Origin of the sequence: Stenotrophomonas sp. TWI1409, from assembly GCF_039673015.1 — a bacterium.
Classification (GTDB): domain Bacteria; phylum Pseudomonadota; class Gammaproteobacteria; order Xanthomonadales; family Xanthomonadaceae; genus Stenotrophomonas; species Stenotrophomonas maltophilia_A.
On record NZ_JBDJKU010000019.1, the window covers coordinates 1 to 55,019 of the forward strand.

General features: G+C 66.1%; 54 protein-coding genes and 1 pseudogene (1 of these 55 running past the window's edge). 37 read left to right on the top strand and 18 right to left on the bottom strand.

Going from position 1 to position 55,019, the window contains the following annotated elements:
- Positions 1 to 175: 175 nt before the first annotated feature.
- Positions 176 to 811 (bottom strand): OmpW family outer membrane protein, encoded by a 636-nt coding sequence (locus ABE423_RS08250; RefSeq protein WP_032129052.1) that lies wholly within the window; start codon positions 809 to 811, stop codon positions 176 to 178.
- A 186-nt stretch (positions 812 to 997) separates the two neighbouring features.
- Between ABE423_RS08250 and ABE423_RS08255 the strand changes: the two genes are divergently transcribed.
- The 3 genes from ABE423_RS08255 (at position 998) to lpdA (ending at position 5,309) form a co-directional block, all read left to right on the top strand.
- On the top strand, positions 998 to 1,513 hold the full coding sequence (locus tag ABE423_RS08255; protein ID WP_049460894.1) for a DNA-deoxyinosine glycosylase: 516 nt from the start codon (positions 998 to 1,000) through the stop codon (positions 1,511 to 1,513).
- Positions 1,514 to 1,680: 167 nt separating this feature from the next.
- Entirely contained in the window at positions 1,681 to 3,393 is a 1,713-nt protein-coding gene (gene aceF, locus ABE423_RS08260) for a dihydrolipoyllysine-residue acetyltransferase (RefSeq protein ID WP_049399181.1), read from the top strand.
- 107 nt (positions 3,394 to 3,500) lie between these two features.
- Entirely contained in the window at positions 3,501 to 5,309 is a 1,809-nt protein-coding gene (gene lpdA / locus ABE423_RS08265; protein WP_125893388.1) for a dihydrolipoyl dehydrogenase, read from the top strand.
- A 444-nt stretch (positions 5,310 to 5,753) separates the two neighbouring features.
- Here lpdA and ABE423_RS08270 read toward each other — a convergent pair whose 3' ends face one another.
- Positions 5,754 to 6,572, bottom strand: coding sequence for a hypothetical protein (locus ABE423_RS08270; protein WP_010481314.1), 819 nt, complete (start codon positions 6,570 to 6,572; stop codon positions 5,754 to 5,756).
- A gap of 459 nt (positions 6,573 to 7,031) precedes the next feature.
- On the opposite strand from ABE423_RS08270, the gene ABE423_RS08275 reads away from it, so the two are divergent.
- The 9 genes from ABE423_RS08275 to ABE423_RS08315 all read left to right on the top strand — a co-directional run bounded on the left by ABE423_RS08275 (position 7,032) and on the right by ABE423_RS08315 (position 14,249).
- On the top strand, positions 7,032 to 7,397 hold the full coding sequence (locus ABE423_RS08275) for a hypothetical protein (protein WP_006394654.1): 366 nt from the start codon (positions 7,032 to 7,034) through the stop codon (positions 7,395 to 7,397).
- Positions 7,398 to 7,428: 31 nt separating this feature from the next.
- On the top strand, positions 7,429 to 8,229 hold the full coding sequence (gene atpB, locus ABE423_RS08280) for a F0F1 ATP synthase subunit A (protein ID WP_010481316.1): 801 nt from the start codon (positions 7,429 to 7,431) through the stop codon (positions 8,227 to 8,229).
- Between the two features lie 73 nt (positions 8,230 to 8,302).
- On the top strand, positions 8,303 to 8,608 hold the full coding sequence (gene atpE, locus ABE423_RS08285) for a F0F1 ATP synthase subunit C (RefSeq protein ID WP_005411133.1): 306 nt from the start codon (positions 8,303 to 8,305) through the stop codon (positions 8,606 to 8,608).
- Positions 8,609 to 8,714: 106 nt separating this feature from the next.
- Entirely contained in the window at positions 8,715 to 9,185 is a 471-nt protein-coding gene (locus tag ABE423_RS08290) for a F0F1 ATP synthase subunit B (protein ID WP_005419512.1), read from the top strand.
- 2 nt (positions 9,186 to 9,187) lie between these two features.
- Complete coding sequence (locus tag ABE423_RS08295) at positions 9,188 to 9,715, top strand: F0F1 ATP synthase subunit delta (RefSeq protein ID WP_032129048.1); 528 nt, start codon at positions 9,188 to 9,190, stop codon at positions 9,713 to 9,715.
- A gap of 44 nt (positions 9,716 to 9,759) precedes the next feature.
- Entirely contained in the window at positions 9,760 to 11,307 is a 1,548-nt protein-coding gene (gene atpA, locus ABE423_RS08300) for a F0F1 ATP synthase subunit alpha (RefSeq protein WP_014038567.1), read from the top strand.
- Between the two features lie 97 nt (positions 11,308 to 11,404).
- Positions 11,405 to 12,268 (top strand): F0F1 ATP synthase subunit gamma, encoded by an 864-nt coding sequence (gene atpG / locus ABE423_RS08305; protein ID WP_346485703.1) that lies wholly within the window; start codon positions 11,405 to 11,407, stop codon positions 12,266 to 12,268.
- A gap of 38 nt (positions 12,269 to 12,306) precedes the next feature.
- Positions 12,307 to 13,713 carry a F0F1 ATP synthase subunit beta gene (atpD, locus tag ABE423_RS08310; RefSeq protein ID WP_032129045.1) on the top strand — a complete coding sequence of 469 codons (1,407 nt, stop codon included), beginning with the start codon at positions 12,307 to 12,309 and terminating at the stop codon, positions 13,711 to 13,713.
- A gap of 113 nt (positions 13,714 to 13,826) precedes the next feature.
- On the top strand, positions 13,827 to 14,249 hold the full coding sequence (locus tag ABE423_RS08315; RefSeq protein ID WP_005419509.1) for a F0F1 ATP synthase subunit epsilon: 423 nt from the start codon (positions 13,827 to 13,829) through the stop codon (positions 14,247 to 14,249).
- Between the two features lie 198 nt (positions 14,250 to 14,447).
- On the opposite strand, the gene ABE423_RS08320 is transcribed toward ABE423_RS08315, so the two are convergent.
- Positions 14,448 to 14,831: a GtrA family protein gene (locus ABE423_RS08320; RefSeq protein ID WP_346485705.1), complete on the bottom strand. Its 384-nt coding sequence runs from the start codon at positions 14,829 to 14,831 to the stop codon at positions 14,448 to 14,450.
- A gap of 83 nt (positions 14,832 to 14,914) precedes the next feature.
- Between ABE423_RS08320 and glmU the strand changes: the two genes are divergently transcribed.
- Both glmU and ABE423_RS08330 read left to right on the top strand, forming a co-directional pair.
- Positions 14,915 to 16,282, top strand: a complete 1,368-nt coding sequence (gene glmU / locus ABE423_RS08325) for a bifunctional UDP-N-acetylglucosamine diphosphorylase/glucosamine-1-phosphate N-acetyltransferase GlmU (RefSeq protein ID WP_317216868.1) — start codon at positions 14,915 to 14,917, stop codon at positions 16,280 to 16,282.
- Positions 16,251 to 16,784 carry a GNAT family N-acetyltransferase gene (locus tag ABE423_RS08330; RefSeq protein WP_125893392.1) on the top strand — a complete coding sequence of 178 codons (534 nt, stop codon included), beginning with the start codon at positions 16,251 to 16,253 and terminating at the stop codon, positions 16,782 to 16,784. The genes glmU and ABE423_RS08330 overlap by 32 nt, the downstream gene beginning before the upstream one ends.
- A 47-nt stretch (positions 16,785 to 16,831) precedes the next feature.
- Here the strand turns inward: ABE423_RS08330 and ABE423_RS08335 are convergent.
- The 7 genes and pseudogenes from ABE423_RS08335 to ABE423_RS08365 form a co-directional block, all read right to left on the bottom strand.
- Positions 16,832 to 18,256, bottom strand: a pseudogene (locus ABE423_RS08335) (HAMP domain-containing sensor histidine kinase); the annotation flags it as partial.
- Positions 18,181 to 19,527 carry a sigma-54 dependent transcriptional regulator gene (locus ABE423_RS08340; RefSeq protein WP_346485708.1) on the bottom strand — a complete coding sequence of 449 codons (1,347 nt, stop codon included), beginning with the start codon at positions 19,525 to 19,527 and terminating at the stop codon, positions 18,181 to 18,183. The gene ABE423_RS08340 and the pseudogene ABE423_RS08335, both read right to left, overlap by 76 nt.
- Before the next feature lie 123 nt (positions 19,528 to 19,650).
- Positions 19,651 to 20,028 (bottom strand): PDZ domain-containing protein, encoded by a 378-nt coding sequence (locus ABE423_RS08345; protein ID WP_183080218.1) that lies wholly within the window; start codon positions 20,026 to 20,028, stop codon positions 19,651 to 19,653.
- 16 nt (positions 20,029 to 20,044) lie between these two features.
- The gene (locus ABE423_RS08350) at positions 20,045 to 21,262 is read right to left on the bottom strand and encodes an FtsX-like permease family protein (RefSeq protein ID WP_125893399.1); all 1,218 of its coding nucleotides are present in this window, start codon (positions 21,260 to 21,262) and stop codon (positions 20,045 to 20,047) included.
- 20 nt (positions 21,263 to 21,282) lie between these two features.
- Positions 21,283 to 22,581 carry an ABC transporter permease gene (locus ABE423_RS08355; RefSeq protein ID WP_121504340.1) on the bottom strand — a complete coding sequence of 433 codons (1,299 nt, stop codon included), beginning with the start codon at positions 22,579 to 22,581 and terminating at the stop codon, positions 21,283 to 21,285.
- A 10-nt stretch (positions 22,582 to 22,591) separates the two neighbouring features.
- The gene (locus ABE423_RS08360) at positions 22,592 to 23,317 is read right to left on the bottom strand and encodes an ABC transporter ATP-binding protein (protein ID WP_032129038.1); all 726 of its coding nucleotides are present in this window, start codon (positions 23,315 to 23,317) and stop codon (positions 22,592 to 22,594) included.
- Between the two features lie 35 nt (positions 23,318 to 23,352).
- Positions 23,353 to 24,630, bottom strand: a complete 1,278-nt coding sequence (locus ABE423_RS08365; protein ID WP_049399200.1) for an efflux RND transporter periplasmic adaptor subunit — start codon at positions 24,628 to 24,630, stop codon at positions 23,353 to 23,355.
- 203 nt (positions 24,631 to 24,833) lie between these two features.
- Between ABE423_RS08365 and glmS the strand changes: the two genes are divergently transcribed.
- A complete protein-coding gene (glmS, locus tag ABE423_RS08370; RefSeq protein ID WP_071228878.1) occupies positions 24,834 to 26,672 on the top strand; it encodes a glutamine--fructose-6-phosphate transaminase (isomerizing) in 1,839 nt (612 codons plus the stop codon).
- 446 nt (positions 26,673 to 27,118) lie between these two features.
- Positions 27,119 to 27,550: a CBS domain-containing protein gene (locus ABE423_RS08375; RefSeq protein ID WP_049421412.1), complete on the top strand. Its 432-nt coding sequence runs from the start codon at positions 27,119 to 27,121 to the stop codon at positions 27,548 to 27,550.
- Between the two features lie 67 nt (positions 27,551 to 27,617).
- Here the strand turns inward: ABE423_RS08375 and ABE423_RS08380 are convergent, their stop codons facing one another.
- Both ABE423_RS08380 and gloA read right to left on the bottom strand, forming a co-directional pair.
- A complete protein-coding gene (locus ABE423_RS08380; protein WP_032129035.1) occupies positions 27,618 to 28,046 on the bottom strand; it encodes a VOC family protein in 429 nt (142 codons plus the stop codon).
- Positions 28,047 to 28,138: 92 nt separating this feature from the next.
- Entirely contained in the window at positions 28,139 to 28,657 is a 519-nt protein-coding gene (gene gloA, locus ABE423_RS08385; protein WP_071228879.1) for a lactoylglutathione lyase, read from the bottom strand.
- Positions 28,658 to 28,779: 122 nt separating this feature from the next.
- On the opposite strand from gloA, the gene ABE423_RS08390 reads away from it, so the two are divergent.
- On the top strand, positions 28,780 to 29,892 hold the full coding sequence (locus ABE423_RS08390) for a PLP-dependent cysteine synthase family protein (protein ID WP_071228880.1): 1,113 nt from the start codon (positions 28,780 to 28,782) through the stop codon (positions 29,890 to 29,892).
- Between the two features lie 69 nt (positions 29,893 to 29,961).
- Here the strand turns inward: ABE423_RS08390 and ABE423_RS08395 are convergent, their stop codons facing one another.
- Positions 29,962 to 30,366 (bottom strand): hypothetical protein, encoded by a 405-nt coding sequence (locus ABE423_RS08395; protein ID WP_005411111.1) that lies wholly within the window; start codon positions 30,364 to 30,366, stop codon positions 29,962 to 29,964.
- 176 nt (positions 30,367 to 30,542) lie between these two features.
- Between ABE423_RS08395 and ABE423_RS08400 the strand changes: the two genes are divergently transcribed.
- A complete protein-coding gene (locus tag ABE423_RS08400; protein WP_346485729.1) occupies positions 30,543 to 32,567 on the top strand; it encodes a M3 family metallopeptidase in 2,025 nt (674 codons plus the stop codon).
- A 168-nt stretch (positions 32,568 to 32,735) separates the two neighbouring features.
- Here the strand turns inward: ABE423_RS08400 and ABE423_RS08405 are convergent, their stop codons facing one another.
- Positions 32,736 to 33,539 (bottom strand): SDR family oxidoreductase, encoded by an 804-nt coding sequence (locus ABE423_RS08405; protein ID WP_049399215.1) that lies wholly within the window; start codon positions 33,537 to 33,539, stop codon positions 32,736 to 32,738.
- Positions 33,536 to 34,102 carry a DUF1415 domain-containing protein gene (locus ABE423_RS08410; protein WP_032129027.1) on the bottom strand — a complete coding sequence of 189 codons (567 nt, stop codon included), beginning with the start codon at positions 34,100 to 34,102 and terminating at the stop codon, positions 33,536 to 33,538. The genes ABE423_RS08405 and ABE423_RS08410 overlap by 4 nt, the downstream gene beginning before the upstream one ends.
- A 193-nt stretch (positions 34,103 to 34,295) precedes the next feature.
- On the opposite strand from ABE423_RS08410, the gene ABE423_RS08415 reads away from it, so the two are divergent.
- From ABE423_RS08415 to ABE423_RS08425, 3 genes are all read left to right on the top strand, one after another.
- The gene (locus tag ABE423_RS08415) at positions 34,296 to 35,762 is read left to right on the top strand and encodes a benzaldehyde dehydrogenase (RefSeq protein ID WP_346485713.1); all 1,467 of its coding nucleotides are present in this window, start codon (positions 34,296 to 34,298) and stop codon (positions 35,760 to 35,762) included.
- Between the two features lie 17 nt (positions 35,763 to 35,779).
- Positions 35,780 to 36,907, top strand: coding sequence for an NAD(P)-dependent alcohol dehydrogenase (locus tag ABE423_RS08420; RefSeq protein ID WP_032129025.1), 1,128 nt, complete (start codon positions 35,780 to 35,782; stop codon positions 36,905 to 36,907).
- 157 nt (positions 36,908 to 37,064) lie between these two features.
- A complete protein-coding gene (locus ABE423_RS08425; RefSeq protein WP_238380432.1) occupies positions 37,065 to 38,159 on the top strand; it encodes a helix-turn-helix domain-containing protein in 1,095 nt (364 codons plus the stop codon).
- Positions 38,160 to 38,194: 35 nt separating this feature from the next.
- Here ABE423_RS08425 and ABE423_RS08430 read toward each other — a convergent pair whose 3' ends face one another.
- Entirely contained in the window at positions 38,195 to 38,677 is a 483-nt protein-coding gene (locus ABE423_RS08430; RefSeq protein ID WP_006471121.1) for a YajQ family cyclic di-GMP-binding protein, read from the bottom strand.
- Between the two features lie 219 nt (positions 38,678 to 38,896).
- Here ABE423_RS08430 and ABE423_RS08435 point away from each other — a divergent pair, with 219 nt between their 5' ends.
- The 5 genes from ABE423_RS08435 (at position 38,897) to ABE423_RS08455 (ending at position 42,549) form a co-directional block, all read left to right on the top strand.
- The gene (locus ABE423_RS08435; RefSeq protein WP_180838456.1) at positions 38,897 to 39,793 is read left to right on the top strand and encodes a DMT family transporter; all 897 of its coding nucleotides are present in this window, start codon (positions 38,897 to 38,899) and stop codon (positions 39,791 to 39,793) included.
- Positions 39,794 to 39,993: 200 nt separating this feature from the next.
- Complete coding sequence (locus tag ABE423_RS08440) at positions 39,994 to 41,001, top strand: methionine ABC transporter ATP-binding protein (protein ID WP_032129022.1); 1,008 nt, start codon at positions 39,994 to 39,996, stop codon at positions 40,999 to 41,001.
- Entirely contained in the window at positions 40,998 to 41,687 is a 690-nt protein-coding gene (locus tag ABE423_RS08445; RefSeq protein ID WP_032129021.1) for a methionine ABC transporter permease, read from the top strand. Before ABE423_RS08440 ends, ABE423_RS08445 begins: the two co-directional genes overlap by 4 nt.
- Before the next feature lie 273 nt (positions 41,688 to 41,960).
- The gene (locus ABE423_RS08450; protein WP_080356578.1) at positions 41,961 to 42,239 is read left to right on the top strand and encodes a type II toxin-antitoxin system RelE/ParE family toxin; all 279 of its coding nucleotides are present in this window, start codon (positions 41,961 to 41,963) and stop codon (positions 42,237 to 42,239) included.
- A 10-nt stretch (positions 42,240 to 42,249) separates the two neighbouring features.
- Positions 42,250 to 42,549 (top strand): HigA family addiction module antitoxin, encoded by a 300-nt coding sequence (locus ABE423_RS08455; RefSeq protein ID WP_049463234.1) that lies wholly within the window; start codon positions 42,250 to 42,252, stop codon positions 42,547 to 42,549.
- Between the two features lie 40 nt (positions 42,550 to 42,589).
- Here ABE423_RS08455 and ABE423_RS08460 read toward each other — a convergent pair whose 3' ends face one another.
- Positions 42,590 to 43,192, bottom strand: coding sequence for a lipocalin family protein (locus ABE423_RS08460; RefSeq protein ID WP_010481371.1), 603 nt, complete (start codon positions 43,190 to 43,192; stop codon positions 42,590 to 42,592).
- A 127-nt stretch (positions 43,193 to 43,319) separates the two neighbouring features.
- Between ABE423_RS08460 and ABE423_RS08465 the strand changes: the two genes are divergently transcribed.
- Positions 43,320 to 43,646, top strand: a complete 327-nt coding sequence (locus ABE423_RS08465) for a hypothetical protein (RefSeq protein ID WP_049399225.1) — start codon at positions 43,320 to 43,322, stop codon at positions 43,644 to 43,646.
- Positions 43,647 to 43,715: 69 nt separating this feature from the next.
- Positions 43,716 to 45,812, top strand: coding sequence for a prolyl oligopeptidase family serine peptidase (locus tag ABE423_RS08470; RefSeq protein ID WP_049463220.1), 2,097 nt, complete (start codon positions 43,716 to 43,718; stop codon positions 45,810 to 45,812).
- Positions 45,813 to 45,948: 136 nt separating this feature from the next.
- Here the strand turns inward: ABE423_RS08470 and ABE423_RS08475 are convergent, their stop codons facing one another.
- A complete protein-coding gene (locus ABE423_RS08475; protein ID WP_346485719.1) occupies positions 45,949 to 47,136 on the bottom strand; it encodes a pyridoxal phosphate-dependent aminotransferase in 1,188 nt (395 codons plus the stop codon).
- A gap of 192 nt (positions 47,137 to 47,328) precedes the next feature.
- On the opposite strand from ABE423_RS08475, the gene ABE423_RS08480 reads away from it, so the two are divergent.
- The 9 genes from ABE423_RS08480 to hslU all read left to right on the top strand — a co-directional run.
- Complete coding sequence (locus ABE423_RS08480; protein WP_049399231.1) at positions 47,329 to 49,440, top strand: oligopeptidase B; 2,112 nt, start codon at positions 47,329 to 47,331, stop codon at positions 49,438 to 49,440.
- Between the two features lie 54 nt (positions 49,441 to 49,494).
- Positions 49,495 to 49,920 carry a YbaN family protein gene (locus tag ABE423_RS08485; RefSeq protein ID WP_125893423.1) on the top strand — a complete coding sequence of 142 codons (426 nt, stop codon included), beginning with the start codon at positions 49,495 to 49,497 and terminating at the stop codon, positions 49,918 to 49,920.
- 82 nt (positions 49,921 to 50,002) lie between these two features.
- Positions 50,003 to 50,275 carry a lipoprotein gene (locus ABE423_RS08490; RefSeq protein ID WP_049399234.1) on the top strand — a complete coding sequence of 91 codons (273 nt, stop codon included), beginning with the start codon at positions 50,003 to 50,005 and terminating at the stop codon, positions 50,273 to 50,275.
- Positions 50,268 to 51,119, top strand: a complete 852-nt coding sequence (dapF, locus tag ABE423_RS08495) for a diaminopimelate epimerase (RefSeq protein WP_125893425.1) — start codon at positions 50,268 to 50,270, stop codon at positions 51,117 to 51,119. The genes ABE423_RS08490 and dapF overlap by 8 nt, the downstream gene beginning before the upstream one ends.
- Positions 51,116 to 51,790, top strand: coding sequence for a DUF484 family protein (locus ABE423_RS08500; protein ID WP_125893427.1), 675 nt, complete (start codon positions 51,116 to 51,118; stop codon positions 51,788 to 51,790). Before dapF ends, ABE423_RS08500 begins: the two co-directional genes overlap by 4 nt.
- A gap of 13 nt (positions 51,791 to 51,803) precedes the next feature.
- The gene (gene xerC, locus ABE423_RS08505; protein WP_049421395.1) at positions 51,804 to 52,694 is read left to right on the top strand and encodes a tyrosine recombinase XerC; all 891 of its coding nucleotides are present in this window, start codon (positions 51,804 to 51,806) and stop codon (positions 52,692 to 52,694) included.
- A gap of 77 nt (positions 52,695 to 52,771) precedes the next feature.
- The gene (locus tag ABE423_RS08510) at positions 52,772 to 52,972 is read left to right on the top strand and encodes a DUF3079 domain-containing protein (RefSeq protein ID WP_010481389.1); all 201 of its coding nucleotides are present in this window, start codon (positions 52,772 to 52,774) and stop codon (positions 52,970 to 52,972) included.
- A 172-nt stretch (positions 52,973 to 53,144) separates the two neighbouring features.
- Positions 53,145 to 53,696 (top strand): ATP-dependent protease subunit HslV, encoded by a 552-nt coding sequence (hslV, locus tag ABE423_RS08515; RefSeq protein ID WP_005411093.1) that lies wholly within the window; start codon positions 53,145 to 53,147, stop codon positions 53,694 to 53,696.
- 103 nt (positions 53,697 to 53,799) lie between these two features.
- On the top strand, positions 53,800 to 55,019 hold the 5' portion of the coding sequence (gene hslU, locus ABE423_RS08520) for an ATP-dependent protease ATPase subunit HslU (RefSeq protein WP_014038532.1). 154 nt of this gene lie beyond the right edge of the window; only the first 1,220 of its 1,374 coding nucleotides appear in the window; the start codon lies at positions 53,800 to 53,802; the stop codon falls past the right edge of the window.

The following is a 55,019-nucleotide window of genomic DNA, read 5'->3' on the forward strand; positions in this document are numbered from 1 at the left end:
GTCTTCAAAAGCGGCCGGGACTTCGATCCGGCCATGCTGAAGGTGGGTCAAGCCTGCTTCCAGCAGGCTTGACCACGAACATAGGATCTCGACTCTACAGAACGCGGGTGACGGAAACGACGACGGGCCCCGAAGGGCCCGTCGCGTTACATCAGTGAAGCAGTTGCAGCCTGGATCAGAAGCGGGCGCCGATGCCGAAGCCGACGGTCCACGGATCCATCTTGGCTTCGCCGATCTTCTCGCCGCCAACCTTCACGTCCGGGCGGGCGCGCATGTAGCGGGCGTCAGCACGGGCGAACCAGGTGGAGTTGATGTTCATGTCCACGCCGACGGTGCCGATCACGCCCTTGGCATCCTTGAAGCGGATGTCGGTGTCAGCGCCGTTGCCCAGCTTCTCGTTGCTGAAGCTCGACTGGTAGTAGCCCACGCCCACGAACGGACGGAACACGTTGTCAGCCTGACCGAAGTGGTACTGGCCGCTCAGCGCGATCGGCTGCTGCTCGACCGAGCCCAGGCGGGCGTTGTTCGGGCCCTTGAACTTGTTGTCGAACTTGTCGGCAGCGCCCCACAGTTCAACGGCCCAGTTGTCGTTGATGTAGTAGCTGAAGCTGACGGTCGGCGCCGGGCCACCATCGGTCTTCTTGACGCCGGTGATCGGGTCGTTCTTCGGTTCCAGCAGCGAGATGCCGCCAACAACGGCAAAATGCTTGCCCGAAGCGGTGTCGGTGCTGCTGCTGTCCTGGGCGAAAGCGGCCGGCGCGAAGGCGGCGGAGGTCAGCAGGGCGAGACTCAGGATACGGATGGAGCGCATGGGGGTATCTCCTAATGTTTCTTGTTTTGGGCCCCCGGTTGCGGGGCGAGCACACCGTAGTCGCCCCAACATGAATCGAATCCGACGCACGTTAAAAAATAGTTTCCCTTGTTCAGCGACTGGAGCGAAAAGCCTGTTTTCATGGGCTTTTCGGCCTTCGGCGACATTCATGCAGTTGGAGAAGATGTGAGCGAAGCAACGGTGTGCATCGGCCTGCAAGCGCAGGTGAAGGCGGATTGCAGGGTGCTGCTGCTGGGTTCGATGCCCGGCGTTGCGTCATTGCAGGAGCAGCGCTACTACGCGCATCCGCGCAATCGCTTCTGGCCTGTGCTGGCCGATATCTGTGGCTTCGATGTGGCCCTGGCGTACCCGCAACGGCTGCGCGCACTGCAGGCAGCCGGTGTGGGTCTGTGGGATGTGATCGGTCAGTGCGAGCGGCGTGGCAGCCTGGATGCCGACATCGTGCGTGGCACGGAAGTACCCAATGCGCTGCCGGCATTGATCGCTTCGCTTCCTGAGCTGGAGCTGATCGGCTGCAACGGTGCGGCATCGCTGAAGGCATTCCAGCGTTGGGTGCTGCCCGGCCTGGAGGCGCCGCCAAGGCTGCTGGCGCTGCCGTCCACCAGCCCGGCCAACGCGGCCTGGTCACTGCCGCGGCTGCGCCAGGCCTGGCAGCCGGTAGCCGACGCACTGGCGACATGAAGCGGACATCGTCCGGACAATACGCTACCGACTGGTCGCGGCCGCAACCCATGAGCAACAGCGTGTCCCGGCTGCGTGAGTACTGAAAACACCTGTAACGGTTGGCGCTGGCCCCCGCTGGCCGCACAATAGACGTTTCCCTACACCAGATTGCCGGAGTTATCCCCATGGCCGAAATCAAGGAAGCACTTGTCCCCGATATCGGTGACTACAGCGATATCCCGGTAATCGAGGTGCTTGTCGCCGTCGGCGACACGGTCAAGAAGGACCAGGGCCTGGTGACGCTGGAAAGCGACAAGGCGACCATGGAAGTGCCGTCGGCCGTCGCCGGCGTGGTCAAGGAGATCAAGGTCAAGGTCGGTGACACCCTGTCCGAGGGCAAGGTCGTGGCGCTGATCGAAGTGGCTGAAGGCGAGGCTGCCAAGCCGGCCGCTGCCGCCCCGGCACCGGCCAAGGCCGCAGCGCCGGCCGCTGCCACCCAGAGCACGCCGGCCCCGGCCGCAGCTGCGCCGGCCGCTCCGGCTGCCAGCGGTGGTGCGGTTGAAGCGCTGGTGCCGGATATCGGCGACTATTCCGGCATTCCGGTCATCGAAGTGCTGGTCGCCGTCGGCGACACGGTCAAGAAGGACCAGGGCCTGGTCACGCTGGAAAGCGACAAGGCCACCATGGAAGTGCCGTCGTCGGTGGCTGGCGTGGTCAAGGAACTGAAGGTCAAGGTCGGCGACACTCTGTCGCAGGGCAATGTGGTCGCCATCATCGAGGCCGAGGGCGCTGCCGCGCCGGCGCCGACCAAGGCAGCCGCTGCTGCCGCTCCGGCTGCCGCCGAGACCGCCACCAAGGTCGAGCCGGTCGCTGTGCCGGCGCAGCCGGACAAGCTGGCGGCCCGCGAGGTCGCCTCGGCCGGTACCCCGTCCAGCCCGCCGGTGCAGTTCAACGCCGATGGCGTGCTGCCGGCCAAGGTGCCGTATGCCACCCCGGCGGTGCGTGTGTTCGCCCGCGAACTGGGCGTGGACCTGCTGCAGATCAACGGCACCGAGAAGGGTGGCCGCATCACCAAGGGTGACGTGCAGAAGTTCGTCAAGGCCGCACTCAGCGGTGGCGTGCCGGCTGCCGGCGGTGCTGCTGTTGCTGCCGGTGGTGGCCTGAACCTGCTGCCGTGGCCGAAGGTCGACTTCAGCAAGTTCGGCGAGACCGAAGTCCAGCCGCTGTCGCGCATCAAGAAGATCTCGGGTGCGAACCTGGCCCGCAACTGGGCCATGATCCCGCACGTCACCCAGTTCGAACAGGCCGACATTACCGACCTGGAAGGCCTGCGCGTGGCGCTGAACAAGGAAAACGAGAAGGCCGGCATCAAGCTGACCATGCTCGCCTTCCTGATCAAGGCCAGCGCCGCGGCGCTGAAGAAGTTCCCGGAGTTCAACGCCTCGCTCGATGCCAGCGGTGAAAACCTGACCCTGAAGAAGTACTTCCACATCGGCTTTGCCGCCGACACGCCGAACGGCCTGGTCGTGCCGGTCATCCGCGACGTGGACAAGAAGGGCGTGGTGCAGATCGCGCAGGAAACCGGCGAACTGGCCAAGAAGGCGCGCGACGGCAAGCTCGGCCCGGCCGACATGAGTGGCGGCTGCTTCTCGATCAGCTCGCTGGGCGGCATCGGCGGCACCGCGTTCACCCCGATCGTCAATGCACCGGAAGTGGCCATCCTCGGCGTCTCCAAGTCGTCCATCCAGCCGGTCTGGAACGGCAAGGAATTCGCACCGAAGCTGATGCTGCCGCTGTCGCTGAGCTACGACCACCGCGTCATCGATGGCGCCCTGGCCGCACGCTTCACCACGTACCTGTCGCAGGTACTGGCCGACATGCGCCGCGTGCTGCTGTAAGGCACCGCTTCGCCCCCACCGTGCGGCCGCCGCCCCTGGCGCGGCCGCGTGAACAGATGCAGTGACAGCCCGCCGGTACCGCCGCGCGGGCACGAGGAAAACCCACCATGGCCACGATTGAAGTCAAGGTTCCCGACATCGGCGATTACAGCGATGTGCCGGTGATCGAAGTGTTGGTCGCCGTCGGCGACACGGTGAAGAAGGATCAGGGTCTGGTGACCCTGGAATCGGACAAGGCCACCCTGGAAGTGCCGTCCTCGGCTGCCGGCGTGGTCAAGGAAATCAAGGTCAAGCTGGGCGACACCCTGTCCGAAGGCGCCGTGGTCGTGGTGCTGGACGCCGAAGGTGCCGCCGAAGTCCCGGCCAAGGCCGCCGCGCCGGCCCCGGCAGCGGCCGCTCCGGCCAGCAAGCCGCCGGTGACCCCGTCGCACCGCGCCCCGGCTGAACCGGCTGCGCCGAAGCCGGCGCTGTCCAGCGGCAAGCCTGCCGACATCGAATGCGAAATGGTCGTGCTGGGCTCTGGCCCGGGCGGCTACACCGCCGCTTTCCGCGCCGCCGACGTCGGCCTGGATACGGTGCTGGTCGAGCGCTACGCCAGCCTCGGCGGCGTCTGCCTCAACGTGGGCTGCATTCCGTCCAAGGCGCTGCTGCACGCTGCAGCGGTCATCGACGAAGTGGCCCACGCCGGTGATTTCGGCGTCGAGTTCGGCAAGCCGACCATTACCCTGGACAAGCTGCGCGAGTACAAGGAAAAGGTCGTCAACCAGCTGACCAAGGGCCTGGCCGGCATGGCCAAGCAGCGCAAGGTCCGCAGCGTGCAGGGCGTTGGCAAATTCGTTTCGGCCAACGAGCTGGAAATCACTGCCGCTGACGGCAGCACCCAGCTGCTGCGCTTCCAGAAGTGCATCATCGCTGCCGGTTCGCAGGCGGTGAAGCTGCCGAACTTCCCGTGGGACGACAAGCGCGTGATGGATTCCACCGACGCGCTGGAGCTGGCCGAAGTGCCGGGCTCGCTGCTGGTTGTCGGTGGCGGCATCATCGGCCTGGAAATGGCTACCGTGTACGGTGCGCTGGGCAGCAAGGTGACCGTGGTCGAGTTCATGGACCAGCTGATGCCGGGCGCCGACAAGGACCTGGTCAAGCCGCTGGCTGACCGCCTGAAGAAGCAGGGCATCGAAGTGCACCTGAAGACCAAGGCCTCGGGCGTCACCGCCGATGCCAAGGGCATCACCGTGACCTTCGACGCCGCCGAGGAAGGCCAGTCGCCGGCTCTGGCGCAGGGCACCTTCGACCGCGTGCTGGTGGCCGTGGGCCGCTCGCCGAACGGCAAGAAGATCGATGCCGAGAAGGCCGGCGTGCAGGTCACCGACCGCGGCTTCATTCCGGTCGACCGCCAGATGCGCACCAACGTGCCGCACATCTTTGCCATCGGCGACATCGTCGGCAACCCGATGCTGGCCCATAAGGCCACGCACGAGGGCAAGCTGGCTGCCGAAGTGGCTGCCGGCCACAAGAAGGAGTGGGTGGCCCGCGTGATTCCGTCGGTGGCCTACACCAACCCGGAAATCGCCTGGGTCGGCGTGACCGAGACCGAAGCCAAGGCCAAGGGCCTGAAGGTCGGCGTGGCCAAGTTCCCGTGGGCCGCCAGTGGCCGCGCGATCGGCATCGGCCGCACCGAGGGCTTCACCAAGCTGATCTTCGACGAAGAGACCCACCGCATCATCGGTGGTGCGATCGTCGGCGTGCACGCCGGTGACCTGCTGGCCGAGATCGGCCTGGCCATCGAGATGGGTGCGGAGGCGGAAGACATCGGCCACACCATCCATGCTCACCCGACGCTGAGCGAGTCGGTGGCGATGGCCTCGGAAATCTACGACGGCACGATCACCGATCTGTACATGCCGAAGAAGAAGTAAGGCGCCCGCGCCTTCGCGAACGAGAAGCCTCGGCATCTGCTGGGGTTTTTTGTTTCTCCGCTCCGGATTTTTGCGAGCGGTGGGGCCGCTGCGCGGGTGGCAGGCGTCTGGACAAATGTCCCCCGTCGTCCGCCTGCGGCGGTCGCCTCCTCCTTTACTTTGTCCAAGCGCCTGCCACCCGCGCAGCGGCTCGGCTTGCGGATAGTCGAGAGCCACAGCTTGGCCCGCCTGGATGCCTGACACGCGGGGGTAGAGGGGCTTGCGTGCGAAGTAAAGGAGGAGGTGACGGCCGCAGGCCGGTGCCGGGGGACATTCGCACACAAGCCCCTCTTCCCCCAGCGCTCGACCAACCTGCTTCTCTGCTCGACGATGCAAAGAAAAAGCGCGGCCCCGATGTTCCGGAGGCCGCGCCAGGAGAGAGTGTGCCGTGGAAGGGGCGGGGGATCAGAACACGAAGCTGACGCCGGCCACCGGGCCCTTGAATTCCTGCTTCAGGCCGATGGTGCCGTCGCTGCCCTTCTTGTCCGCGTCGAGCTTGAACCAGTCGTAGCCAGCGAACACACCGAAGTTCTTCGTGAAGCGGTAATCGACGATGGCGTTGGCGCGGCTCAGGTCGCCCTTGTAGTCATCGAAGCTGCCCCAGCGCGTGTTGAGGTACTGGCCCTGCAGCGTGATCATCCACTTTTCCGACGGGGTGAAGCTCAGGCGCGCACCGACCACCGGCGCCACGCCGTCCGTCTTCTCATTGAGGAACTGGCCTTCGTAGACGGTACCCAGATCGGCGTAGGCCTTGGTGCTGACCTTGGCGTACTCGGCACCCAGCTGCAGGCCGAGGTCGAAGGTATCGGTGTCCACCACCGAGTAGTCATAGACCAGGCTGGCGACCTGGTACTTCAGTTCGCCCTTGACGAAGCTGCCAGACGGCACGTTGACGTCACCGAAGGAGATGTCCTGGCCAAGGGTCTCGCGGCGGTCCTTGTCGTACTTGAAGTAGTTGAACAGCAGGCGCTGGCGGTTGCTGATGCGGAACATGCCGTCGATGCGCGGTTCCCACTCCTTGCCACCCAGCTTGAAGTCCTCGGAGAAGCCGATGTCCTGGCCGGCGACGTTGGTCTTGCCGCGAAGGGTGTTGTCCGAGTCGATGTTCATCGCACCCAGGCGCAGGGCGAAGCGGTCGTCGCCTTCAGCGGCGTGGGCGGCAGTGGCGAACGAAGCGCCGGCGGCGAGCAGGGAGAGGGCGAGAAGGGTGGGTACGGGGCGCATCGAAGAGTCCTTGCAGTGGTTCATCAGAATGAAGACCACTGTGCCGGACAGGCCCGTCCACCATCCGTGAACGTATGGTCCACGAAGTGTGCACGGTTCAGCGCTGTCGCGACGATGCAAAAAGATGGCCCCGGAGCCGGGCTTCGGGGCCATCGTGGGACCTGCGGGGCGGAGCGTCGACGAGGTTGCTGCAGGCAGGTCGAAAGATCGGACCGGCGCATTCGGTGAAAGTTCCGCGGCCTGCGACCAAAGTTCAATACTGCGCTGCAACATCATACGGACGTCATTGTCCCCTGGGTGGCACGCAAAAATGTAACCGTTACCGCAACTTGCGGCCTCCCGGGATGAACAGGGAGCGGTTGTCTCGCAAATTGTCCCATTGCTATAATTTGGCGGCTCGATGAGGCCCCCCTGCTGTAGTCGCCTCAGCCCTCCACTTGCAACCACGCGGGACGTCCTGTGCTGAACTCCGTTGATGCGGGTCGGCGACTGATGCTGCGCGCCGCGGTCTACCCGCTGGCCGCAGTGGCTGTCCTGGCCCTGGCCTTCCTGCTGGTAGGTCCGAAATATGCCCTCGGCGCGCTGGCGTCCGGTGTGGCCATTTCGGCCGGTGGCTGGGTGGCGGCACGGATGGCACTGGGCGGTGGGGCACTGGCCGCAGGATCGGCGATGGCTCGCCTGATCATTGCGATCGTGGCCAAGTGGGTGGTGGTTTTCGGCGTCCTGCTGGTGGGGTTCCTGGTCTTCAAGCTGCCTGCATTGGCGCTGTTGGCCGGTATCGCCGTCGGCTTGATGTTCCAGGTCCTGGCGATGGCCAGGCGTTGACAGAATTCAATTAACTGAAGGTTCCGGACACATGGCGGGCGAGGCTCTAACCCCTACCAGCTACATCCAGCATCACCTGCACAACCTGACCGCGCCGGTCGGCAAGGGTGAGGGTATGTTCTGGCATATCCACGTCGATACCTTCCTCACCGCGGTCCTGATGGGCCTGGTGATCGTTGTCGCGTTCTGGCTGGGCACCCGCAAGGCCACCGCCGGCGTGCCGGGCAAGTGGCAGGCCTTCGTCGAGATCTGCCTGGAGTTCGTCGACCGCCAGGCCAAGGACACCTACCACGGCAAGAGCAAGCTGGTCACGCCGATCGCCATCACGATCTTCTTCTGGATCCTGTTGATGAATCTGCTGAAGATGATCCCGGCCGATTTCATCGCCAAGCCGCTGGAATGGGTGGGCGTGCACTACTGGAAGCCGGTCCCGACCGCTGACGTCAATGCCACCCTGGGCATGGCCATCAGCGTGTTCTTCCTGATGCTGTTCTTCGCGCTCAAGTCCAAGGGCCTGGGCGGCTTCATCAAGGAATTCCTGACGGCGCCGTTCGGCAAGTGGATGATGCCGTTCAACCTGATCCTCAACATCGTCGAGTGGCTGAGCAAGCCGATCTCGCTGGCGATGCGACTGTTCGGCAACATGTTCGGCGGCGAAATCGTGTTCCTGCTGATCTGGGTGCTGGGTGGTGCCGGTTTCTTCGGTGCCATTGCCGGTGGTGTGTTCGGCCTCGGCTGGATGCTGTTCCACCTGCTGGTGATCCCGCTGCAGGCCTTCATCTTCATGATGCTGTCGATCGTGTACCTGAGCCTGTCGGAAGACGCTCACTGAGTTTCAAGCTTCAACGCGTTTCAACCTTCATCCGTTTCATCACCCTTAGCAACTTAAGTTCCTGGAGATAACCATGTACTTCGCCGTCCTGACCAACTTCGCGCAGATTCAGAGCTCCACCGCCCTTGCCGTCGGCATCATGATCGGCCTGGCCGCGCTGGGCGCCGGTCTGGGTCTGGCCATCATGGCTGGTAAGTTCCTGGAGTCGGCCGCCCGCCAGCCGGAACTGATCCCGGTCCTGCAGGTCCGCATGTTCATCACCGCCGGCCTGATCGACGCCGCGTTCATCATCTCGGTCGCCGTCGGCCTGCTGCTGGCCTTCGCCAACCCGCTGTCGGCTGCCTTCGCTGGCGCCGTCACCAAGGCTCTGGCCGGCTGATACAGCGGTTTGAGACGACCGGGTGCTGATGCACCCGGTTTCGGATGAAGGCCGGATGCGCCGCTACGGCGGCGCGTCCACCCCGAAACCAGCGATCGAGCTAACCATGAATATCAATTTCACCCTTCTTGCGCAGGCGCTGGCCTTCGCTGGTCTGATCTGGATCATCGCGACCAAGATCTGGCCGCCGCTGATGAACGCGATCGAAGAGCGCCAGCAGAAGATTGCTGAAGGCCTCGCTGCTGCCGACCGCAGCCAGAAAGATCTGGCCCAGGCGCAGGAGAAGGTCAACGAAGCGCTGAAGGAAGCACGTACCAAGGCCAACGAGATCATCGATCAGGCCCACGCACGTGCCAACCAGATCGTTGATGCTGCCCGTAACGAAGCGATCACCGAAGCCACCCGTCAGAAGGAACTGGCCCAGGCTGAAATCGACGCCGCCGCCAACCGTGCCCGTGAAGATCTGCGCAAGCAGGTGTCTGCGCTGGCCGTGACCGGTGCCGAAAAGCTGCTCAAGCGCGAAATCGACGCCAACGCCCACAAGGCGCTGCTCGACGAGCTGGCCTCGGAGATCTAAGGATGAGCCAGGCCCTCACGCTTGCCCGCCCGTACGCCCGCGCCGCGTTCGCGACCGCGCGCGACGAAGGCGCGTTCGCGCCGTGGTCGGACGCCCTGGCGTTCTCCGCCCACGTCGCCGCCGATCCGCGCGTGGCGGCCCTGCTCGCCAACCCGGAGCTGGGTCGTGACGACGCCGTCGCCCTGCTGGCGCCGGTGTCCCACGGCGAGACCTACTCGCGCTTCCTGGCCATCCTGGCCGAATCGCATCGTCTGCCGCTGCTGCCGGAAATCTCCGGCATGTTCGACGCCCTGCGCGCCGAAGCCGAGCACGTGGTCAAGGCCACGGTGACCTCGGCTTCCGAGCTGTCGGCCGGAGAGCTGGACGCGATCAAGGTTGCGCTGCGCAAGCGCTTCAACCGCGAGGTCGACGTGACCACCGCGGTCGATGCTTCGCTGATCGGCGGCGCCGTGATCGACGCCGGCGACGTGGTCATCGATGGTTCGCTGAAGGGCAAGCTGGCCCGTCTGCAGACCGCGCTCGCTAACTGAATTCATTTAACGTCCGGCCCCGCTGCCGGCACTAGGACTTGACGATGGCAACCACGCTCAACCCCTCCGAAATCAGCGAACTGATCAAGAACCGCATCGAGAAGGTCAAGCTGGCCGCGGAATCGCGCAACGAAGGCACCGTGACCAGCGTGTCCGACGGCATCGTGCGCATCTTCGGTCTGGCCGACGTGATGCAGGGCGAAATGATCGAACTGCCGAACAACACCTTCGCCCTGGCCCTGAACCTGGAGCGCGACTCGGTCGGCGCCGTGGTCCTGGGTGACTACGAAAACCTGCGCGAAGGCGACGTCGCCAAGACCACCGGCCGCATCCTGGAAGTGCCGGTCGGTCCGGAACTGCTGGGCCGCGTCGTGAACGCGCTGGGCGAGCCGATCGACGGCAAGGGCCCGCTGGGCACCGACCTGACCGCTCCGGTGGAGCGCGTTGCTCCGGGCGTGATCTGGCGCAAGTCGGTCGACCAGCCGGTGCAGACCGGTTACAAGTCGGTCGACTCGATGATCCCGATCGGCCGTGGCCAGCGCGAGCTGATCATCGGTGACCGCCAGACCGGCAAGACCGCGATGGCGATCGATGCGGTGATCAACCAGAAGGGCACCGGCATCAAGTGCGTGTACGTTGCGATCGGCCAGAAGGCTTCGACCATCGCCAACATCGTGCGCAAGCTGGAAGAGAACGGCGCGCTGGCCCACACCATCGTGGTGGCCGCGACTGCTTCCGAATCGGCTGCCATGCAGTACATCAGCGCCTACTCGGGCTGCACCATGGGTGAGTACTTCATGGACCGCGGCGAAGACGCGCTGATCGTGTACGACGATCTGTCCAAGCAGGCCGTCGCCTACCGCCAGATCTCGCTGCTGCTGAAGCGCCCGCCGGGCCGTGAAGCCTACCCGGGTGACGTGTTCTACCTGCACTCCCGTCTGCTCGAGCGCGCTGCCCGCGTGTCCGAGGAATACGTCGAGAAGTTCACCGAAGGCAAGGTCACCGGCAAGACCGGTTCGCTGACCGCGCTGCCGATCATCGAAACCCAGGCCGGCGACGTGTCCGCCTTCGTTCCGACCAACGTGATCTCGATCACCGACGGCCAGATCTTCCTGGAAACCGACCTGTTCAACGCCGGCATCCGCCCGGCCGTGAACGCCGGTATCTCGGTGTCGCGCGTCGGTGGCTCGGCCCAGACCAAGATCATCAAGAAGCTGTCGGGCGGCATCCGTATCTCGCTGGCCCAGTACCGCGAGCTGGCTGCGTTCGCGCAGTTCGCCTCGGACCTGGACGAAGCCACCCGCAAGCAGCTGGAGCGTGGCCAGCGCGTCACCGAGCTGATGAAGCAGAAGCAGTACGCGCCGATGTCGATCGCCAACCAGGCGCTGTCGATCTACGCCGTCAACGAGGGTTACCTCGACGACGTGCCGGTCAACAAGCTGCTGGCGTTCGAAGAAGGCCTGCACGCCCACTTCGCCAACACCCAGGGCGAGCTGATCAGCAAGGTCAACGCCACCGGCGGTTGGGACAACGACATCGAAGGTGCCTTCAAGAAGGGCATCGCCGAGTTCAAGACCACCGGCAGCTGGTAATCGCGGTCCTGTAGAGCGGAGCCTCTGGCTCCGCTGGACCAGATGACAAACGGTTGAACAACGCGGGGCAGCAGCCCCGCGCCACGGGAAACAAGAGATGGCAAGCGGACGCGAAATCAAAACCAAGATCAAGAGCGTGCAGAACACCCGCAAGGTGACGCGCGCCCTGGAAATGGTCTCGGCCTCCAAGATCCGCAAGGCGCAGGATCGGATGAAGACCTCGCGTCCGTACGCGCAGGCGATGAAGCAGGTGATCGGTCACCTGGCCCAGGCCAGCACCGACTACCAGCATCCGTTCCTGGTCGAGCGCGAGCAGGTCAAGCGGGTCGGCTTCATCGTGATCTCCTCCGATCGCGGCCTGGCCGGCGGCCTGAACAACAACCTGTTCCGCAGGATGCTGGGCGAAGCCAAGGCATGGCAGGACAAGGGCGCGGAAGTGGACCTGGTGACCATCGGCCAGAAGGCATCGACCTTCTTCCGCCGCGTGAAGGTCAACATGGTCGGCAGCGTGACCCACATCGGCGACGTGCCGAAGCTGGAATCGCTGATCGGTGTGATCAAGGTCATGCTCGACGCCTTCACCGAAGGCAAGATCGACCGCGTGTACCTGGTCTACAACCGCTTCGTGAACACCATGACGCAGAAGGCCAGCTTCGATCAGCTGCTGCCGCTGCCGCCGGCTGAGAAGCAGGTCGCTCACCACGACTGGGATTACCTGTACGAACCCGATGCCGCGACCGTGCTGGAGCACGTGATGACGCGTTACATCGAGTCGCTGGTGTACCAGGCGCTGCTGGAAAACGTTGCCTCCGAACATGCCGCACGCATGGTCGCGATGAAGGCGGCGAGCGACAACGCCAACAAGCTGATCGGTGAGCTGCAGCTGGTCTACAACAAGGCACGCCAGGCAGCGATCACCCAGGAAATCTCCGAAATCGTCGGCGGCGCGGCAGCAGTCTGACCGCGTTCGTTCAAAGCACACATTTAGAGGATGCAGCAATGAGTCAGGGCAAGATCGTTCAGATCATCGGCGCGGTCGTCGACGTCGAATTCCCGCGTGAGTCGGTGCCGAAGGTGTACGACGCACTGAAGGTCGACAACACCGAAATCACCCTCGAAGTCCAGCAGCAGCTGGGCGACGGCGTGGTGCGTACCATCGCCCTCGGTTCCACCGACGGCCTGAAGCGCAACCTGGTTGCCACCAACACCGACCGCGGCATCTCGGTGCCGGTCGGCGCTGGCACCCTGGGCCGCATCATGGACGTGCTGGGCCGTCCGATCGACGAAGCCGGCCCGGTGGCCGCCAGCGACAGCTGGGAAATCCACCGTGCGGCCCCGTCGTACGAAGACCAGTCCCCGGCTACCGAGCTGCTGGAAACCGGCATCAAGGTCATCGACCTGATGTGCCCGTTCGCCAAGGGCGGCAAGGTCGGCCTGTTCGGCGGCGCCGGCGTCGGCAAGACCGTCAACATGATGGAGCTGATCAACAACATCGCCAAGGCGCACAGCGGTCTGTCCGTGTTCGCCGGCGTGGGTGAGCGTACCCGTGAGGGCAACGACTTCTACCACGAAATGAAGGACTCCAACGTCCTCGACAAGGTGGCGATGGTGTACGGCCAGATGAACGAGCCGCCGGGCAACCGTCTGCGCGTCGCCCTGACCGGCCTGACCATGGCCGAGTACTTCCGCGACGAGAAGGACGAAAACGGCAAGGGCAAGGACGTCCTGCTGTTCGTCGACAACATCTACCGCTACACCCTGGCCGGTACCGAAGTGTCGGCACTGCTGGGCCGCATGCCGTCCGCCGTGGGTTACCAGCCGACCCTGGCCGAGGAAATGGGCGTTCTGCAGGAGCGCATCACCTCGACCAAGAACGGTTCGATCACCTCGATCCAGGCCGTCTACGTTCCCGCGGACGACCTGACCGACCCGTCGCCGGCGACCACCTTCGCCCACCTGGACTCGACCGTCACCCTGTCGCGTTCGATCGCCTCGCTGGGTATCTACCCGGCCGTCGATCCGCTGGATTCCACCAGCCGCCAGATGGACCCGCTGGTCATCGGCCACGAGCACTACGACACCGCCCAGCGCGTCCAGCAGACCCTGCAGAAGTACAAGGAACTGAAGGACATCATCGCGATCCTGGGCATGGACGAGCTGTCCGAAGAGGACAAGCAGGCCGTGTCGCGCGCCCGTAAGATCGAGCGCTTCTTCAGCCAGCCGTTCCACGTGGCCGAAGTGTTCACCGGTTCGCCGGGCAAGTACGTGCCGCTGAAGGACACCATCCGTGGCTTCAAGGCCATCGTCGATGGCGAGTACGACCACCTGCCGGAGCAGGCGTTCTACATGGTCGGCGGCATCGAAGAAGCGGTCGAGAAGGCCAAGAAGATGGCCGAGAAGGCCTGATCCGGGACGGGCGGGAGCGATCCTGCCCGACCTGACGCCGGCGCCGGGCAACCGCCCGCGCCGGTGGACTCCCACGGTGGCATTGCGCCGCCGCGAACAGCGAAGAGATTTGCATGAGCACGATCCGTTGCGACATCGTCAGCGCCGAGCAGGAAATCTTCCGTGGCGAAGCGACCCTGGTCGTGGCCACCGGTGAGCTGGGCGAACTGGGCATCGCGCCCAAGCACGCGCCGCTGATCACCCGCCTGAAGCCGGGCAAGGTGGTGGTGACCACGCCGAACGGCGAGCAGCTGGATTTCGCCATATCCGGCGGCATCCTGGAAGTGCAGCCGCAGGTGGTGACCGTGCTGGCCGACACCGCGATCCGCGCGCAGGACATCGACGAAGCCTCGGTCCGCAAGGCCAAGGAAGAAGCCGAGCGCATCCTGGCCAACCGCGGCGAGGCGATGGAAGTGGCTGAAGCCCAGCAGAAGCTGGCCGAAGCCGTCGTCCAGCTGCAGGCCCTGGAGCGCCTGCGCAAGAACCTCAAGCACTGAGGTTTCTCGCGCTGCATCCACGAGAACGCCGGCCCTGTGCCGGCGTTTTTGTTTGTGCGGGGTAGAGTGTCGGCTGGGCTGAGTCGACTGTCAGTCGACTATCGCGCGCAGCGCGGGATTTCCGCAGTCTGATGGAAGAGCCGTCGACCAACAGTCGACTCTACCGATCCCGATCCCGATCCCGATCCCAGCGCCGTATCAGCGGTAGACCACGTAGCGCATCAGCAGGAAGGAAACGCACGCCAGCCCGCCTTCCACCAGCGGCTTGGCCAGCCAGGTGTACTGCAGGCCCAGCGCGTGGTCGACCAGGCTCACCAGCAACGTGCTTGTCGCGGTGAGCAGCAGCCACAGCCCGAAGAAGCGTGAAAATCGACGCCAGCCAAGGCGCGCGTCACCTGCGTTGGCAAAGGTGTAACGGCCGTTGAGCCAGAAGCCCAGCAGCATCCCGACCAGGCGACCGGCAATGTTGGCAGGCACCACCGGCAGGCCCAGCGCGGTCGCGGTGACGAACACCAGCCAGTCGAGCAGCAGCTGCACGAGCCCGATGATGAGATAGGTGCTTCCCTGGCGGACGAGGCCCATCAGTGCGGTGAAGGAGGTGGGATGCACATGTTAACGGCCCACGCTCTAGAATCATCGGCAACGAACCACGGACTGCCGTTTCCATGACCCAACCCCTGCACGTCATCATCCTCGCCGCTGGCGCGGGCAAGCGCATGAAGTCGGTGCTGCCGAAGGTGCTGCAGCCGATCGCCGGCCAGCCGATGCTGGCGCATGTGATCGATGCGGCCCGCGAACTGCAGCCCTCGGCGATCCACGTGGTCTACGGCCATGGTGGTGAAGCGGTGCGCCAGCACTTCGCCGACCAGCCCGACCTGCAATGGGCTGAACAGGCACGGCAGCTGGGCACCGGCCATGCGGTGGCCCAGGCGATGCCGCAGGTGCCTGACGCCGCGCAGGTGCTGGTGCTGTACGGCGACGTGCCACTGATCCGCGCGCAGACCCTGCGCGACCTGCTGGCGCAGCCGGGTCGCCTGGCGGTGCTGGTCGCCGATGTCGATGACCCGACCGGTTATGGCCGCGTGCTGCGCGATGCCGAAGGCAAGGTGGGCTCCATTGTCGAGCAGAAGGACGCTACCGACGACCAGCTGCGTGTGCGCACGATCAATACCGGCATCATTGCCGCCGAGTCGACCGCGCTGCGGCGCTGGCTGTCGCAGTTGTCCAACAGCAACGCGCAGGGCGAGTACTACCTGACCGACGTGTTCGCCTTTGCCGCGCACGAGTACACCCCTGCCGAAATGGCACTGGTGGCCGACGCGCAGGAAGCCGAAGGGGCAAACGATCCCTGGCAGCTTTCGCAGCTGGAGCGTGCCTGGCAGCGCCGCGCGGTACGGGCCCTGTGCGCGCAGGGCGCGCGCGTGCGTGACCCGGCACGACTGGATATCCGTGGCACCGTCACCGTGGGCAGCGATGTGCTGATCGATGTCGACGTCGTTCTGGAAGGCCACATCGTGCTCGGCGACGGCGTCACCGTGGGCCCGTTCAACCGGCTGAAGGACGTCAATCTTGGCCCGGGCACCGAAGTGCGCGCGCATTGTGATCTTGAAGGCGTGGTCACCGAAGGCGCTGCTCTGGTGGGACCGTTCGCGCGGCTGCGCCCGGGGACCGTGCTCGCCGACGGCGTGCACGTGGGCAACTTCGTCGAGACCAAGAAGGTCACCCTCGGTGTTGGCAGCAAGGCCAACCATCTGACCTACCTGGGCGATGCGGTGATCGGCAGCAAGGTAAACATCGGTGCCGGCACCATCACCTGCAACTACGACGGCGTGAACAAGTCGACCACCACCATCGGCGACAACGCCTTCATTGGTTCCAACAGTTCGCTGGTAGCGCCGGTGACCATTGGCGACAGCGCGACGATTGCCGCCGGTTCGGTCATCACCCGCGACGCCCCGGATGGCAAGCTGACACTGGCACGTGCACGACAGGAAACCATCGATGGCTGGAAGCGCCCGCTCAAGAAGTCCTGAGCCACGCATCCCGCATGCCGACGAACTCGGCATGCTGCCGGCAATTGAACAACGTGCCGGTGAACTGCTGAAGGGTCACCAGGCCTACCCGGTGTTTGCCGGGCATGGTCTGGACCTGCCGACGCTGCAGGATGGCCTTCAACGTGGTCAGTTGTGGGTGGTGGATGCGGCTGACGGTGGTATCGCGGGTTACCTGCTGGCCGGCGAACTCTGCGGTGAATTCCATGTGCTGCAGATGGACGTGGATCCCGCACACGCGCGGCGTGGCCACGGCCGCGCTTTGCTGCGCCATGCCTTGGCGCAGGCGAGGGTGGGGGGCTACGCGGCCGCGGTGCTGACCACGCTGTCCGATGTGCCGTGGAATGCGGCCTTCTATGCCAGCGAAGGATTCGACGTAGTGCCCGAGGTGCAGTGGAACGATGGCCTGCGCGCGGTGATGGCCGAAGAGGCTGCGCTCGGGTTTCCGATGCACCTGCGGGTGGCGATGCGGCAGGTTTGGTAGGTGCCGACCTTGGTCGGCACATCCGCGCATGGCGTGGACCTACCCGCTCAACCCACCGGCAACAGGATCGACACGCACAACCCGCCATCGCCGCGATTCTGCAGTGATACCCGGCCGCCATGCGCTTCCACGATCTCGCGGGTCAAGGCCAAGCCCAGCCCGGTACCATTGCGCTTGGTCGAATAGAACGGCATCAGCGCATTCTGCAGCACCTGCTCGTTCATGCCCTTGCCGCGATCCAGTACGTCCAGGCGCAGCCACTGCGGCAGCCGCGTGAGTTGCACCTGTACGTCATCGTTGGGCGGCTCTGCTTCGGCGCAGGCTTCGTGCGCGTTCTTCAACAGGTTCAGCAGTGCCTGCCCGAACTGGGCGATGTCGATGCGGCTGCTCAGTTCCTCGTCCGGCTCACGTTCCATGCCGAACGGGATCTGCTGGCGCAGGCTGGACAGGAAGGGGGCCCAGTGCACGGTCTGCAACTGCGGCTGCGGCAGCTTGGCAAAGCGCGCATAGCCGCGGATGAAGCCCTCCAGGTGGCGTGCGCGATCCTCAATGGTGGTGAAGATCTCCGGCAGCCGGTCAAAGCGCTCACGCTGCACCAGTACACCGCCGGAGTGGGCCAGCGAGGCAATCGGTGCCAGCGAGTTGTTGAGCTCGTGGCTGATCACCCGGATCACCTTCTTCCAGGTCTGTACTTCCTGGCGGCGCAGCTCGGCGGTCAGCAGGCGCACCAGCAGCAGGTCGTGCGGACGACCATTGAGCTGGAAGGCGCGGCGCGAGAGGTGGTACACCTGCTCGTCGTCCTCATCGCCGTCCTCGCCCTCGGCATGCACCGCGAACAGGCTGTCGCCACCGCGGGCGATGGCATCGCGCAGCTCCACCGGCACCTGTTCCAGCACGTCCTCCAGGCGCTGGCCTTCCAGCTTCCAGCCGCCATGCAGCAGCTTGCGCGCAGCCAGATTGGAGAACACCACGCGGGCGATGCCATCACCGCCCGAGGCGATCAGCAGCATCGCCACCGGCGTGTTCTGCACCATCGTGTCCAGCAGAAGTTCGCGTTGCACCAGGCCCTGCCGCTGTGCACGCAGCACATCGCCCAGTTCGCGGTGTGCCTGCACCAGGTCGCCGAGCTCGTCATTGCCGGGCCAGTGCACGCCGAAGTTGTATTCGCCGTCGCGATAGCTGCTGGTGGTGCCCGCCAGGGCCCGCATCAGTGACCGCACCGGGGCGGTAGCGCGACGCAGGGTCCACCACATCAGCGACAGCAGGATCAACGCCGACACCGTGGTCACCACCCAGCCATGGTCCATCCAGTAGGCCAGCAGCCACGGCAACGCGGCGGCCAGCGCCAGCACCGGCAGCAGGCGCAGGAACAGGCGGAAAGTGAACGAGCGCCGTTTCATTCGCGCGGGATACCGTGGCGGTCCATGCGCCGGTACAGCGCCTGGCGGCTCAGGCCGAGTTCGGCGGCGGCCTGGGCGATGACGCCATGGTTGCGCGCCAGTACCTCCTCGATGCGCGCGCGGTCGGGGTCATTGCCCGCACTGGGGGCCGGGCGCGGTGCGGCGGCTGCGCGCGGCAGGTTGAGATCGGCCACTTCAATACGGTTGCCGGTAGCCAGCAGTTCGGCGCGCTGGATCACGTTGCGCAGTTCGCGCACGTTGCCTGGCCACGGGTGCCGCTGCAGGGCGGCGGTGGCGGCGCTGGACAGGGGCTTGCCAGCGGTCAGGAAGCGCTCGGCCAGCGGCACGATGTCGCCCGGACGTTCGGCCAGCGGCGGCAGCACCAGTTCCACCGTGTTGAGGCGGTAATAGAGGTCTTCGCGGAAGGTGCCGTCGCGGATCATCGCCGGCAGGTCGGCATTGGTCGCGCTGACCACGCGGACCTTGACCTGGCGTTCGCGGTTGGAGCCCAGGCGCTCGAAGCGGCCGGTTTCCAGCACACGCAACAGCTTCATCTGCCCGCCCAGCGACAGGTTGCCGATCTCATCCAGGAACAGGGTGCCACCATCGGCGGCCTCGAACTTGCCTTCGCGCGCCTTGTTGGCGCCGGTATACGCACCGGCCTCGGCACCGAACAGTTCGGCCTCGATCAGTTCCGAAGGCAGCGCGCCACAGTTGACCGCCACGAATGGACCCTTGGCCACCAGAGAATTGGCCTGGATGATCTGCGCGATCTTCTCCTTGCCGGCACCGTTCGCGCCGGTGATCAGTACCGGCAGTTCCGAGCGTGCGACTTGGCAGGCGAGTGCGATGACGCGCTCGCTGGCAGGGTCGGCGAAGACCGCGCCGCACAGGTCATACTTCTCTTCCAGCGCATTGCGCTGGCGCAGTTCACGGCTGCGGCGCCGGTCCAGTTCGCGGCGCGCCTCGGACAGTTCCAGCAGGTTGTTGACCGTGGTCATCAGCTTGCGGTCGTCCCAGGGCTTGGCCAGGTAGTCGGCCGCACCGGCCTTGACCAGATCCACCGCGCTGCTGAGGTGGGTCCAGGCGGTCAGCAGGATCACCGGCAGATCGGGATGGCGCGCGCGGATCTGCGCGAACAGGGCCTCGCCTTCTTCGCCGGAGGTGGTGTCCTCGCTGAAGTTCATGTCCTGGATCACCAGGTCGACCGGCTGCGACTCCAGCAGGGCCAGCCCTTCGGACGGGCTCTGCGCCTGCAGGGTGTCGATGTCGTGCAGGGAGAACAGCACGTCCAGCGCGGTACCCACGCTGGCGTTGTCGTCGATGATCAGGATCGCAGGCATCAAGCGGTTCTGCAGAAAGGGATGGGCGGCGCCGTTGGAGCAGTTCGTGTCCACGCACCGGGAGAGCCCGGCGCCACCCATCAAGCATAGCCAAACCCGTGGCTGTGCAGGAGCGGCCCTCGCTCAGCGCCGGGGAGGCGCCGGGGGCCGTGGCGGCGCGGGTGGCGGCGGCACCTCCAGCGCCTGGCGCCAGGCTGCGGCGTCGACCGCCACCGTCAGTTCGCGCTTGTCGCGGCGCAGCAACAGATAGGCGGTGGCTGCGTTGGCATGACGCAGGGCCTCGGCAAGGTGTTCGACCCGGCGCACCGCCGTGTCGTCCACGCGCAGGATGCGATCGCCACTGCGCACGCCGAAGCGCATTTCCGGGCTGGCGGCCTCCACGCGCACCTGGCCCTCCGTTGAGCGCAAGGACAACCGCGCGGCATCCTGGCGCCACTCCAGTGTCTGCGCACTGCCACCGCCGGCCAGCGCCGGCAATGGCAGGAGCAGCATCAGGCACATCGCGCGGGCACGCATCTCACGCGCCCCGCGTGGCGACCGCAGGCGGCACCGCCGCCGCACGCCGCGCCGGCCCGAACACCGCGATCTGGCCCAGCACCCACAGCAGCAGTGCACCCAGCGGCAGGTAGTACAGCGGCATGCGCGGCAGCTCGTACAGGTTCATCAGCGCCAGGTTGATGGCGTAGGCCGTCAGCATGCCCAGCACGATGCCCAGCGTGGCCAGCAGGAAGTTCTCGGTCTGGAAGTAGCGCAGGATCTGCCCGCGGGTCGCGCCCAGCGCACGGCGGATGCCGATCTGCTTGCTGCGCTGCTGCACCCAGAAGCTGGCCAGGCCGATGATGCCCAGCGCGGTGACCACCAGCAGCGAGATGCTGACGGTGATCAGCAGGCCGACCATCGCGCGGTCGTTCTTGAAGAAGTCCTTGCGCTGGTCTTCATAGGTCAGCTTGTCGCGCATCAGCCGGTTGGGGTCGTTGCGTTCCAGCGCGGCGGCACCGGCATCGAGTACTTCCTTGCGGCGTTCCGGCGAAGTGCGCAGCACATACGTGCCACCTTCGTCGAAGGTGCGCCGCATGGGCAGCAGCATCGAGTTGGTCCAGTTGTCATTCCAGCCGTTGGGCGTGCTGAGCGTGTCGACGATGCCGACCACATGCAGCGGCTGCTTGCCCATGTAGTAGGTCTTGCCCAGCGCACTGCCATTGGGTTCCATCTTGGCGGCGGTGGCCTGGGTGAGGATGACCGGGATCGCGTTCTCCTTTGCGCCGCCCTTGCTGGCGTCTTCGAAGTTCTGGTATTCGTCGGGCAGGAAATCGCGGCCTGCGATCAGGTTGATGCCCATCGTGGCCAGCCCGTTCTCGGACAGGGTGTACATCGAGGCGTTGGTGGTCGGCCGTTCCTGGTCGATCACACGCGAAATGCTGCTGCTGGAGGAGCCGTTGCGGAAGGGGACCTGGTTGATGATGGTGACGTTGCTGACGCCGGGAATCGCGCGCAGCGATGCCAGGTCCTCGCGGGTGCGGGCCATGGCGTCGGTCTGCTTGCCGATGCCGCTGACGCGCAACATGACCAGTTCGCTCTCGGCGATGCCGCTGGGCATGCTGATCTTCTCCACGCGCTGGCTGACCAGGAACAGCGCGTTGCAGACGATGGCGCAGGTCAGTGCGACTTCCAGCACGATCAGGGCAGCGGCGGTCTTGTGCCGGCGCAGCGTGCTGAGGATGGGGCGGATGTCCATGGGAGTCCTCGTTCGGGTGCTTACTGCGACTTGAGCTGGATGGCCGGGGTGACCTGCATGGCGCGCCAGGCGGGCAGGAACCCGGCGGCAAGACTGGCGAGCAGGGTCAGGCCCAGCGCGAGCAGCAGCATGTTGCCGTCCAGGTGGGCCAGCTTTGCGTATTCCACCGGTTGCTGGCGCACCGCGAACAGGCCAAGCAGGGCCAGACCGATACCCAGCACGCCACCGACCACACCGACCGCACCGGCTTCCACCAGGCACTGCAGGAAGATCTGGCCACGGCTGGCACCGAGGGCGCGGCGCACGCCGATCTCACCACTGCGGCGCAGGAACTTGGCCAGCAGCAGGCCCACCGTGTTGACCAGGCAGACACCCAGGAAGCCCAGCGCCAGCCACAGCTGCAGGCGCACATCGCTGGGGACCGCGCCATTGAAGTCCAGCCATTCCATCACGGTGCGCAGGCGCACGTTCGGCGGATGCTTGAAGCGGCCGGCCTCGCGCTGCTGGGTCGAATAGTTCTCCAGGTAGCGGCGGTAGTCGGCGGCCTTGGCCGGGTCCATCTCCACCCAGTACTGCAGCCATGCGCACGGTGCATTGAGCGAGTAGCTGTTGCCGTCGGGATTCTCGCCGAAGCAGTTCATGTTGCCGTTGTTGCCCAGCTTCAGGTCGAAGGAGGTGGAGATCGGCAGCAGCAGGTCCTCGTTCTTGCCGTAGCTGCCCGTGGTCAGGTCGTAGAAGTGCGGCTCCGGGCTCCATTCCTTCATCACGCCGACAATGCGGTAGCTCTGCCCTTCCATGCGCAGGTCGCGGCCGACGCTGTTGGCGCCCTGGTACAGCTTGTCATTGAGCGCCTTGGAGATGACCACCACGCGTGCACGGCCTTCATCGTCCTCGCGCGTCCAGGGGCGGCCGTACTGCATGGGCACCTCGAACATCGGGAAGAAGTCGGCCGAGGTCCAGCGGGTGTCGATGCTGAAGGGCTTGAGAGTGCTGTTGTCCGGTTCGATGGTACCGCCGCCGCCGCTCATCAGTGCCTGGCGCTCGCCCTTGGCTTCGCGCAGCAGGGCTTCACCGTCGAAGCGGGTCAGCTGGGTTTCCGGTTCCTCGCCAGCGACATAGGCGCCGGTCGCGGCATCAAGCTGCACATAGAACAGGCGGTCACTCTTGCCGGGAATCGGGTCACCGGACAGCACGTGGAACACGGTCAACGTGGTCATCGAGGCGCCGATGCCTAGCGCGATAGCGATCACCATCAACGCGGTCAGTACCTTGTTGCGGCGGAAGCTGCGCACCGCCAATCGGGCGTAGTAGGCGAACATGGTCGGGCCCTCACTCGTTGACGGCGACGATGTGGCGTGGCGGGGTGGCCAGCACCGGCTCGCGCACCAGGTCGGTCACCTGGCCATCGACGATGTGCACGTTGCGCTGCGCGCGCGCGGCCAGTTCCGGATCGTGGGTGACCATCACGATGGTGGTGCCGGCAGCGTTGATCTCCTCCAGCAGTTCCATCACGCCGCGGGCCATCTGTGTGTCCAGGTTGCCGGTCGGTTCGTCGGCCAGCAGCAGGCGCGGGCTGCCGGCAAGCGCACGCGCGATGGCCGCGCGCTGCTGCTGGCCACCCGACAGTTCATTCGGATAATGCTTCATGCGCGAGCCGAGGCCGACCTGGCTCAGCGCCTTCTCGATACGTTCGCGGCGCTCGTTGGCGCTCATCTTCCGATAGCGCAGCGGCACGTCGACGTTGTCGAACAGGTTCAGGTCGGGAATCAGGTTGAAGCCCTGGAAGATGAAGCCGATCTTCTGGTTGCGCAGGCGGCTGCGGGCGTCGTCGCCCAGCGTGCTCACGTCCTGGCCGTCAAGCATGTAGGTGCCGCTGGTGAAGGTTTCCAGCAGGCCGGCGATGTTGAGGAAGGTGGTCTTGCCGGAGCCTGACGGGCCGGTGACGGCGACGAACTCACCTTCCTTGACCTGCAGTTCCAGCGAGCGCAGTGCGTGGGTTTCCACCTGTTCGGTGCGGAAGACCTTGGCGACCGAACGCATTTCGAGCATGTACATGGGGTGTCCTCTCTCCAGGATTCAGGTATCAGGTATCAGTTGACGGAGACGCGTTCGGCGTCCTTGAACAGGTCGCTGCCAGAGACCACGATGCGGTCGCCCGGCTGCACACCCGACTTGATTTCCACTTCGCCCAGGCTGCTGACGCCCAGTTCCACCGGACGCCGCACTGCGGTGCGGCCATCCATCACGTAGGCGATGCCGTTGCCCTGTTCGACGAACGGGCCGCGCTCGACCTTCAGCACGTCCTTGCGGGTGTCGAGCAGCACGCGCACCGACATCCGCTGGCTCTGGCGCAGGCCTTCCGGCTGCGCGCTGGCGAAGCGCACGCGGGCGTTGACCTCGCCGTTGACCACTTCCGGCGACACCGCACTGATCTCGCCCGGGAACGGCTTGCCGTTGCCGCCGGTCAGCTGAGCCGGCATGCCGATCGCCAGGTCGCGGGCGAAGCTCTCCGGCACCTTGATCTCGACCTCGAACTTGGACAGGTCGACCACGCCCAGCACGGGCGCATTGGCGGCCAGGTTGGTGGACTGGACGGCCTGCACCTGGCCGACCTGGCCGTCGAACGGCGCGCGCAGGGTCAGCGCGTCCACCTGGCGCTGCACTTCAGCCACGACGGCCTTCTGGCGGTCGGCCAGCAGGCGCTTGTTGCGGGCGTCCAGGTCAGCGCCCTGGCTCTGCAGGCGTGCATCGGTGGTGGCGTTGGCCAGCGTGATGTCGGCCTTCTTCAGCGAGTCCTTGGCCTTGGCCAGATCGATCTGCGGTACTGCACCGCCGTCGTAACCGCGCTGGTAGCGCTGCAGGTCGCGGTCGGCGGCCTGGCGCTCGATGGTGGCCTGGTCGGTTTCCTTGCGCGACTTGGCGCGGGCCAGGGTGGCGTCCAGCGCGGCGCGGCTGGCCTCGGCTTCCAGGCCGGCCAGGGTGGCCTGCTCCTGGGCCAGCTTGCTGCGCAGTTCCGGGCTGTCGATGACCGCCAGCTCCTGGTCCTTCTTGACCACGTCACCGGCAACGACTTTCAGGTCCACGGTACCGGCCGAGATGGCGTACAGGATCGGGCTGTTGGCGGCAATCACCCGACCGTCGGCGGCGATGTCGCGGACCAGGTCTCCGCGCTTCACTTCGGCGATGCGCACGCGGCTGCTGTCGTAGGAGCGGCTGGCGTTGGACCAGGCGTACACGGCCCAGCCGATGCCGGCCAGCAGCGCGATGGCGCCCAGTGCCGGCCAGCGGTAACGCTGCCAGTTGGCGCGGGTGGTGCCGGCCGGGGCGGAGGAAACGATCTGGTCCTGTGCGGAGGTGTCGCGGATCATCGGGTGCGTGCCTGACGGTGGTAGTGGGTACCAAGCACGTAGCGTGCCAACTTTATTTCCTTGTGGGTCAATGGGTTGGGAGGCGCCCTGAAGTGTCCGGGTGTCCGCGGACACCTTTCCGGACACTTTCATTAAGCGGACAGGAGGGGGAGCGCGGGCCCGCAGGCTAGAATGCGGCGATCGTCTTCAAGGAAACGCGTGACATGTGTGGAATCGTGGGTGCGATCGCTGATCGCGACGTAGTGCCGGTGCTGATCGAAGGCCTGAAGCGCCTTGAGTACCGTGGTTACGATTCCTCGGGCATCGCGGTGATCGACCATGCCGAACGGCCGGATGTGCGCCGCGTGCGTCGTACCGGCCGTGTGTCGGAAATGGCCACTGCGGCCGAGGCCGAGGGCTTCAATGCAGTGCTGGGCATCGGCCACACCCGCTGGGCCACCCACGGTGGTGTCACCGAGGCCAACGCGCATCCGCACATCAGCCACGGCGTGGCGCTGGTGCACAACGGCATCATCGAAAATCACGAGGAGCAGCGCGAGAAGCTGCGTGCCCTGGGTTACACCTTCGAGTCGCAGACCGACACCGAAGTCATCGCGCACCTGATCCATCACCACCTGAAGGACGGCGACGACCTGCTGGTGGCGCTGCAGCATACGGTGAAGGAGCTGACCGGTGCCTACGCACTGGCCGTGGTCAGCCGCGCCGAGCCGGAACGCTTCGTCTGCGCGCGCATGGGCTGCCCGCTGCTGATCGGCCTGGGCGAGGGCGAGAACTTCGTGGCGTCCGACGTTTCGGCGGTGATCTCGGCCACCCGCAAGGTGATCTTCCTGGAAGAGGGCGACACCGCCGAAATCCGCCGCGACGGCGTGCGCATCTTCGATGAGCATGACCAGCCGATCGAGCGCGAGGTGCACCTGTCCGACGTATCGCTGGCATCGCTGGAGCTGGGCCCGTACCGCCACTTCATGCAGAAGGAAATCCACGAGCAGCCGCGCGCGCTGGGCGACACCATCGAGGCAGCGATCGACGCCGGTGGTTTCCCGGCCGAACTGTTCGGCAAGAATGCCGAGGCCGTGCTGTCAGGCATCGAAGGCGTGCAGATCATCGCCTGTGGCACCAGCTATTACGCCGGCCTGACCGCGCGCTACTGGATCGAAGCCATCGCCGGCCTGCCGTGCAGCGTGGAGATTGCCAGCGAGTACCGCTACCGCGCCGCCTATGCGAACCCGAAGCACCTGATCGTCACCATCTCCCAGTCCGGCGAAACGCTGGATACGATGGAGGCGTTGAAGTACGCCAAGTCGCTGGGCCACAGGCACACGCTGTCGATCTGCAACGTGCCGGAAAGCGCGATTCCGCGCGCCAGCGAGCTGGTCTGCTACACCCGCGCCGGCGCCGAGATCGGCGTGGCGTCGACCAAGGCCTTCACCACCCAGCTGGCCGCACTGTTCCAGCTGACCGTGGTGCTGGGCAAGCTGCATGGCCGCATCGACGCGGCGCAGGAAGCGGACTACCTGGAGCAGCTGCGCTTCCTGCCGGGCAGCGTGCAGCACGCGCTGAACATGGAGCCGCAGATCGCCGCCTGGGCCGAGCGTTTCGCCCGCAAGAGCAGCGCGCTGTTCCTGGGGCGTGGCCTGCATTACCCGATCGCGCTGGAAGGCGCGCTCAAGCTGAAGGAGATCTCCTATATCCACGCCGAGGCCTATCCGGCGGGCGAGCTGAAGCATGGCCCGCTGGCGCTGGTGGACGAGGACATGCCGGTAGTGGTGATCGCGCCCAACGACAGCCTGCTGGAGAAGGTGAAGTCGAACATGCAGGAAGTACGCGCGCGCGGCGGCGAGCTGTTCGTGTTCGCCGACCAGGACAGCAACTTCAACGAGTCCGAAGGCGTGCATGTGATCCGTACGCCGCGCCATGCCGGCGTGCTCAGCCCGATCGTGCACACCATCCCGGTGCAGCTGCTGGCGTACCACACCGCACTGGCACGTGGCACCGACGTGGACAAGCCACGCAACCTGGCCAAGAGCGTGACGGTGGAGTAACTCCGCCGGAACCGCTGGAAGCTGCATGCGAAAGGGGCCCCACGTGGGGCCCCTTTCGTTTGCGCCGGTGGTCGTGCCAAGTGGGACAGCCGCCGGGTGTTCTGTCCGCTGTCGGCAGCAGGCAATCAATCTTTAATGCGCGACATCGCCTGTATTCAGCGGCGGTTTCAGCCGCGGTGCCATTCTCTGAATCGTCAGTTGGTTCCCACGACGAACTGTCCTATCGATGCCGGTAGTGACCGATGGTCGCAGTCGTAGAATCGATTTGACCGAGGGCCGGGTTGAGCGGTTGAACCCACCTCGTTCGCGTTGCAGCACGTCGTCTGCCGATCCATTTCCACCGGCAGCCGGGTGCGCCAGACGTGCGCTGAAAGGTCTGTTCCCGGGGAGGGGGCGTATCGGAAGAGCACACTTTTTGACTTAGTGACCTGCACCAGGAAACAAGAATGAACGTCCGCGAACTCCTGCAATCCAAGAAAGAAGCTGTCATCACCATCGACGCCGAAGACACCATCGGTGCCGCCGCCCACAAGATGAGCGCGAACAAGATCGCTGCGCTGGTGGTGATGAAGGACGATGCCCCGGTCGGCATCATTTCCGAGAAGGACATCGTGCGCACCCTGGCCGACGACGGCCCGCAGGCCGGCCGCCGGGTGATCTCCAGCCTGCCGTCCACCGGTCTGGAAGGCATCGCGCCGGAAGCCACCCTGAAGCAGGCCATGTCGTTGATGACGTACTCGCGGCGCCGTCATCTGATGGTCACCGAAGGCGCCCGACTGGTTGGCATCCTCAGCCTGGGTGACATCGTGAAGAACCTGCTGGGCGAGCTGGAGCTGGAAAAGGCCGTGCTGCAGGACATCTACATGGCCGCCCACTGAGGGCTGGACCCTTGGATGCAGAGAAGCCGGGCATTGCCCGGCTTCTTCGTTTACGGCTTCGGTGATATCAGAAAGTGACCTTCACCGAATCGGCACTGTAGTTCGCCGGACCGTGATAGACCACTTCGATGTTGTTGCCATCCGGATCGAGCACGAAGGCGCCGTAGTAGCCGGGATGGTAGGGGCGCTCGCCGGGCGCGCCGTTGTCCTTGCCTCCGGCGGCGATGGCCGCAGTGTGGAAGGCATCGACGGTGGCGCTGTCGCGCGCCTGGAATGCCAGGTGGTGGCGGCCGGTCAGCTGGCCGGCGGCGGCCTCGCTGCTGGCGCTGGAAATGAACAGCTCATCGGCCCAGAAGTAATCCTCGCCTTCGCCGGCGATCGGGATGCCGATCGTGTCGAACACCGCCTGGTAGAAGCGCCGGCTGGCGGCCAGGTCGCGTACGACCAGCTGGATGTGGTCGATCAGTCGCCCGCGGTGCAGTTCCATCGTTTCCATACGAACCTCGCAAAAAAGGGGACGGAGGGGATTAAGTCGCTTCCAGCCAATAGTGCCAGAAACGACTTAATCCCCTCCGTCCCCTTTTTGGGTCAGACGTTGGCGATGATCTCGACCCAGTAGCCGTCCGGGTCCTTGATGAAGGCCAGGTTCTTCATGCGGCCGTCGGTCAGGCGCTTCTGGAAGGTCACGCCCAGGTCCTCGAAGCGCTGGCAGGCGGCTTCGATGTCCGGCACGGACACGCAGATGTGGCCGAAGCCGCGCGGGTCGCTGTTGCCGTCGTGGTAGACCGCGCCGTCCTGGGTTTCGGTGCCGTGGTTATGGGTCAGTTCCAGCACACCCGGCAGGCCGGCCATCCACACGCGGCGCTGGCTGTCGTCTTCCGGCACCACCGCGCCGGCCGGTACGTAGGCCAGGAAGTACAGGCTGAACTGGGCTTCGGCGAAGTCGCGCTTGTCGATCAGCTGGTAGCCGAGCACGCGGGTGTAGAAGTCCAGCGAGGCGGTGATGTCCTTCACCCGCAGCATGGTGTGGTTGAACACGAAGCCGGTGGTTTCGGCCGGGGCCTGAGCGGCGACGCCGGGGACATCGCGCAGGGCGGGAATGGTCATGGGGGAGGTCCTTCAGACAGGGCCGTTGCTGGCCGGATGGGGCCATTCTACCGGCCGTCACCTGACGGCACCGCGACGTACAATGGGCGGATCGCACCGTTCCGTTCTGAGCATTGCCCGCCATGTCGCAGCGTGAATGGGTGGCTGCCGCCATCCGCAAGATCGAAGCCGATTTCAATCGTTCCGCCGATACCCACCTGATCCCGCTGGCGCTGCCGGGGTTCGCGGGCATCGATGTGTACCTGAAGGATGAATCGAGCCATCCCACCGGCAGCCTGAAACACCGGCTGGCGCGCTCGCTGTTCCTGTATGCGTTGACCAACGGCTGGCTGCGCGAAGGCCGGCCGGTGATCGAGGCCTCCAGCGGCTCGACGGCCGTGTCCGAGGCCTATTTCGCGCGCCTGCTGGGGGTGCCGTTCATCGCGGTGATTCCGGCCACGACCTCGCCGGAGAAGATCGCCGCCATCGAGTTCCACGGGGGCCGCTGCCACCTGGTCGAGCGCGCCTGCGAACTCAACGGTGAATCGGAGAAGCTGGCCCGCGAAACCGGTGGCCACTTCATGGACCAGTTCACCTATGCCGAGCGGGCGACCGACTGGCGCGCCAACAACAACATCGCCGAATCCATCTTCAAGCAGATGGCCGAGGAGCCCAGCCCGGTTCCGGAATGGATCGTGTGCAGCCCCGGTACCGGCGGTACCGCAGCGACGCTGGGCCGCTATGTCAGCTACCGCCGGCATGACACCCGCATCCTTTGCGCGGACCCGGAAGTGTCGGTGTTCTTCGATGGCTATCAGGCTGCCGTGGCCGGCCAGCAGGACTGGCGCGGCCTGACCTGCAGCGGCGGTTCGCGCGTGGAAGGCATCGGCAGGCCGCGGGTGGAGCCGAGCTTCATCCCGACCAGCGTCGATGCGATGGTGAAGGTGCCCGACGCGCTGAGCCTGGCCGCGATGCGCCATGTCAGCCGCCAGCTCGGCCGCCGTGTCGGTGGCTCCACCGGCACCAACTTCATCGGTGTGCTGCAGGCGGCGCAGTGGATGCGTGAGGCGGGCCACCAGGGCAGCATTGTCAGCATCCTGTGCGACAGTGGCGAGCGCTACGCGCAGAGCTATTACGACCCGGCGTGGTACGCGCGCCAGGGCATCGATGTCGACGGCGCCGATGCGCAGCTGGCGGCGGCAGTGGCCGGGCAGGGGCTGCCGGAACTGCCGTGGTGCAGCCTGGAAGCGTTGTAGAGCCCTTGTAGAGTCGAGCCATGCTCGACTCCGGGAAAGAGCCGTCGAGCATGGCTCGACGCTACAGATTCAGTACCCCGCCGCGGTGAACGCGTCCAGCACTGCATCTCGCAGCGCATCGGGCAAGGCCTCGATGTCCATCGCGCGATCATCCAGATGCAGGCTCGGGTCCAGGATGCTGGCACGGCCCTGGGCCAGCGCCTGCAGCCACAGCAGCACGCAGATCACGAACTCGCGCTCATGGCCCAGCCGCAGCTGGCTGGCGCCGCGCTCGATCACCTCGAACGGGTACCACTCCTGGGCATCGTTGAACGTGCCGCCCTGCTGCAGCACTGCCTGCAGTTGCTGCAGGTGACGCGGGGCGTCGTCGCCGGCATCGCACAATGCGGCGATCCAGGTCAGTTCGGCCGGGCTGGCGGACAATGCCAGTGACCGGGCCGGTGAGGCGGATGCAACTGCAGCCAGACCTTCCATGTAGGGCCTCGTTCGGTGCGTACCGCTGCGGACTCCCCCGCAGCCAGAGCTTCAGCGCGGGACCGTAAGGCCGACGTGAATGCCGGGCCGTGCCCCCTTGTCAGCCCCGCCTGCCAGCGCCATATCCTGCATGCTGCCCGCCCGCCGGGCCCGTACCCTGGAGATCTGCCGTGACCATTGCCAACCCCCTGCTCGATTTTTCCGGCCTGCCGCGCTTCGAGGCCATCCGCCCCGAGCACGTGGCGCCGGCGCTGGACGTGCTGCTGGCCGAGGCCGAAGCCGCCGTCAGCACGGCCGAGCAGGTGCAGCCGGTGCGCTGGGAGACCTTTGTGGCCCCGCTGGACGATGCCACCGAGCGCCTGTGGCGCGCCTGGGGCCTGGTCGGCCACCTGCAGGGCGTGGTCAACACCCCGGAACTGCGTGAGGCCTACAACAGCAACCTGCCGCGGGTGACCCGCTTCGCCAGTGCGCTCAGCCAGAACCTGGCGTTGTACCGGCAGTACCAGACACTGGCCGCCAGCACCGAGGCGGCGCGCTTCGACGAGGCCCAGCGCAAGGTGCTGGACAACACGCTGCGTGACTTCCGCCTCGGCGGCGCCGAGCTGGCGCCGGAGGCGCAGCAGCGCTTCGCGGCGATCAAGGAAGAGCTGTCGGCGCTGTCGGCGAAGTTCTCGCAGAACGTTCTTGACGCTACCGATGCCTGGTCGCTGATCGTCGAGGACGAAGCGCGATTGAAGGGCCTGCCGGAAGACGTGAAGGCCGCCGCGCATGCCGCAGCACAGAAGGACGGCAAGTCTGGCTGGAAACTGACCCTGCAGATGCCGTGCTACCTGCCGGTGCAGACCTGGGGTGAGGACCGCGACCTGCGCGAGATCCTGTACCGTGCCAGCGCACAGCGTGCGTCCGAATTCGGCGATGACACGCTGGACAACAGCGGCAACATCGACCGCATCCTCGCCCTGCGCGCGGAACTCGCCGCACTGCTCGGCTTCGGTTCGTATGGTGATTATTCGGTGGCGACCAAGATGGCGCAGGACCCGGCCGAGGTGCTCGGTTTCCTGCGTGACCTGGCCTCGCGCGCCAAGCCGTTCGCGGCCAAGGACCGTGCTGAACTGGAACAGTTCGCACGCGAGCAACTCGGTATCGACAGCCTGCAGGCCTGGGACTTGGCATTCGCTGCCGATCGCCTGAAGCAGGCGCGTTACAGCTATTCCGAACAGGAAGTGAAGCAGTACTTCACCGAACCGAAGGTGCTGGGCGGCCTGTTCTCGGTAATCGAGCAGCTGTACGGCCTGCGCGTGCAGGAGGACAGCGCGCCGGTGTGGCACGAGGATGTGCGCTTCTTCCGCCTGGTCGATGCGCAGGGTGCGCTGGTGGGCCAGTTCTACCTGGACCTGTACGCGCGCGAAGGCAAGCGCGGTGGCGCGTGGATGGATGATTGCCGTAACCGCCGCGAGCGTGCCGACGGCAGCGTGCAGACGCCGCTGGTCTACCTGGTGTGCAACTTCGGCCGAGGTGCCAATGGCAAGCCGGCTACCTTCAGCCACAATGAAGTGACCACCCTGTTCCATGAAATGGGCCACGGCCTGCATCAGCTGCTGACCCGCATCGGCGAACTGGGTGTGGCCGGCATCAACGGCGTGGAATGGGACGCGGTGGAGCTGCCCAGCCAGTTCATGGAGAACTTCTGCTGGGAATGGGAGCACCTGCAGGCGATGACCGCACATGTGGACAGTGGCGAGCCGCTGCCGCGCGCGCTGTACGAGCGCATGCTGGCTGCACGCAACTTCCACAGCGGCATGGCCACCGTTCGCCAGCTGGAGTTCGGCCTGTTCGACATGCTGCTGCACAGCCAGTTCGAGCCGGCGCAGGACAGCGTTCTGGCACTGCTCGATCGTGTGCGCGCGGAAGTGGCGGTGAACCACCCGCCGGTCTGGAACCGCTTCCCGCATCAGTTCAGCCACATCTTCGCCGGCGGCTACGCAGCCGGTTACTACAGCTACAAGTGGGCCGAGGTGCTGAGCGCCGATGCCTATGCGGCGTTCGAGGAGGCGCCGCAGGCGCTGGCTGAAACCGGCGCGCGCTTCCGCGAAGAGATCCTGTCGCGTGGTGGCAGCCGCCCGGCGGCGGAGAACTTCAAGGCCTTCCGCGGCCGCGCGCCTCAGATCGACGCGCTGCTGCGCCACTCGGGCATGGCGTAAGGTGTTTGGTAGGTGCCAACCTTGGTTGGCACGTTACCGTTATCCACGCATGGCGTGGATCTACCGGAATGTTCGGACATGGCGTAACGCCTTGGTAGGCGCCAACCTTGGTTGGCGAAAAGCCCAGGCCAACCAAGGTTGGCCTCTACCGGGCGTCGCGCCTTGGGGTCATTCGGCGTAGATCATCTTCCGGGTCATGCCGCCGTCCACGATGAAGTCCTGGCCGGTGGTGAAACCGGACAGCGACGACAGCAGGTACACCGCCAGTGCACCGATGTCTTCGGGGCGGCCGACCCGGCCGACCGGGTGTTGCGCATGATCGATGGCTGAGTATTCCGGCGCGTGGCGCCGTGAGGGGGCCTGCCACGCAGTGGTGCCGATCCAGCCGGGGCTGATGCTGTTCACACGCACCGCCGGACCGGCGCTGATCGCAAGTGCATGGGTGAAGGCCACCAGCCCACCCTTGGCTGCCGCATAGGCTTCGCTGTGTGCTTCGGATTGCCAGGCCCGGGTGGAGGCGATGTTGATGATCGCACCGGCGGCGCTGGCGGTCAGTGCTGGCAACGTGTGCTTGCTGCACAGGAATGCACCGTGCAGTGACGACAGTCGGCGCTGCCACTCGTCCCAGTCCATATCCTGCAACTCTGTGCCGTGTGGACCGGCGATGCCCGCGTTGTTCACCAGTCCGTCGATACGGCCGAAACGCTGCAGGGCCACGGCGATGAAGTCGCGCACGCTGGCTTCGTCGGTGATGTCCAGGCGCTGGAACGCGGCATCCTCGCCGCGCTGCCATTCCGCCAGACACGCTTCTCCGGCCTCCACGTCCAGGTCGCCGATCAGCACGCGTCCACCGGCACCAAGTACGGCCTGGGCAATACCACGGCCGATGCCGTTGGCACCGCCGGTGACCAGCACAACCTTGCCCGATAGTGGCGCGGCCGGCCATGCGGCGATCGGCGGCACCGTGCTCACGTCAGGTCTTCGCCGCGCAGGCGGCGATGCCAGCCGTCCACACCGATGCGGTCCAGGGTCTGGATGTTGCGCTCGACGATCACGTCCGGGTCCGGATAGACATCCACCGCGCGTGCCACGCTGTCTTCGCGCAGCAGGTGCAGGGTGGGGAAGGGGGCGCGGTTGGTGTAGTTGCTGGCGTCGTCCGCGGCCACGCCATCGAACTGGTAGTCCGGGTGGAAGCTGGCCACCTGCAGGATGCCCTGCAGGTCCAGTGCCTCGATCGCTGCATCGGCGTTGTCGAGGAAATCGTTGTAGTCGAGGAAATCGGTCAGCACCTGCGGATGCACGATCAGCGTCGTGTCGATCTGCTCGGCCGGCGTATCGCGCAGCAGCACCAGCTCCTCGGCCAGCTGTTCAACCAGCGCTTCCGGCGTGGTCGCATCGCTGAGCACGATGCGGACCTGGTCCTTCACGTACACCGCCTTGGCGAACGGGCACAGGTTCAGGCCGATGACGATGCGCTCCAGCCACAGGCGGGTGGCGGCGATCGGGTCATCGGTGGGCAGGTGGGAATCGGTCATGGCGGGCACGTGGGCTGGCGGGGCCGCCATTGTAGGCAGTGTGCCGGTGCTGCGCTGTCCACTGTGCAGGAACTGGACAGTGGCGAAGCTGGAAATTCCTGAAGATTCAAACCGTTGCGCGCTACCGATGGATGGCCGATTGCCAGCCCGGGGCGACGGGCGTGGAATGGATGCACGACACAGGAGGACACTCATGACTGCATCTTCCCCGTGGCTGCCGGACGCCCTCTGGGCCGGCGCCTTCTTTGATGGCCACTGGCAGGCTGCCCCGCAACGGCACCCGGTGATTGAACCGGCCACCGGCCAGGAGCTCGGCGAGATCGGCCTGGCCGACCCGGCGCAGATCGCGCGTTCGGCGGCTGCCGCGGCACAGGCGCAGCAGGCTTGGGCGGCGGCGCCCTACGAACAGCGTGCCGACGTGCTGCGCAAGGCCGCGCGTCTGGCCGAAGAGAACATCGACACCCTGGTCGAGTGGCTGGTGCGCGAAAGCGGCTCGACCCGCCTGAAGGCCGGCTTCGAGACCAAGGTGACGATCAAGGCGCTGCACGAGGCCGCCGCACTGCCGTCGCGCAGCACGGGTGAGATCCTGCCCTCCGAGCCGGGCAAGCTGAATCTGGCGCGGCGCCGCCCGCTGGGTGTGGTCGGGGTCATTTCGCCGTTCAACTTCCCGCTCTATCTGGCGATGCGTGCGGTGGCCCCGGCGATCGCGCTGGGCAACGCTGTGGTTCTCAAGCCGGACCCGCGTACGGCAGTGTGTGGTGGCGCGGTGATCGCACGCCTGTTCGAGCAGGCGGGCCTGCCGGCAGGCGTGCTGCACATGCTGCCCGGCGATGGCGCGGCCGGGGCCGCGCTGACCAGTGACCCGCACGTGGCGATGATCCAGTTCACCGGTTCCACCGCCGCCGGGCGCAAGGTCGGCGAAGCGGCGGGCAAGCACCTGAAAAAGGTTTCGCTGGAGTTGGGTGGCAAGAATTCGTTGATCATCCTGGACGATGCGGACCTGGACCTGGCGGTGGCCAACACCGCGTGGGGCGTCTACCTGCACCAGGGCCAGATCTGCATGGCGACCGGCCGCGTGCTGGTGCACCGGAAGATCCACGACACGTTCCTGCAGAAACTGGTGGCCAAGGCCAACGCGCTGAAGGTAGGCGACCCGGCACGTGAGGACGTGGCGATCGGCCCGCTGATCAATGCTGGCCAGCGCGACCATGCTGCACGCGTGGTCGAGCAGGCGGTGCAGGCCGGTGCCACGCTGGAAGCGGGCGGCACGCACCGGGAGCTGTTCTTCGCACCCACCGTGCTCGGCAACGTTGCGGCCGACAATCCGGCCTTCAGCGAGGAAATCTTCGCGCCGGTAGCGGTGGTGGTGCCGTTCGACGATGACGACGAAGCCGTGCGCCTGGCCAACGACAGCGAGTACGGGCTGTCGATGGCGATCGTGTCCAGCAACGTCGGCCGCGCGCTGAAGATCGGCGAGCGCCTGCGTACCGGTCTGCTGCACATCAACGACCAGACCGTGAATGACGAGGTGATCAACCCCTTCGGCGGCGTCGGCGCGTCCGGCAACGGCACCAGCATCGGTGGCCCGGCCAACGGCGAGGAGTTCACCCAGTGGCAGTGGTTGACCGTCAAGGGCGAAGCGCCCGCTTATCCGATCTGATCGAAGGAGCCATCACGATGAACGACAACAACGCAACGCGTGAGATCACCGCCGCCGTGGTACGCGGCAAGGAGCAGCCCTTCGTCATCGAGCAGGCGACGCTGCGCGGTCCCCAGGACGACGAGGTGCTGGTGAAGGTGGTGGCCACCGGCCTGTGCCATACCGACCTGATCGTGCGCGATCAGTACTATCCGGTGCCGCTGCCGGCGGTGCTGGGCCATGAGGGGGCGGGCATCGTCGAAGCGGTTGGCCCGAACGTGCGCGACCTCAAGGCGGGGGATCACGTGGTGCTGACCTACGGCGCCTGTGGTCACTGCAATCCCTGCCGGGGTGGACACGGTGCTTACTGCAGGGATTTCTTCGCCCTGAACTTCGGTGGCGATGATGGCCACGGCCATACCGCCATCACCGATGCGCAGGGCCAGCCGCTGCACGATCATTTCTTCGCCCAGTCCTCGTTTGCCACCTACGCGCTGGCCCGCGAGATCAATGCGATCAAGGTGCCTGATGACGCACCACTGGAACTGCTGGGCCCGCTGGGGTGCGGCATCCAGACCGGTGCCGGTGCGGTGCTCAACTCGCTGCAGGTGCGGTCGGGCAGCAGCTTTGCAAGCTATGGTGCCGGTGCGGTGGGCCTGAGCGCGGTGATGGCGGCCAGGGTGGCCGGGGCCACCACCATCATTGCCATCGACGTGGTGCCTTCGCGCCTGGAGCTTGCTCTGGAGCTGGGGGCCACCCACGTGGTCAACAGCCGGGAGACCGATGTGGTCGAGGCGGTGCGTGCGATCACGGGTGGGGGTGCTGACTTCGCGCTGGAATCGACCGGTCGTCCGGACGTGCTGTCCGCTGGCGTCGAGGCGCTGGGTGGGCTGGGCATGATGGGCGTGGTCGGTGCGCCGAAGCTGGGCACCACCGCCAGTTTCGATGTGAACAACCTGCTGCTCGGCGGTCGCAGCATCCGCGGCATCGTCGAGGGCGACAGTGTGCCGCAGGTGTTCATTCCGCAGCTGGTGACCCTGTTCCAGCAGGGACGCTTCCCGTTCGACAAACTGGTGAAGTTCTATCCGCTGGAACAGATCAACCAGGCCGCCGAAGACAGTACCCGTGGCATTACCCTGAAGCCGGTGCTGCGCATCGCGGCGTAGTTTCCCTTGTTGGTAGTGCCGGCCGCTGGCCTGCATGGGGCAGATCCGTTTTCCATAACGGCTCTGCCCCTTTGTTTGAACGCGTCTTGAAACGGAAACGCTCCGTTGCCGAGACGTAACATGGCGTTGCCGCTGGCGGGTGTACGCTGCGTCCATGATGGCCACGACAGTCGGGCAGCAACAACTGGTGGCGGCACGTGCCGCTTTCGCCGACGGCGATGCGCGCTCATTGGGCGTGTTGCCGCTGCCGCTGCAGCAGTCATGGCTGCGTTCGCGCGCGGCGGGCCTGCAGCCGGGGCAGGAGCCGGACTATCGGCCGCTGCTGGGCGATGGCCGCCATCTGTCCCATCCCGATGACCGGCGCCTGGCGCGTTGCGTGCAGCCGGAGCTGGAACAGCTCTGGGCGGCCTTCGGTGGGCGTGGCTGGACGATGTTCTGCGCCAACCGCGACGGCATGGTGATCGCCCAGCAGGCCCACGGGCTGGAAGATGCTCCCTTGCTGCGGCCGATCCAGGTCGGGCGACAGCTGGGCGAGACCGAGATCGGCACCACCGCGCCAGCGGTCAGCCTGGCCGACGATGTGCCGGCACTGGTGCGCGGCAACGAACACTACCTGCAGCGGTTCGCGCCGGTGTTCTGCCTGAGCGAGCCACTGCACGATCTCGACGGTCGGGTCTGCGGAGTGATCGATATCACCGGTCTTGGCGAGCGCGATCCCGCGCTGCTGCAGGGCTATTTCCGGCAGGCTGCGCTGGCTAGCGAAAATCGCTTGTTCCACAGCCTCACCGACGTGCATCTGCTCGCCGTGCAACATGATCCGCGCTGGCTGGCGTCACCGCTGCAGGGACTGCTGGCGGTGCAGGAGGATGGCCAGCTGCGTGCAGCCAACCGCGTTGCACGGCGCCTGCTGGGCCTGCCACGGCGCGGGCCGTTGCCGCTGCTGGGTCTGGAAGCGCTGTTTGCCGGTGCCAGTGCGGCGCAACGGCGTCGGCTGCTGCAACCGGGCGCAGCGCATCGGGTCCGGTTGGGCGAGGGCAGTGCGGTCTACCTGCAGCGTCTGCAGGGGCCGCGGGGCGCGACGCACCGGTCTACTGTGCGAAGCACCCCGGCAGACCCAGGCGCGCCGCTGCTGCGTGACCAGCAGCGTGAGGCCGCGCGTCGCGCGGCCCTGGCCGCTGACGGCAACCTCAGCCTGGCCGCACGCCAGTTGGGAATCTCGCGCACCACGCTGTACAAGCTGCTGCGCGATTGACCGCGTAGTCCACCGGGCAGGTCCCGGCGGGGGCATCAGTCGCGGAAGTTGTTGAACTGCAGCGGCAGTTCGAACTTGCCGGCCTTGAGCACGGCGATGGCGTCCTGCAGATCGTCGCGCTTCTTGCCCTGCACGCGCAGCTTGTCGCCGTTGATCTGGCTTTCCACCTTCAGCTTGGCGTCCTTCAGTGCCGCCGCGATCTTCTTGGCGATCTTCTGCTCGATGCCCTGCTTGACGGTGATCTTCTGCCGGGCCTGGGCCAGGTTGGTTTCGATGTCGCCGAACTCCAGGCTGAGCACGTCGATGCCGCGCGCGGCCAGGCGTGCGCGCAGGATGTCGTTCATCTGCTTGAGCTGGAACTCGGTCGGCGCCGTCTGATTGATGACATCGCCATCGCGTTCGAACTTGGCGTCCACGCCCTTGAAGTCGAAGCGGGTGGCCAGTTCGCGGTTGGCCTGGTCGATGGCGTTGGTCAGCTCGTGGGTGTCGACTTCGGACACGACGTCGAAGGAAGGCATGGGCGGTGCTCCGCAGAATTCAGTGGCGGTCATTCTATCGTGCTGGCTGCATACCCGTTTTGTGGAGTCGAGCCATGCTCGACTCGCTCCCTCCCTTGTAGCGCCGAGCCATGCTCGGCTGCTTTGTGAAGAGCAGTCGAGCATGGCTCGACTCTACAAGGCGGCCCGCCGAGCATGGCTCGGCGCTACATAAGAGCAACAGGCGGGCGATAATGGGCCATGAACCTGCAACGCTCTCCCTCGCGCGCGGTGACCTGGATGGTTGCGGCGGTCGCCTGTTTCTCGCTGATGGACGCCGGCATGAAGCAGCTGTCGGCCAGCTATCCGACCCTGGAAGTGACCTTCCTGCGTGGTGCGGCTTCGTTGCCGTTCGTGCTGGTCTGGGTGCTGGTCAGCGCCGGCCCGCGCTCGCTGATCCCGCGCCGCTGGGGCCTGCACCTGCTGCGTGGTGGGCTGGGCATGGCGATGATCGGCTGCTTCGTGTTCGCCCTGCGTGACCTGCCGCTGTCCACCGCCTACACCATCTATTTCGTTGCCCCACTGCTGATCGCCGCGCTGTCGGTGCCGTTGCTGGGTGAGCGGGTTGGCCCGCGGCGCTGGGTGGCCATCGGCATCGGCCTGGTCGGCGTGCTGGTGGTGCTGCGGCCGGGCGTGGACGGCTTCATTTCGGTGCCGGGGCTGATGGTGCTGGCCGCGGCCACCGCGTATGCGGTGGCGGCGATCACGGTCAGCCTGCTCACCCGCACCGATACCTCGCAGTCGATGGTGGTCTGGTTCCTGGTGATCATGGCCATCGGTGCCGGCCTGCTGGCCCTTCCCGGCTGGGTGCCGCTGCAGCTGGAGCATGCGCCGCTGATCGCCGGCATGGGTCTGGCCGGAGCGCTCGGTCAGATCGCACTGACCAAGGCCTTCCAGCTGGGCGAGGCGTCGATGATCGCGCCGTTGGAGTACAGCGGCCTGGTGTGGGTGATCGGCTGGGACCTGGCCTTCTGGGGCCAGCTGCCGGACAGCTATACCTGGGTGGGCGCGGCGATCATCGTCGCCTCGGGGCTGTACCTGCTGCACCGTGAGCGGGTGAACCGGCAGGAACCGCCGAAGCCGCTGGATCATCCCTGAGCCGGGGTAGTGCCGGCCGCTGGCCGGCAACTCCTTGCCCCGGAGGGATCGCTGCAGGTGCCGGCCAGCGGCCGACACTACCGGGTGCGGGCGACTTAGAACCAAAAGGAATAACATTCTGGCCCATGGCGCGGGCGCGCGACCGCCTGCGCTGGTAGGCTGCACGCCCCCTTCCGTCACCCAGCCGGTGAGCCACGCCCGTGATCGAGTTCCAGCGCCTGCACAAATCCTATGCCGTTGCCGGCCGCGCAGTCAGCGCGCTGCAGCCGCTGGACCTGACCATCGAGGCCGGTGAGGTATTCGGCATCATCGGCCATTCCGGCGCCGGCAAGTCGACCCTGATCCGCATGATCAACCGTCTGGAAGAACCCAGCGGTGGCCGGCTGCTGATCGGTGGCGAGGATGTCACCGCACTGGACGCGGATGGCCTGCGCGCGTTGCGCCGGCGCATCGGCATGATCTTCCAGCACTTCAACCTGCTGTCGTCGCGCACGGTGGCCGGCAATGTCGCCTTCCCGCTGGAGCTGGCCGGCACGCCGAAGGCGGAGATCGACGCGCGCGTGGCCGAGCTGCTGCAGACCGTGGGCCTGGAGGCGCATGCGCAGAAGTACCCCGCACAGCTGTCCGGTGGCCAGAAGCAGCGCGTCGGCATCGCCCGTGCGCTGGCGACACGCCCGCAGATCCTGTTGTGCGACGAGGCCACCAGTGCGCTGGACCCGCAGACCACCGCCTCGGTGTTGTCGCTGCTGTCGAAGATCAATCGCGAGCTCGGCCTGACGATCGTGCTGATCACCCACGAGATGGACGTGATCCGCCGTGTCTGCGACCGTGTCGCCGTGCTCGACGCCGGCCAGATGGTCGAGACCGGGCCGGTCACCCGGGTGTTCCTGCACCCGCAGCACCCGACCACGCGCCGTTTCGTCAGCGAATCGGAGCACGTGGATGAAGGCGCGCTGCACCGTGATTTCGATGCCGTCGGTGGCCGCATCGTGCGCCTGACCTTCCTCGGCGGAGACACCTACGAACCCCTGCTCGGCAGTGTCGCGCGGGAGACCGGGGTCGACTACAACATCCTGTCCGGCCGTATCGACCGGATCAAGGACACCCCGTATGGCCAGCTGGTGGTCGCCCTGGTGGGCGGTGACCAGTCCGCCGCGCAGGCCGCGTTCGTGGCTGCCGGCGTGCACGTTGAGGAGCTGCGTCGATGATCATCGCCACTGCCGGCGGATTCTTCCGCCACCTGGATGCGGGCAAGTGGGCCGACATCGGCCAGGCCACCATCGACACCCTGCTGATGCTGCTCGGTTCGCTGCCGCTGACCCTGGCCATCGGCCTGCCGCTGGGCGTGCTGCTGTACCTGTTCGGCGCGCCGCAGATGAAGCGCCGTCCGTTCGCCTACGGCGTGCTGGCGCTGGTGGTGAACCTGTTGCGCTCGGTGCCTTTCATCATCCTGATGATCGTGCTGATCCCGGTCACCCTGTTCCTGATGGGGACGTCGCTGGGGGTACGCGGTGCGATCGTGCCGCTGGTGATCGGTGCCGCGCCGTTCTACGCGCGCCTGGTCGAAACCGCACTGCGCGAAGTGGACCGTGGCGTGATCGAAGCGACCCAGTCGATGGGTGCCACCACCTGGCAGCTGGTCACCCGCGTGCTGCTGCCCGAGGCGCGCCCCGGCCTGATCGCCGGTGCGACGGTCACCACCGTGGCGCTGATCGGCTTCACCGCGATGGGCGGCGCGATCGGCTCCGGCGGCCTCGGCGACCTGGCGTTCCGCGACGGCTACCAGCGCTCGCACACCGACGTGGCCCTGGTTACCGTGGTCCTGCTGCTGGTGCTGGTGCAGCTGCTGCAGATGCTCGGCGACCGCCTGGTCGCGCATTACAGCCGCAAATGACGAGGCGCCGGGGCGCTGCCCCCGGCGTCGCCCGGTGCATCGCGGCAGCCGGCCAGCGGCCGGCTCTACCCCATTGCCTGGAAACGGTAGTGCCGGCCGCTGGCCGGCAGAGCCTGCAGAACCTGCAGAACCTGCAGAACTTCGACAGTGTGCCTGTCATAGCGCCAGGCTCTGGAAGCCGCCACACCCATCAGGAATCGATATCGCCAGACTGGGACTGGCAGCACACCCCGTTCCTTGGTATGTTCCGTTCAACGTAATACGTTTTACGGAATGATCCGTTCATTCCGCTGCAAGCAGACCCGTGCCCTGTTTGAAGGAACCTGTCCACGTGCCTGGCTTTCGATCCGGCGGGCTGCCGAGCGCAAGCTGCAGCTGCTCGACTCGGCACAGACGTTGGCATTCCTGCGCAGCCCGCCCGGGAACCGACTCGAGGCGCTGTCAGGTGATCGGAGAGGGCAGTACAGCTTGCGTATCAATGACCAGTGGCGGCTGTGCTTTACCTGGACTGACAACGGTGCCGATGCCGTGGAAATTGTTGACTATCACTGAGGTGCCCGCCATGAAGCGTCCCCACAACGGCATGCGCGCCATCCATCCTGGCGAGATCCTGCGCGAAGAGTTCCTGATGCCTCTGGCGTTGAGCGTGAACGCGCTGGCAAGGGCCTTGGATGTTCCCGCAACACGGCTGCACGCCATCGTGCACGGGGAGCGCAGTATTTCGGCCGATACCGCGGCACGGCTGGCGCGACATTTTGGTGGGGATGCCGCGTCCTGGCTTGCGATGCAGGCGGCCTACGACCTCAAGACATTGCCAACGCGCAGCGAGATCGAGCGACGGGTACAGCCGCGGGCAGCGTGAATTCGGGGCGCACGGACCGAGGTCCGCGGCCACAATCCAGTCAACGCACGTTCGGTACTTCGTAGCCCAGCTTGCCGACCTGCTCCGGGTGCTGCGGCACGCGCTTGAGCTTGTCGGTGTTCACGCCGTACTCGTCACGCAGGCGCTCGGCCAGCTCCTTGTACAGGGCTTTGTCCATGTCCGGCGTACGCGAGAAGATCCAGGCCATTTCGCGGCCCGGGTAGCCGATCAGTGCCCACGAGTAATCCGGCGCTACTTCCAGCACCCTCGAATGGGTGGGCACGACGCGGTAGAACCAGGTGCGCCAGCCGTGGTTGCCACTGTCCGGGTCGACGCTGGCGCGGGCACGCACTTCCTGCAGCGGTTCGCCGAAGCCATCACGGTAGCGGTAAGTGATGCCGACCTTGTGCGCGTCGCGCAACTCGTACTCGTTGACGCTGGCGACATGGCCACGTTCGATGAAGTTCGGCACGCGGCCGATCACGTACCAGGTACCCATGAAGCGCTTCAGGTCGATCGGTGCGTCCAGGGCAGCCGCACCAGAGGCGCTGGTACGGGGCGACGGCGGCTCACTGGCGGCCACGGCGGGGCCGGCCAGGGAAAGGGCCAGCAGCGCGGCGCAGAGCGGGCGGATCGAAGTCATGCGGGAGCGGGCTCCAGTGGGCTTGCACGCGCATGGTCGACTGTGTGCACGCGATCCGTCAATGGTGTCGCAACCTGTGAGAAGGGGGTTGCCCATGCTGTGTTGCATTGTCCACCGGAGAAGCCCCATGAACGCACGTTCCGTCCGCCGCTCTGCAACTGAACGCGTCATTCTCGAGCGTGCCGACCCGCGCCTGCTGCGCAGCGTGCAGCAGCTGGCCCTGGCCGGTATGGCGCTGGTACTGGTCTGGCCGGCCGCGCGCGGCAGCAGTGCCTGGCTGGGCTGGCTGCCGATGTGGCTGGTGGGCATGCCGCTGGTGGCCTGGTGGGCGTTGCTGCGCTTTCCGTTGCCGCGCCTGTCGTGGCTGCGGCTGGCGCGTCGTACCGGTGGACAGGCACGTCGCCGTAGCGGCGGGGCGGCGCGAGGCCGTCGCGGCTCCACCGCCGCGGCCTGACCTTCGACACGGGGGCGGCCGCGGCGATCCATGCTAGCGTTCCACGGCTTATGACTGCCTGGAGCTGCAATGTCTCGACTCGCTTCCGCCTGCCTGCTGGCCGGCATGATGACCGCTGCCTCGGTGGGGACCGCCGTGGCCGCTGAAGACACCGATCGCTACGCCTGGCTCGAAGACGTCACCGGCGACAAGCCGCTGACCTGGGTCAAGGAACAGAACGCCAAGTCCGAGGCGCGCCTGGCGCAGACCCCGGCCTTCAAGCAGATGGAGACCAGCATCCGCGAGGTGCTCGACTCCGATGCCAAGATCCCCGGCGTGCAGAAGATCGGCGACTACTACTACAACTTCTGGAAGGACCAGCAGCACGAGCGCGGCCTGTGGCGGCGCACCACCCTGGCCGAGTACCGCAAGGCCTCGCCGCAGTGGGAAACCGTGCTCGACCTGGATGCGCTGAACAAGGCCGAGGGTGAGAACTGGGTCTGGCATGGCGCCGATTGCCTGCGCCCGGATTACAGCCGCTGCCTGATCGCGCTGTCGCGCGGTGGCGCCGACGCCGACGTCACCCGTGAGTTCGACCTGGCCAACAAGACCTGGATCAAGGACGGCTTCTTCCGTCCCGAGTCCAAGGGCGGCCTCAACTGGGTCGACCGCGACACCGTGTTCGTCTACACCGACTTCGGTGCGGGCTCGATGACCACCTCCGGCTACCCGCGCGTGGCCAAGCTGTGGAAGCGCGGCACGCCGATGACCTCGGCCACCGTGGTGTACGAAGGCAAGCCGGAAGACATGTACATCGCGGCGATGCACGATGACACCCCGGGCTTCGAGCGCAACCTGGTCAGCCGCACGCTGGCGTTCTACAACAACGAGCTCTACCTGCGTGGCGACGATGGCACGCTGACCAAGATCGACGCGCCGAACTCGGCCGAGAAGGGCCTGCACAAACAGTGGCTGACCCTGGAACTGCGCGATCCGTGGACCGTAGGCGGCAAGACCTACGCGTCCGGTTCGCTGCTGGCGACGAAGCTGGACGACTTCCTGGCCGGCAAGCGCGACTTCGAGGTGCTGTTCACCCCGACCGCGACCACCTCGCTGGCCGGCGCCACCTGGACCAAGAGCCACCTGGTGCTGAACGTGCTGGATGACGTCAAGAACCGCCTGTCGGTGCTGACCCCGGGCGCCGATGGCTGGCAGACCAGCCGCTTCGTCGGCGCGCCGGCCTTTGGCACGCTGGCCGTGGGCGCAGTGGACAGCAACGACAGCGATGCGGTGTGGCTGACCGCCACCGACTACCTGACCCCGACCACGCTGGCTCTGGCCGAGATCGGCCAGGCGCCGGAAACGTTGAAGACCATGCCGGCCTTCTTCGATGCCAAGGGCAAGGTGATCGAGCAGCACTTCGCCACCAGCAAGGACGGCACCCGCGTGCCGTACTTCGTGGTGCACGACAAGGCGATGAAGCTGGACGGCTCCAACCCGACCCTGCTGTACGGCTATGGTGGCTTCGAGATCTCGCTGACCCCGAATTACTCCGGTGGCATGGGCCGCGCCTGGCTGGAGAAGGGCGGTGTGTACGTGGTCGCCAACATCCGTGGTGGTGGCGAGTACGGCCCGCGCTGGCACCAGGCAGCGCTGAAGCAGAACCGTCACAAGGCCTATGAAGACATGGCTGCGGTGGCGCGCGATCTGGTCAAGCGCAAGATCACCAGCGCCAAGCACCTGGGCGTGCAGGGTGGCAGCAACGGTGGCCTTTTGACCGGCAACATGCTGACCCAGTACCCGGAGCTGTTCGGTGCAGTGGTGGTGCAGGTGCCGCTGCTGGACATGAAGCGCTACAGCCACCTGTTGGCCGGTGCCTCGTGGATGGCCGAGTACGGCAACCCGGATACCAGCGACTGGGAGTTCATCAAGACCTTCTCGCCGTACCATCTGTTCAACGAGAAGAAGAACTACCCGCCGGTGCTGTTCACCACCTCCACCCGCGATGACCGCGTGCACCCGGGCCATGCCCGCAAGATGGCGGCGAAGATGATCGACGCCGGCAAGGACGTGACCTACTACGAGAACATCGAAGGTGGCCACGGCGGCGCAGCCAACAACGCGCAGGCCGCACACATGTCGGCGCTGGCCTACAGCTTCCTGTGGGAGCGGTTGGGCGGTAAATAAGCAGAACGGAAAACGCCGCCCCAGGGCGGCGTTTTTCGTTGGGTTCACGTATCCACGCATGGCGTGGATCTACCTGCGTATCGTGCGCTGGGTCAGTAGATCCACGCCATGCGTGGATGCCGTTCGCGCAGATCGATCAGGCGCCCCAGCTCTTCAACCCGCGTGCAATCCGCGCCACCGCCTCCTGCAGCCGCGGCACTTCCTGGGTATAGGCCAGGCGCACATGCTGGTTGGCGCGATGGAAACCGAAATCCAGGCCCGGGGTGAACGCCACGTGTTCGGTTTCCAGGAAGTGCGCACAGAACGCCTGCGCGTCATCGGTGAACGCGCTGACGTCGGCGTACAGGTAGAACGCACCCTGCGGTTCCACTTCGATGCGGAAACCAAGCTCGCGCAGCGCCGGCAGCAGATAGTCGCGACGCTGGCGGAACGCCTCGCGGCGCTGTTCGAAGATCGACATCGATTCCTCGCTGAAGCAGGCCAGTGCGGCATGCTGGGCGATGCTCGACGCGCTGATGTACAGGTTCTGTGCCAGCTTCTCCAGGTCCGGCACCGCCGCCGGCGGCGCCACCAGCCAACCCAGCCGCCAGCCGGTCATGCCGAAATATTTGGAGAAGCTGTTCAGCACGAACGCGCTGTCATCCACCTGCAGCACGCTGGGTGCATCCAGGCCGTAGGTCAGGCCGTGGTAGATCTCGTCCACCACCAGATGGCCGCCACGCGCGTGCAGGGCCTGCGACAGTGCCGCCAGTTCGTCGGCGGACAGCACGGTGCCGGTCGGATTGGCGGGGGAGGCCACCAGTGCGCCGACGCTGTCGGCATTCCAGTGCTGTTCCACCAGCGACGGCGTGAGCTGGTAGGCGGTGTCCGGGCCGATCGGAACCAGCTGTGCACCGCCTTCCACCAGGCGCAGGAAATGACGGTTGCAGGGATATCCGGGGTCGGCCAGCAGCCAGTGGCGGCCCGGATCGACCAGCAGGCTGCTGGCCAGCAGCAGCGCACCGGAGCCGCCGGGAGTGACCAGGATGCGTTCGGGATCGATATCCAGCCCGTAATGGCTGCGATAGAAACCACTGATCGCCTGGCGCAGGGCCGGCAGGCCACGTGCGGCGGTGTAGCGGGTATGGCCGGCGGCCAATGCGGCCTGGCCGGCACGCACGACCGGTTCGGCCGTGGTGAAGTCCGGTTCGCCGATTTCCAGGTGGATCACATCGTGGCCCGCCTGTTCCAGCGCCTGCGCGCGGGCCAGCAGGGACATCACGTGGAACGGAGCGATTTCATGGCTGCGCCGGCTGTAGCCCGGCGTGTGGGGCAGGGTACTCATGTGCCCATGGTACGCCGCGCGTCCTGGAAGTGCCGGCCGCTGGCCGGCAACCACCCGCCTCTGTTTATCCCAAGGTTGCCGGCCAGCGGCAAGCACGACCCATGACGATCCGCAGGGTTGCCCGCAACCCTCCTGCAACCCAGACTCGAGCACAAGGACGCCATTGCATTGCGGCTCAAGGAGCCTTATCTCATGAAATCCACCCTCTGCCTGTTGCTTGCCAGCCTGATGACCACCACTGCCACCGCCGCCACGCCGCCCGTTCCGCCGGATGCCGCCAAGCATCCGCATGTGGTCAAGGCGCCGTTCGGCGCGACCCGCAACGACGACTATTACTGGCTGCGCGACGACAAGCGCGAGAACAAGGACATGCTGGCCTACCTGCAGGCCGAGAATGCCTACGCCGACCAGTTGCTGGCGCCGCTGAAGCCGCTGGAAGACACCCTGTACAAGGAGATCGTCGGCCGCATCAAGCAGGACGATTCCAGTGTGCCGGCGCGCGAGCGCGGCTACTGGTACTACAGCCGCTTCGAGACCGGCCAGGACTACCCGATCCACGCACGCCGCAAGGGCGGCATGGATGCCGCCGAGGAAATCCTGCTGGACGTCAACACGATGGCCGCCGGCAAGGGCTACTTCAGCGTCGGCTCGATGGAAGTCAGCCAGGACAACCAGCTGCTGGCCTGGGCCGATGACGATGTCGGTCGCCGCCAGTACACCATCCGCTTCAAGGACCTGGCCACCGGCAAGGTGCTGCCCGATGTGATCACCGGCAGCTCCGGCGACCTGGTCTGGGCCGACGACAACCGCACCGTGCTGTATGTCGAGAACGATCCGGAAACGCTGCTGACCGTACGCGTGAAGAAGCACGTGCTGGGCACCCCGGCCAGTGCCGACACCGTCGTCTACGAAGAGAAGGACGACAGCTTCTACATGGGCATCGGCCGCACCCGCGACGATCGCTTCATCACCATCGGTGTGCACAGCACCGTGTCCTCGGAAGAGCGCTACGCGCCGGCCAGCGACCCGACCACGTTCACCGTACTGGCGCCGCGCCAGCGCGATGTGGAGTACGACGCTGACCACTACGACGGCCGCTGGGTGATCCGCACCAACGACGGTGCGAAGAACTTCAAGCTGGTCACCGCACCGACCGATGCGACCTCGCGCGCACAGTGGAAGGACTGGATCGCGCATGACGATGCGGTGTTCATCGAAGGCTTCGAGCTGTTCGATGCGTACACCGCCATCGCCGAACGTTCCGAGGGCCTGGAACGCATCCGCCTGCTGTTCAAGGATGGCCGCAGCGACTACGTGAAGGCCGATGAGCCGGCGTACTCGATGGGCCTGGGCGACAACACCGAGGCCGATACGCCGTGGCTGCGCTACGTCTACACCTCGATGACCACCCCGACCACCGTGTTCGAGCTGAACACCGCCACCGGCGAGCGCCGCCAGCTGAAGGTGCAACCGGTGATCGGCTATGACGCGTCGAAGTACGAAACCGATCGTGTCTGGATCACCGCGCGCGATGGCGTGAAGGTGCCGGTGTCGCTGGTCTACCGCAAGGGCTACCAGAAGGATGGCAAGGGCGCGCTGTTCCAGTACGCCTATGGCAGCTACGGCATGTCGATGGATCCGTACTTCAACCAGACCGCGGTGAGCCTGCTCGATCGTGGCGTGGTCTATGCCATCGCCCATATCCGTGGCGGCCAGGAGATGGGCCGCGACTGGTACGAGAACGGCAAACTGCTGCACAAGCAGAACACCTTCAACGACTTCATCGACGTCACCCGCGGCCTGGTGGCGCAGGGCTGGGCGGCGAAGGATCGCGTCGCCGCGTCCGGCGGCAGCGCCGGTGGCCTGCTGATGGGCGCCGTGGCCAACCAGGCGCCGCAGGACTACCGGGTGATGGTGGCGCAGGTACCGTTCGTCGACGTGGTCACCACCATGCTCGACCCGACCATTCCGCTGACCACCAACGAATACGACGAGTGGGGCAACCCCGAGCAGAAGCAGTATTACGACTACATGCTGTCCTACTCGCCCTACGACAACGTGAAGCAGCAGGCGTACCCGGCGCTGTTCGTGGGCACCGGCCTGTGGGATTCGCAGGTGCAGTACTGGGAGCCGGCCAAGTGGGTGGCCAAGCTGCGTGACGACAACACCGGCCATTACCCGATCCTGTTCCGCACCAACATGGAAGCCGGCCACGGCGGCAAGTCGGGGCGCTTCCAGCGCTACCGTGAACTGTCCGAGTCGTACGCGTTCGTGCTGCAGCAGCTGGGCATCGCCCAGCCGTAATGGTGCAGGGGTGCCGGGCGTTGCCTGGCATCCCGAACCGGTATCCTTGCGGCCATGAGCCAGCCCGACCCCTCCGCATCCCGCGATGCTGCCACGCCACCGCGCGTGGTGCGTTTCCGCTGGGCGTGGTGGCTGCTGGCCTACGTCAGCCTGGGCACCGGTATCGTCGGCATCTTCGTGCCGGGTCTTCCCACCACCGTATTCATCCTGATCTCGGCCTGGGCTGCCTCGCGTGGTTCCGAGCGCCTGCACACCTGGCTGCTGCAGCACCCGCGCTTCGGCCCGGCCATCGCCAACTGGCAGGCACACGGGGCGGTCAGCCGCTACGGCAAGTGGATGGCCACGATCACCATGGCAGTGTGCGCCGGCATCATGCTGTGGTGCGTGCCGATCGCCTGGGTGAAGTGGTTCTCGATCGGCAGCATGACCGTGGTGGCGATCTGGCTGTGGACCCGGCCGCTGCCGCCGCCTGCAGATTGAACGCCTGCGGTGGTGCCGGCCGCTGGCCGGCAACCCGATCCCCTGCACCAACCGCTCAGCCGCCAATGGCTATACTCGGGGCATGAAGATCCCCCATCGAAACGCCATCCTGATTCCGCTGGCAGCGGCCTCGCTGCTGCTCCTCGCCGCCTGCGGCAACAAGGGCCCGCTGGTACTGCCGCAGAAGCCGGTGCCGGTGGAAGAAACCGTCGAACCGGTTGCCGAGCCCGCTACCGAAGCGACCCCGGCGCAGACCGAAGGCAGCGGCACCCCGGCCACGACCGTGGAGCCGGCTGCACCGACCACGCAACCGGCGCCTGCGCCTGCGAAGAAGGTGGGCGGCGGGAATGAGTAAGGCCGGTTCCAAGGCGCTGCGCTTCAGCAAGATGCATGGCGCGGGCAATGATTTCGTAGTGATCGACCTGCGTGACGGCACTGCGCCGCCCACGCCTGAACTGGCCGCGCGCCTGGCCGACCGCCACACCGGCGTCGGCTGCGACCAGATCCTGACCATCGAAGCGCCGCGCGCGGAAGGCTCGGTGGCGTCGTACCGCATCTGGAATGCCGACGGTTCCAACTCCGAGCAGTGCGGCAACGGCGCGCGCTGCATCGCGGCCTGGCTGGTGCGTGAGGGCAGTGCGCAGGGGGATCAGTTCGTCATCGACAGCCCGCTGGCCAGTCATGGGGTGAAGGCCCTGGGCGATGGCCAGTTCGCGGTGACCATGGGCGTGCCTGCGTTCGAGCCGGTCAACGTGCCGCTGGTGGGCTTCGCCCATGCACGCGAGGAGTACCTGCTGCCGTTGCAGGGCGAGAGCATACGCTTCGCCGCGGTGTCGATGGGCAATCCACATGCGGTGATCGAAGTGGGCCTGATCGATGCAGCACCGGTCGAGCGCGTCGGTTCGCTGCTGCAGCAGCATGCCTCGTTCCCGCGCTCGGTGAACGTGGGTTTTGCCCAGGTGATGGGCCCGGCGCATGCACGTCTGCGTGTGAATGAACGTGGCGTCGGCGAAACCCTGGCCTGCGGCAGCGGCGCCTGCGCCGCTGCGGTGACCCTGATGCAGCGTGGCCGCCTGCAGCGCGATGCGCGCATCAGCCTGCCCGGGGGTGACCTGCGCATCCAGTGGCCGGGCGATGGCCAGCCGGTGGTGATGGCCGGCCCGACCGCATTCGTCTTCGAAGGGGAGTGGATCGCATGACCGAAACCGTCGACAAGCTCGGGGCCCATGAAGTCGCTGCGTGGTTGCGGCGACATCCCGGCTTCCTCAAGCAGTTCCCGGACCTGGCCCTGACCCTGGTGGTGCCACGCGACGATGGCCCGACCGCGTCGCTGGCCAGCTACCAGCTGGAAGTGCTGCGCGAGAAGAACCGCGAGCTGGCACGACGGTTGGCCGATCTGGGTGCCACCGCCCAGGTCAATGAACGCCTGGCAGTGCGCACGCATCAGCTGACCCTGGCGCTGATGAAGCAGGACAACGCCGCCGACACCCTGCGTGCGATGGCTGCCTCGCTGCAGGAAGATTTCGCCGGCGACCTGGTGCGATTGGTGGTGCACACACCGGTGGCCGGGCTGGAACAGGCCGACTGGCTGCAGGTGATCGCCGCCGATGATGCGCAGCTGGGCCCGTTCCGCGACTGCCTGAACGACGGCGAGCCGATCTGCGGGCGCCTGCAGCCGGAAAAGAATGCCGTGCTGTACGGCGTGCGCAGCGAAGAAGTGCAGACCACCGCGCTGCTGCCGTTGCCGGGCGTGGGCCTGATTGCTGTGGGCAGCCACGACCCGAACCGCTTCTACCCGGGCATGGGCACGCTGTTCCTGCGCATGATGGGCGATGCGTTGGCCACCGGCCTGAAGCGCTTCCCGGGCTGAGCAGGATACGACGATGAGCGCGGTACAGGCCTTCCTGCAGCATCTGCAGGTAGAGCGGCGGATGTCGGCACATACGCTCGACGCCTACCGCCGCGACCTGGACGCGCTGTCGGCCTGGGCCGAGCCGCGCGGTGTTGCGGTGGAAGCACTCGATGCCGAGTCGCTGCGTCAGTTCGTCGCCGATGAGCACCGGCGTGGCTTGTCGGCCAAGAGCCTGCAACGCCGCTTGTCGGCGTGCCGCAGCTTCTACGCCTGGCTGTTGAAGCATGGACGCATCGAGGTCAGCCCGGCGGCGACGCTGAAGGCGCCACGCGCACCGCGCCGGTTGCCGCAGGTGCTCGATGCCGACGAAGCCGTGCAGCTGGTCGAGCTGGAACCGGAAGGTGAACTCGGCCGCCGTGACCGCGCGCTGCTGGAATTGTTCTATTCCTCTGGCCTGCGCCTGAGCGAAGTCTGCGCGCTGACCTGGCGCGACCTGGATTTCGACAGCGGCCTGGTCAACGTGCTGGGCAAGGGCAATCGCCAGCGTCGCGTGCCGTTCGGCCGGCCGGCGCGCGAAGCGCTGCAGGCGTGGCGTGCGGAAAGTGGCGGCGGCCCGGCCTCGCCGGTGTTTCCCGGTCGCAACGGGCCGATCAGCCAGCGTGCGGTGCAGATCCGCATCCGCCAGCTGGCGCAGCGCCAAGGCCTGTTCAAGCACGTGCACCCGCACATGCTGCGGCACAGTTTCGCCAGCCACATCCTGGAATCGTCCGGTGACCTGCGTGGCGTGCAGGAACTGCTTGGCCATGCCGACATCGCCACCACGCAGATCTACACCCACCTCGATTTCCAGCACCTGGCCAAGGTCTACGACGCCGCGCATCCACGTGCGAAGCGCCGCAGCAAGGACGACAAGGCTGAATAGACCGCCCTTGATCTGGATCAGGGCAGGGCGGCCGCTACCGGCGCATTGTGGCCGCAGGCCACGAGGACACCGCCACCATGGCGAAGCCCATTCCGCTGCATCCCAGGCACCCCGAACGCATCTGCTGGGGCTGCGATCGCTACTGCGCGGCTGACGCGCTGGCCTGCGGCAATGGCTCCGGCCGCACCCAGCACCCGATCGAGACGCAGGGTGAGGACTGGTACATCGCCTGGGGCATCGAGCCGAATCCGGATCGGCCTTCGCAGGCCAAGCGCTGAACGGCAGGCGTTCCACGTTCGGGCGGCGGGGTCCGCGCGCATTGCGATGCGCTCGTTAAAAGGGCGCCCTCTTCCCATGGGGCGCCGCCAAGCGCTGAACGGCAGCCATCCGCACAGGCTTGATCGCACCCGGCGCTGTCCCCATGTCCCGGGAACAGCTATCGGAGGCCGCATGGACCCCAGTCAGAATCCCAACGTTTTCCACGCCACCACCATCGTCTGCGTCCGTCGCGGCGAGCACGTGGCCATTGCCGGCGACGGCCAGGTCACGCTGGGCCACACCGTGATGAAGGGCAATGCGCGCAAGGTGCGCCGCCTCGGCCGAGACGGCCAGGTGCTGGCCGGCTTCGCCGGTGCCGCCGCCGATGCCTTCACCCTGTTCGAGCTGTTCGAGGCCAAGCTGGAAAAGCACGGCCAGCTGCAGCGCGCTGCGGTCGAACTGGCCAAGGATTGGCGCACCGAGCGCCGCCTCGGCAAGCTCGAGGCCCTGCTGGCAGTGGCCGACAAGGAAACCTCGCTGATCATCAGCGGCACCGGTGATGTGATCGAGCCGGAGGACGGCATCATCGCCATCGGTTCCGGTGGTTCCTATGCACTGTCGGCCGCGCGCGCGCTGATGGCGCACACCGAACTGGATGCGCGCACCATTGCCAGCGAAGCGATCGGCATTGCCGGCGACATCTGCATCTACACCAACCGCAACGTGGTGGTCGAGGAGCTGTGAGGGTCGTGCCGGCCGCTGGCCGGCAACCTCATGATCCCCCGCACGCGTGCCTGGTTGCCGGCCAGTGGCCGGCACTACCGACAATGAATCCGTGAGCACATCCATGTCGAAGATCGAAGTTTCCTCCGCCACCATGACCCCGCGCGAGATCGTGCAGGAACTGGACCGGCATATCGTGGGCCAGCACGACGCCAAGCGCGCCGTGGCCATTGCCCTGCGCAACCGCTGGCGCCGCATGCAGCTGGTGCCCGAGCTGCGCAATGAAGTGATGCCGAAGAACATCCTGATGATCGGCCCGACCGGCGTCGGCAAGACCGAGATCGCGCGTCGACTGGCCACCCTGGCCAACGCACCGTTCGTGAAGGTCGAAGCCACCCGCTTCACCGAAGTCGGCTACGTCGGCAAGGACGTCGAGCAGATCATCCGCGACCTGGCCGATACCGCGGTCAAGCTGTACCGCGAACAGGCCAAGGTGCGCGTGCGTACCCAGGCCGAGGAGCGCGCCGAAGACCGCATCCTCGATGCGCTGCTGCCGCGCCGCAGCGGTGGCATCGGTTTCGATCCGGAAGTCGCCCGCAATGAGCCGTCGGCGCAGGACAACGAGACCCGCATCAAGTTCCGCAAGATGCTGCGCAACGGTGAGCTGGACGAGCGCGAGATCGAGCTCGACCTGGCTGCCAACGTCAGCATGGACATCATGACCCCGCCGGGCATGGAGGAAATGGGCCAGCAGCTGAAGTCGATGTTCGCCAACCTCGGCGGCGGCGCCAAGGCGCACAAGCGCACGCTGACCATCAAGGCCGCGCGTCCGCTGCTGATCGAGGAAGAAGCCGGCAAGCTGGTCAACGAGGACGACATCCGCACTGCCGCGATCGAGGCCTGCGAGCAGCACGGCATCGTCTTCATCGACGAGATCGACAAGGTCGCCAAGCGTGGTGACAACGTGGGTGGTGGCGACGTGTCGCGCGAAGGCGTGCAGCGCGACCTGCTGCCGCTGGTGGAAGGCTCCAACGTGTCGACCAAGTACGGCACGATCAAGACCGACCACATCCTGTTCATTGCTTCGGGCGCGTTCCATCTGGCCAAGCCCAGCGACCTGATTCCGGAGCTGCAGGGCCGCTTCCCGATCCGCGTGGAGCTGGGTGCGCTGAGCAAGGGTGATTTCGTGCGCATCCTGACCGAGCCGAAGGCCGCGCTGACCAAACAGTACGAAGCGCTGCTGGCCACCGAAGGCGTCAAGGTCAGCTTCACTGCCGACGCCATCGATCGTCTGGCCGAGATCGCCTTCCAGGTGAACGAGCGCCAGGAGAACATCGGTGCCCG

Excerpts from the sequence above, each read along its gene's own strand:
- ABE423_RS08250 (WP_032129052.1), bottom strand. The coding sequence starts at position 811 with ATGCGCTCCATCCGTATCCTGAGTCTCGCCCTGCTGACCTCCGCCGCC.
- aceF (WP_049399181.1), top strand. The coding sequence starts at position 1,681 with ATGGCCGAAATCAAGGAAGCACTTGTCCCCGATATCGGTGACTACAGC.
- lpdA (WP_125893388.1), top strand. The coding sequence starts at position 3,501 with ATGGCCACGATTGAAGTCAAGGTTCCCGACATCGGCGATTACAGCGAT.
- ABE423_RS08270 (WP_010481314.1), bottom strand. The coding sequence starts at position 6,572 with ATGCGCCCCGTACCCACCCTTCTCGCCCTCTCCCTGCTCGCCGCCGGC.
- atpB (WP_010481316.1), top strand. The coding sequence starts at position 7,429 with ATGGCGGGCGAGGCTCTAACCCCTACCAGCTACATCCAGCATCACCTG.
- atpE (WP_005411133.1), top strand. The coding sequence starts at position 8,303 with ATGTACTTCGCCGTCCTGACCAACTTCGCGCAGATTCAGAGCTCCACC.
- ABE423_RS08290 (WP_005419512.1), top strand. The coding sequence starts at position 8,715 with ATGAATATCAATTTCACCCTTCTTGCGCAGGCGCTGGCCTTCGCTGGT.
- ABE423_RS08295 (WP_032129048.1), top strand. The coding sequence starts at position 9,188 with ATGAGCCAGGCCCTCACGCTTGCCCGCCCGTACGCCCGCGCCGCGTTC.
- atpA (WP_014038567.1), top strand. The coding sequence starts at position 9,760 with ATGGCAACCACGCTCAACCCCTCCGAAATCAGCGAACTGATCAAGAAC.
- atpG (WP_346485703.1), top strand. The coding sequence starts at position 11,405 with ATGGCAAGCGGACGCGAAATCAAAACCAAGATCAAGAGCGTGCAGAAC.
- atpD (WP_032129045.1), top strand. The coding sequence starts at position 12,307 with ATGAGTCAGGGCAAGATCGTTCAGATCATCGGCGCGGTCGTCGACGTC.
- ABE423_RS08315 (WP_005419509.1), top strand. The coding sequence starts at position 13,827 with ATGAGCACGATCCGTTGCGACATCGTCAGCGCCGAGCAGGAAATCTTC.
- ABE423_RS08320 (WP_346485705.1), bottom strand. The coding sequence starts at position 14,831 with ATGGGCCTCGTCCGCCAGGGAAGCACCTATCTCATCATCGGGCTCGTG.
- glmU (WP_317216868.1), top strand. The coding sequence starts at position 14,915 with ATGACCCAACCCCTGCACGTCATCATCCTCGCCGCTGGCGCGGGCAAG.
- ABE423_RS08330 (WP_125893392.1), top strand. The coding sequence starts at position 16,251 with ATGGCTGGAAGCGCCCGCTCAAGAAGTCCTGAGCCACGCATCCCGCAT.
- ABE423_RS08340 (WP_346485708.1), bottom strand. The coding sequence starts at position 19,527 with ATGCCTGCGATCCTGATCATCGACGACAACGCCAGCGTGGGTACCGCG.
- ABE423_RS08345 (WP_183080218.1), bottom strand. The coding sequence starts at position 20,028 with ATGTGCCTGATGCTGCTCCTGCCATTGCCGGCGCTGGCCGGCGGTGGC.
- ABE423_RS08350 (WP_125893399.1), bottom strand. The coding sequence starts at position 21,262 with ATGGACATCCGCCCCATCCTCAGCACGCTGCGCCGGCACAAGACCGCC.
- ABE423_RS08355 (WP_121504340.1), bottom strand. The coding sequence starts at position 22,581 with ATGTTCGCCTACTACGCCCGATTGGCGGTGCGCAGCTTCCGCCGCAAC.
- ABE423_RS08360 (WP_032129038.1), bottom strand. The coding sequence starts at position 23,317 with ATGTACATGCTCGAAATGCGTTCGGTCGCCAAGGTCTTCCGCACCGAA.
- ABE423_RS08365 (WP_049399200.1), bottom strand. The coding sequence starts at position 24,630 with ATGATCCGCGACACCTCCGCACAGGACCAGATCGTTTCCTCCGCCCCG.
- glmS (WP_071228878.1), top strand. The coding sequence starts at position 24,834 with ATGTGTGGAATCGTGGGTGCGATCGCTGATCGCGACGTAGTGCCGGTG.
- ABE423_RS08375 (WP_049421412.1), top strand. The coding sequence starts at position 27,119 with ATGAACGTCCGCGAACTCCTGCAATCCAAGAAAGAAGCTGTCATCACC.
- ABE423_RS08380 (WP_032129035.1), bottom strand. The coding sequence starts at position 28,046 with ATGGAAACGATGGAACTGCACCGCGGGCGACTGATCGACCACATCCAG.
- gloA (WP_071228879.1), bottom strand. The coding sequence starts at position 28,657 with ATGACCATTCCCGCCCTGCGCGATGTCCCCGGCGTCGCCGCTCAGGCC.
- ABE423_RS08390 (WP_071228880.1), top strand. The coding sequence starts at position 28,780 with ATGTCGCAGCGTGAATGGGTGGCTGCCGCCATCCGCAAGATCGAAGCC.
- ABE423_RS08395 (WP_005411111.1), bottom strand. The coding sequence starts at position 30,366 with ATGGAAGGTCTGGCTGCAGTTGCATCCGCCTCACCGGCCCGGTCACTG.
- ABE423_RS08410 (WP_032129027.1), bottom strand. The coding sequence starts at position 34,102 with ATGACCGATTCCCACCTGCCCACCGATGACCCGATCGCCGCCACCCGC.
- ABE423_RS08415 (WP_346485713.1), top strand. The coding sequence starts at position 34,296 with ATGACTGCATCTTCCCCGTGGCTGCCGGACGCCCTCTGGGCCGGCGCC.
- ABE423_RS08420 (WP_032129025.1), top strand. The coding sequence starts at position 35,780 with ATGAACGACAACAACGCAACGCGTGAGATCACCGCCGCCGTGGTACGC.
- ABE423_RS08425 (WP_238380432.1), top strand. The coding sequence starts at position 37,065 with ATGGCCACGACAGTCGGGCAGCAACAACTGGTGGCGGCACGTGCCGCT.
- ABE423_RS08430 (WP_006471121.1), bottom strand. The coding sequence starts at position 38,677 with ATGCCTTCCTTCGACGTCGTGTCCGAAGTCGACACCCACGAGCTGACC.
- ABE423_RS08435 (WP_180838456.1), top strand. The coding sequence starts at position 38,897 with ATGAACCTGCAACGCTCTCCCTCGCGCGCGGTGACCTGGATGGTTGCG.
- ABE423_RS08445 (WP_032129021.1), top strand. The coding sequence starts at position 40,998 with ATGATCATCGCCACTGCCGGCGGATTCTTCCGCCACCTGGATGCGGGC.
- ABE423_RS08450 (WP_080356578.1), top strand. The coding sequence starts at position 41,961 with ATGATCCGTTCATTCCGCTGCAAGCAGACCCGTGCCCTGTTTGAAGGA.
- ABE423_RS08455 (WP_049463234.1), top strand. The coding sequence starts at position 42,250 with ATGAAGCGTCCCCACAACGGCATGCGCGCCATCCATCCTGGCGAGATC.
- ABE423_RS08460 (WP_010481371.1), bottom strand. The coding sequence starts at position 43,192 with ATGACTTCGATCCGCCCGCTCTGCGCCGCGCTGCTGGCCCTTTCCCTG.
- ABE423_RS08465 (WP_049399225.1), top strand. The coding sequence starts at position 43,320 with ATGAACGCACGTTCCGTCCGCCGCTCTGCAACTGAACGCGTCATTCTC.
- ABE423_RS08470 (WP_049463220.1), top strand. The coding sequence starts at position 43,716 with ATGTCTCGACTCGCTTCCGCCTGCCTGCTGGCCGGCATGATGACCGCT.
- ABE423_RS08475 (WP_346485719.1), bottom strand. The coding sequence starts at position 47,136 with ATGAGTACCCTGCCCCACACGCCGGGCTACAGCCGGCGCAGCCATGAA.
- ABE423_RS08480 (WP_049399231.1), top strand. The coding sequence starts at position 47,329 with ATGAAATCCACCCTCTGCCTGTTGCTTGCCAGCCTGATGACCACCACT.
- ABE423_RS08485 (WP_125893423.1), top strand. The coding sequence starts at position 49,495 with ATGAGCCAGCCCGACCCCTCCGCATCCCGCGATGCTGCCACGCCACCG.
- ABE423_RS08490 (WP_049399234.1), top strand. The coding sequence starts at position 50,003 with ATGAAGATCCCCCATCGAAACGCCATCCTGATTCCGCTGGCAGCGGCC.
- dapF (WP_125893425.1), top strand. The coding sequence starts at position 50,268 with ATGAGTAAGGCCGGTTCCAAGGCGCTGCGCTTCAGCAAGATGCATGGC.
- ABE423_RS08500 (WP_125893427.1), top strand. The coding sequence starts at position 51,116 with ATGACCGAAACCGTCGACAAGCTCGGGGCCCATGAAGTCGCTGCGTGG.
- xerC (WP_049421395.1), top strand. The coding sequence starts at position 51,804 with ATGAGCGCGGTACAGGCCTTCCTGCAGCATCTGCAGGTAGAGCGGCGG.
- ABE423_RS08510 (WP_010481389.1), top strand. The coding sequence starts at position 52,772 with ATGGCGAAGCCCATTCCGCTGCATCCCAGGCACCCCGAACGCATCTGC.
- hslV (WP_005411093.1), top strand. The coding sequence starts at position 53,145 with ATGGACCCCAGTCAGAATCCCAACGTTTTCCACGCCACCACCATCGTC.